This window comes from Vibrio sp. E150_011, from assembly GCF_053544015.1.
The window spans coordinates 1-53,872 of record NZ_JBHFOL010000024.1 but is presented as its reverse complement, the minus strand read 5'-3'; the positions used below and the strand labels follow the sequence as shown (position 1 = coordinate 53,872).

The 53,872-nt window shown below is 45.1% G+C and carries 54 protein-coding genes, 5 tRNA genes and 1 rRNA gene; 38 read left to right on the top strand and 22 right to left on the bottom strand.

Annotated elements, in window-relative coordinates; all coding sequences use genetic code 11:
- The 3 genes from rrf (at position 1) to ACE1OE_RS22545 (ending at position 1,449) form a co-directional block, all read left to right on the top strand.
- Positions 1-115, top strand: a 5S ribosomal RNA gene (gene rrf, locus ACE1OE_RS22555).
- A 57-nt stretch (positions 116-172) separates the two neighbouring features.
- A tRNA-Ser gene (locus tag ACE1OE_RS22550) sits at positions 173-263 on the top strand.
- 190 nt (positions 264-453) lie between these two features.
- Positions 454-1,449, top strand: coding sequence for a phosphotransferase (locus ACE1OE_RS22545; protein ID WP_449212330.1), 996 nt, complete (start codon positions 454-456; stop codon positions 1,447-1,449).
- A 71-nt stretch (positions 1,450-1,520) separates the two neighbouring features.
- On the opposite strand, the gene ACE1OE_RS22540 is transcribed toward ACE1OE_RS22545, so the two are convergent.
- From ACE1OE_RS22540 to hemC, 4 genes are read right to left on the bottom strand one after another with little or no spacing between them, the layout of a single operon-like run.
- Complete coding sequence (locus ACE1OE_RS22540) at positions 1,521-2,699, bottom strand: heme biosynthesis protein HemY (RefSeq protein WP_372061867.1); 1,179 nt, start codon at positions 2,697-2,699, stop codon at positions 1,521-1,523.
- Positions 2,696-3,883, bottom strand: a complete 1,188-nt coding sequence (locus tag ACE1OE_RS22535; RefSeq protein WP_102470783.1) for a uroporphyrinogen-III C-methyltransferase — start codon at positions 3,881-3,883, stop codon at positions 2,696-2,698. The genes ACE1OE_RS22540 and ACE1OE_RS22535 overlap by 4 nt, the downstream gene beginning before the upstream one ends.
- Positions 3,867-4,625, bottom strand: a complete 759-nt coding sequence (locus ACE1OE_RS22530; RefSeq protein ID WP_449212329.1) for a uroporphyrinogen-III synthase — start codon at positions 4,623-4,625, stop codon at positions 3,867-3,869. Before ACE1OE_RS22530 ends, ACE1OE_RS22535 begins: the two co-directional genes overlap by 17 nt.
- Positions 4,626-4,631: 6 nt before the next feature.
- Positions 4,632-5,570: a hydroxymethylbilane synthase gene (hemC, locus tag ACE1OE_RS22525; protein WP_449212328.1), complete on the bottom strand. Its 939-nt coding sequence runs from the start codon at positions 5,568-5,570 to the stop codon at positions 4,632-4,634.
- Between the two features lie 340 nt (positions 5,571-5,910).
- Between hemC and ACE1OE_RS22520 the strand changes: the two genes are divergently transcribed.
- Positions 5,911-8,442, top strand: a complete 2,532-nt coding sequence (locus ACE1OE_RS22520; RefSeq protein WP_372061863.1) for a class I adenylate cyclase — start codon at positions 5,911-5,913, stop codon at positions 8,440-8,442.
- Here ACE1OE_RS22520 and cyaY read toward each other — a convergent pair.
- Positions 8,439-8,753 carry an iron donor protein CyaY gene (gene cyaY / locus ACE1OE_RS22515; protein WP_102470779.1) on the bottom strand — a complete coding sequence of 105 codons (315 nt, stop codon included), beginning with the start codon at positions 8,751-8,753 and terminating at the stop codon, positions 8,439-8,441. The two genes, ACE1OE_RS22520 and cyaY, sit on opposite strands and share 4 nt — an antisense overlap.
- 74 nt (positions 8,754-8,827) lie before the next feature.
- On the opposite strand from cyaY, the gene lptM reads away from it, so the two are divergent.
- The 6 genes from lptM (at position 8,828) to yigB (ending at position 13,519) form a co-directional block, all read left to right on the top strand.
- A complete protein-coding gene (gene lptM / locus ACE1OE_RS22510; protein WP_408063639.1) occupies positions 8,828-8,947 on the top strand; it encodes an LPS translocon maturation chaperone LptM in 120 nt (39 codons plus the stop codon).
- Positions 8,948-8,977: 30 nt separating this feature from the next.
- Positions 8,978-10,231 (top strand): diaminopimelate decarboxylase, encoded by a 1,254-nt coding sequence (gene lysA / locus ACE1OE_RS22505; protein WP_102470778.1) that lies wholly within the window; start codon positions 8,978-8,980, stop codon positions 10,229-10,231.
- A gap of 10 nt (positions 10,232-10,241) precedes the next feature.
- A complete protein-coding gene (gene dapF, locus ACE1OE_RS22500) occupies positions 10,242-11,072 on the top strand; it encodes a diaminopimelate epimerase (protein WP_102470777.1) in 831 nt (276 codons plus the stop codon).
- Between the two features lie 66 nt (positions 11,073-11,138).
- Positions 11,139-11,891 carry a DUF484 family protein gene (locus tag ACE1OE_RS22495; protein WP_449212327.1) on the top strand — a complete coding sequence of 251 codons (753 nt, stop codon included), beginning with the start codon at positions 11,139-11,141 and terminating at the stop codon, positions 11,889-11,891.
- Positions 11,869-12,786, top strand: a complete 918-nt coding sequence (gene xerC / locus ACE1OE_RS22490) for a tyrosine recombinase XerC (protein ID WP_102470775.1) — start codon at positions 11,869-11,871, stop codon at positions 12,784-12,786. The genes ACE1OE_RS22495 and xerC overlap by 23 nt, the downstream gene beginning before the upstream one ends.
- 10 nt (positions 12,787-12,796) lie before the next feature.
- The gene (gene yigB / locus ACE1OE_RS22485; RefSeq protein ID WP_449212326.1) at positions 12,797-13,519 is read left to right on the top strand and encodes a 5-amino-6-(5-phospho-D-ribitylamino)uracil phosphatase YigB; all 723 of its coding nucleotides are present in this window, start codon (positions 12,797-12,799) and stop codon (positions 13,517-13,519) included.
- 157 nt (positions 13,520-13,676) lie between these two features.
- On the opposite strand, the gene ACE1OE_RS22480 is transcribed toward yigB, so the two are convergent.
- Together ACE1OE_RS22480 and ACE1OE_RS22475 are read right to left on the bottom strand one after the other, a co-directional pair.
- Positions 13,677-14,264: a tRNA-uridine aminocarboxypropyltransferase gene (locus tag ACE1OE_RS22480; protein ID WP_449212325.1), complete on the bottom strand. Its 588-nt coding sequence runs from the start codon at positions 14,262-14,264 to the stop codon at positions 13,677-13,679.
- A gap of 2 nt (positions 14,265-14,266) precedes the next feature.
- The gene (locus ACE1OE_RS22475) at positions 14,267-15,298 is read right to left on the bottom strand and encodes a COG3650 family protein (protein WP_449212324.1); all 1,032 of its coding nucleotides are present in this window, start codon (positions 15,296-15,298) and stop codon (positions 14,267-14,269) included.
- Between the two features lie 41 nt (positions 15,299-15,339).
- Between ACE1OE_RS22475 and ACE1OE_RS22470 the strand changes: the two genes are divergently transcribed.
- Positions 15,340-15,810, top strand: coding sequence for an EVE domain-containing protein (locus tag ACE1OE_RS22470; RefSeq protein WP_449212323.1), 471 nt, complete (start codon positions 15,340-15,342; stop codon positions 15,808-15,810).
- 170 nt (positions 15,811-15,980) lie between these two features.
- Here the strand turns inward: ACE1OE_RS22470 and ACE1OE_RS22465 are convergent, their stop codons facing one another.
- Together ACE1OE_RS22465 and ACE1OE_RS22460 are read right to left on the bottom strand one after the other, a co-directional pair.
- Positions 15,981-16,811: a Cof-type HAD-IIB family hydrolase gene (locus tag ACE1OE_RS22465; protein WP_449212322.1), complete on the bottom strand. Its 831-nt coding sequence runs from the start codon at positions 16,809-16,811 to the stop codon at positions 15,981-15,983.
- 136 nt (positions 16,812-16,947) lie between these two features.
- Positions 16,948-17,943: an alpha/beta fold hydrolase gene (locus ACE1OE_RS22460; protein ID WP_449212321.1), complete on the bottom strand. Its 996-nt coding sequence runs from the start codon at positions 17,941-17,943 to the stop codon at positions 16,948-16,950.
- Between the two features lie 115 nt (positions 17,944-18,058).
- Here ACE1OE_RS22460 and rhtB point away from each other — a divergent pair, with 115 nt between their 5' ends.
- On the top strand, positions 18,059-18,676 hold the full coding sequence (gene rhtB, locus ACE1OE_RS22455) for a homoserine/homoserine lactone efflux protein (RefSeq protein ID WP_372061852.1): 618 nt from the start codon (positions 18,059-18,061) through the stop codon (positions 18,674-18,676).
- Positions 18,677-18,692: 16 nt separating this feature from the next.
- The gene (locus tag ACE1OE_RS22450; RefSeq protein ID WP_449212331.1) at positions 18,693-19,925 is read left to right on the top strand and encodes an EAL and HDOD domain-containing protein; all 1,233 of its coding nucleotides are present in this window, start codon (positions 18,693-18,695) and stop codon (positions 19,923-19,925) included.
- Between the two features lie 15 nt (positions 19,926-19,940).
- On the opposite strand, the gene ACE1OE_RS22445 is transcribed toward ACE1OE_RS22450, so the two are convergent.
- Together ACE1OE_RS22445 and ACE1OE_RS22440 are read right to left on the bottom strand one after the other, a co-directional pair.
- On the bottom strand, positions 19,941-20,966 hold the full coding sequence (locus ACE1OE_RS22445) for an amidohydrolase family protein (RefSeq protein ID WP_449212320.1): 1,026 nt from the start codon (positions 20,964-20,966) through the stop codon (positions 19,941-19,943).
- A 109-nt stretch (positions 20,967-21,075) separates the two neighbouring features.
- The gene (locus tag ACE1OE_RS22440; RefSeq protein ID WP_102470766.1) at positions 21,076-21,396 is read right to left on the bottom strand and encodes a DUF2500 domain-containing protein; all 321 of its coding nucleotides are present in this window, start codon (positions 21,394-21,396) and stop codon (positions 21,076-21,078) included.
- Positions 21,397-21,658: 262 nt separating this feature from the next.
- Between ACE1OE_RS22440 and ACE1OE_RS22435 the strand changes: the two genes are divergently transcribed.
- From ACE1OE_RS22435 to ACE1OE_RS22420, 4 genes are all read left to right on the top strand, one after another.
- A complete protein-coding gene (locus ACE1OE_RS22435) occupies positions 21,659-22,030 on the top strand; it encodes a DUF4145 domain-containing protein (protein WP_102470765.1) in 372 nt (123 codons plus the stop codon).
- An 898-nt stretch (positions 22,031-22,928) separates the two neighbouring features.
- Positions 22,929-23,561 (top strand): lysoplasmalogenase, encoded by a 633-nt coding sequence (locus ACE1OE_RS22430; protein ID WP_449212319.1) that lies wholly within the window; start codon positions 22,929-22,931, stop codon positions 23,559-23,561.
- 79 nt (positions 23,562-23,640) lie between these two features.
- The gene (locus ACE1OE_RS22425) at positions 23,641-23,877 is read left to right on the top strand and encodes a YecH family metal-binding protein (protein WP_102470762.1); all 237 of its coding nucleotides are present in this window, start codon (positions 23,641-23,643) and stop codon (positions 23,875-23,877) included.
- 60 nt (positions 23,878-23,937) lie between these two features.
- On the top strand, positions 23,938-24,525 hold the full coding sequence (locus ACE1OE_RS22420) for a YhgN family NAAT transporter (RefSeq protein WP_102470761.1): 588 nt from the start codon (positions 23,938-23,940) through the stop codon (positions 24,523-24,525).
- Between the two features lie 57 nt (positions 24,526-24,582).
- Here the strand turns inward: ACE1OE_RS22420 and ACE1OE_RS22415 are convergent, their stop codons facing one another.
- Together ACE1OE_RS22415 and rsmD are read right to left on the bottom strand one after the other, a co-directional pair.
- Entirely contained in the window at positions 24,583-24,861 is a 279-nt protein-coding gene (locus ACE1OE_RS22415; protein WP_102470760.1) for a DUF1145 domain-containing protein, read from the bottom strand.
- A complete protein-coding gene (gene rsmD / locus ACE1OE_RS22410) occupies positions 24,858-25,457 on the bottom strand; it encodes a 16S rRNA (guanine(966)-N(2))-methyltransferase RsmD (RefSeq protein ID WP_449212318.1) in 600 nt (199 codons plus the stop codon). The genes ACE1OE_RS22415 and rsmD overlap by 4 nt, the downstream gene beginning before the upstream one ends.
- 212 nt (positions 25,458-25,669) lie before the next feature.
- On the opposite strand from rsmD, the gene ftsY reads away from it, so the two are divergent.
- The 6 genes from ftsY (at position 25,670) to glpG (ending at position 31,337) form a co-directional block, all read left to right on the top strand.
- Positions 25,670-26,890 carry a signal recognition particle-docking protein FtsY gene (gene ftsY / locus ACE1OE_RS22405; protein ID WP_449212317.1) on the top strand — a complete coding sequence of 407 codons (1,221 nt, stop codon included), beginning with the start codon at positions 25,670-25,672 and terminating at the stop codon, positions 26,888-26,890.
- 104 nt (positions 26,891-26,994) lie between these two features.
- On the top strand, positions 26,995-27,666 hold the full coding sequence (gene ftsE / locus ACE1OE_RS22400) for a cell division ATP-binding protein FtsE (RefSeq protein WP_102470757.1): 672 nt from the start codon (positions 26,995-26,997) through the stop codon (positions 27,664-27,666).
- Positions 27,656-28,615 (top strand): permease-like cell division protein FtsX, encoded by a 960-nt coding sequence (gene ftsX / locus ACE1OE_RS22395; protein ID WP_102470756.1) that lies wholly within the window; start codon positions 27,656-27,658, stop codon positions 28,613-28,615. The genes ftsE and ftsX overlap by 11 nt, the downstream gene beginning before the upstream one ends.
- A gap of 263 nt (positions 28,616-28,878) precedes the next feature.
- On the top strand, positions 28,879-29,736 hold the full coding sequence (gene rpoH / locus ACE1OE_RS22390; RefSeq protein WP_102470755.1) for an RNA polymerase sigma factor RpoH: 858 nt from the start codon (positions 28,879-28,881) through the stop codon (positions 29,734-29,736).
- 444 nt (positions 29,737-30,180) lie between these two features.
- The gene (gene glpE / locus ACE1OE_RS22385; protein WP_449212316.1) at positions 30,181-30,501 is read left to right on the top strand and encodes a thiosulfate sulfurtransferase GlpE; all 321 of its coding nucleotides are present in this window, start codon (positions 30,181-30,183) and stop codon (positions 30,499-30,501) included.
- Positions 30,502-30,503: 2 nt separating this feature from the next.
- Positions 30,504-31,337 carry a rhomboid family intramembrane serine protease GlpG gene (glpG, locus tag ACE1OE_RS22380; protein WP_449212315.1) on the top strand — a complete coding sequence of 278 codons (834 nt, stop codon included), beginning with the start codon at positions 30,504-30,506 and terminating at the stop codon, positions 31,335-31,337.
- 94 nt (positions 31,338-31,431) lie between these two features.
- On the opposite strand, the gene ACE1OE_RS22375 is transcribed toward glpG, so the two are convergent.
- Positions 31,432-31,839 carry a flagellar basal body-associated protein FliL gene (locus ACE1OE_RS22375; protein WP_102470752.1) on the bottom strand — a complete coding sequence of 136 codons (408 nt, stop codon included), beginning with the start codon at positions 31,837-31,839 and terminating at the stop codon, positions 31,432-31,434.
- A gap of 160 nt (positions 31,840-31,999) precedes the next feature.
- On the opposite strand from ACE1OE_RS22375, the gene ACE1OE_RS22370 reads away from it, so the two are divergent.
- Both ACE1OE_RS22370 and ubiA read left to right on the top strand, forming a co-directional pair.
- A complete protein-coding gene (locus tag ACE1OE_RS22370; RefSeq protein ID WP_241903181.1) occupies positions 32,000-32,551 on the top strand; it encodes a chorismate lyase in 552 nt (183 codons plus the stop codon).
- Positions 32,538-33,392: a 4-hydroxybenzoate octaprenyltransferase gene (gene ubiA, locus ACE1OE_RS22365; RefSeq protein ID WP_102470751.1), complete on the top strand. Its 855-nt coding sequence runs from the start codon at positions 32,538-32,540 to the stop codon at positions 33,390-33,392. Before ACE1OE_RS22370 ends, ubiA begins: the two co-directional genes overlap by 14 nt.
- A 124-nt stretch (positions 33,393-33,516) precedes the next feature.
- Here the strand turns inward: ubiA and plsB are convergent, their stop codons facing one another.
- Positions 33,517-35,964 (bottom strand): glycerol-3-phosphate 1-O-acyltransferase PlsB, encoded by a 2,448-nt coding sequence (plsB, locus tag ACE1OE_RS22360; protein WP_102470750.1) that lies wholly within the window; start codon positions 35,962-35,964, stop codon positions 33,517-33,519.
- Positions 35,965-36,246: 282 nt separating this feature from the next.
- On the opposite strand from plsB, the gene lexA reads away from it, so the two are divergent.
- The 5 genes from lexA (at position 36,247) to hemN (ending at position 40,295) form a co-directional block, all read left to right on the top strand.
- On the top strand, positions 36,247-36,870 hold the full coding sequence (gene lexA, locus ACE1OE_RS22355) for a transcriptional repressor LexA (RefSeq protein ID WP_102470749.1): 624 nt from the start codon (positions 36,247-36,249) through the stop codon (positions 36,868-36,870).
- Positions 36,871-37,016: 146 nt separating this feature from the next.
- Positions 37,017-37,655, top strand: coding sequence for a class I SAM-dependent methyltransferase (locus ACE1OE_RS22350; protein ID WP_102470748.1), 639 nt, complete (start codon positions 37,017-37,019; stop codon positions 37,653-37,655).
- Positions 37,655-38,224 (top strand): Der GTPase-activating protein YihI, encoded by a 570-nt coding sequence (gene yihI / locus ACE1OE_RS22345; protein WP_449212314.1) that lies wholly within the window; start codon positions 37,655-37,657, stop codon positions 38,222-38,224. The genes ACE1OE_RS22350 and yihI overlap by 1 nt, the downstream gene beginning before the upstream one ends.
- Before the next feature lie 15 nt (positions 38,225-38,239).
- Positions 38,240-38,734 carry a DUF2489 domain-containing protein gene (locus tag ACE1OE_RS22340; protein ID WP_102470746.1) on the top strand — a complete coding sequence of 165 codons (495 nt, stop codon included), beginning with the start codon at positions 38,240-38,242 and terminating at the stop codon, positions 38,732-38,734.
- A 169-nt stretch (positions 38,735-38,903) separates the two neighbouring features.
- Positions 38,904-40,295, top strand: coding sequence for an oxygen-independent coproporphyrinogen III oxidase (hemN, locus tag ACE1OE_RS22335; RefSeq protein ID WP_102470745.1), 1,392 nt, complete (start codon positions 38,904-38,906; stop codon positions 40,293-40,295).
- A 173-nt stretch (positions 40,296-40,468) separates the two neighbouring features.
- Here hemN and glnG read toward each other — a convergent pair whose 3' ends face one another.
- The 4 genes from glnG to glnA form a co-directional block, all read right to left on the bottom strand.
- Positions 40,469-41,872, bottom strand: coding sequence for a nitrogen regulation protein NR(I) (glnG, locus tag ACE1OE_RS22330; protein ID WP_449212313.1), 1,404 nt, complete (start codon positions 41,870-41,872; stop codon positions 40,469-40,471).
- A 35-nt stretch (positions 41,873-41,907) separates the two neighbouring features.
- A complete protein-coding gene (glnL, locus tag ACE1OE_RS22325) occupies positions 41,908-42,957 on the bottom strand; it encodes a nitrogen regulation protein NR(II) (protein WP_102470743.1) in 1,050 nt (349 codons plus the stop codon).
- A gap of 133 nt (positions 42,958-43,090) precedes the next feature.
- A complete protein-coding gene (locus tag ACE1OE_RS22320) occupies positions 43,091-43,624 on the bottom strand; it encodes a DUF4124 domain-containing protein (RefSeq protein WP_449212312.1) in 534 nt (177 codons plus the stop codon).
- A gap of 172 nt (positions 43,625-43,796) precedes the next feature.
- Positions 43,797-45,206: a glutamate--ammonia ligase gene (gene glnA / locus ACE1OE_RS22315; protein ID WP_102470741.1), complete on the bottom strand. Its 1,410-nt coding sequence runs from the start codon at positions 45,204-45,206 to the stop codon at positions 43,797-43,799.
- A gap of 496 nt (positions 45,207-45,702) precedes the next feature.
- Here glnA and typA point away from each other — a divergent pair, with 496 nt between their 5' ends.
- Positions 45,703-47,535, top strand: a complete 1,833-nt coding sequence (gene typA, locus ACE1OE_RS22310; RefSeq protein ID WP_449212311.1) for a translational GTPase TypA — start codon at positions 45,703-45,705, stop codon at positions 47,533-47,535.
- A 195-nt stretch (positions 47,536-47,730) separates the two neighbouring features.
- Here typA and pssA read toward each other — a convergent pair whose 3' ends face one another.
- Positions 47,731-49,071 carry a CDP-diacylglycerol--serine O-phosphatidyltransferase gene (gene pssA, locus ACE1OE_RS22305; protein ID WP_449212310.1) on the bottom strand — a complete coding sequence of 447 codons (1,341 nt, stop codon included), beginning with the start codon at positions 49,069-49,071 and terminating at the stop codon, positions 47,731-47,733.
- Positions 49,072-49,162: 91 nt separating this feature from the next.
- A complete protein-coding gene (locus ACE1OE_RS22300; protein WP_102532418.1) occupies positions 49,163-49,594 on the bottom strand; it encodes a GNAT family N-acetyltransferase in 432 nt (143 codons plus the stop codon).
- Between the two features lie 59 nt (positions 49,595-49,653).
- Here ACE1OE_RS22300 and murB point away from each other — a divergent pair, with 59 nt between their 5' ends.
- Positions 49,654-50,688: a UDP-N-acetylmuramate dehydrogenase gene (gene murB, locus ACE1OE_RS22295; RefSeq protein WP_449212309.1), complete on the top strand. Its 1,035-nt coding sequence runs from the start codon at positions 49,654-49,656 to the stop codon at positions 50,686-50,688.
- Positions 50,685-51,641, top strand: a complete 957-nt coding sequence (gene birA / locus ACE1OE_RS22290; RefSeq protein WP_102470736.1) for a bifunctional biotin--[acetyl-CoA-carboxylase] ligase/biotin operon repressor BirA — start codon at positions 50,685-50,687, stop codon at positions 51,639-51,641. Before murB ends, birA begins: the two co-directional genes overlap by 4 nt.
- A gap of 28 nt (positions 51,642-51,669) precedes the next feature.
- On the opposite strand, the gene coaA is transcribed toward birA, so the two are convergent.
- A complete protein-coding gene (gene coaA, locus ACE1OE_RS22285; RefSeq protein WP_449212308.1) occupies positions 51,670-52,593 on the bottom strand; it encodes a type I pantothenate kinase in 924 nt (307 codons plus the stop codon).
- A gap of 211 nt (positions 52,594-52,804) precedes the next feature.
- On the opposite strand from coaA, the gene ACE1OE_RS22280 reads away from it, so the two are divergent.
- The 5 genes from ACE1OE_RS22280 to ACE1OE_RS22260 all read left to right on the top strand — a co-directional run.
- Positions 52,805-52,880 (top strand) — tRNA-Thr (locus ACE1OE_RS22280).
- 50 nt (positions 52,881-52,930) lie between these two features.
- Positions 52,931-53,015 (top strand) — tRNA-Tyr (locus ACE1OE_RS22275).
- 37 nt (positions 53,016-53,052) lie between these two features.
- Positions 53,053-53,127, top strand: a tRNA-Gly gene (locus ACE1OE_RS22270).
- Positions 53,128-53,137: 10 nt separating this feature from the next.
- A tRNA-Thr gene (locus ACE1OE_RS22265) sits at positions 53,138-53,213 on the top strand.
- 103 nt (positions 53,214-53,316) lie between these two features.
- On the top strand, positions 53,317-53,872 hold a 556-nt coding region (locus ACE1OE_RS22260; RefSeq protein ID WP_449212307.1), incomplete at its 3' end, for a GTP-binding protein.

The following is a 53,872-nucleotide window of genomic DNA, read 5'->3' as shown; positions in this document are numbered from 1 at the left end:
TTGGCGACCATAGCGTTGTAGACCCACCTGATCCCATGCCGAACTCAGAAGTGAAATACAGTAGCGCCGATGGTAGTGTGGGGCTTCCCCATGTGAGAGTAGGACATCGCCAGGCTTTGAACAAATATCTACTAAAGCAAATCAATAAGACTTTAGCTAGGTAACAATTTGCGGAGGGATGGCTGAGTGGTCGAAAGCACCGGTCTTGAAAACCGGCAAGGGTTAATAGCCCTTCTAGGGTTCAAATCCCTATCCCTCCGCCACTATTAAAAAAGCCCGCTGATTTTCAGCGGGCTTTTTGCTATCTAAAATTTGTACAGTTAACTGTTAACTATTACCAACGTACTTCTTCAATAATCGCTGCTTTTAATCGTACCTTCCGCTACCATCTTTGCATGCTTACAGTAATCAGATCATGTTTAACTCTCTATCCTTTACTAGGGAACTCATTTTATGGATGACAGTGTCAATTCGTTAAACCACAAGATTCTCACGCTGCTCGGTAAAGGCAGTTCAATCGATGACATGCAAGTTATTCAAGAGTTGTGGGGAGGGTATGGCCAACTGTTGCGCCTTACTTTGACGGGTCATAAGCAAAGAAATAGCATTATCGCCAAATATATTCAGTTACCAGAACTTGATAAGCTTGCACACCCAAGAGGCTGGAACACTCCGCTATCTCATCAGCGTAAGTTAATGTCATACCAAGTAGAGTTCCATTGGTATGCTAATTATGTAAAAAGAATGCCCACAGGTTGGGTACCAGCATGCCTTTCGTCCTTCAAAGAGGGCAGTCATTATTTATTAGTCTTGCAAGACCTTAGAGATATAGGCCGAGCACGAGTTGTCACCCAAGCGACGCAAAGTGAGATAATGTCTGTTCTAAATTGGCTAGCCCAATTTCATGCTTTCTGGCTTGGTGAGCAGCCTGACGGGTTGTGGGACCAAGGGGCATACTGGCACTTGTCCACACGTCCAGATGAGCTTCTTTCTATGACTAATACGCGCTATCAACGAGCTGCTCGAACATTAGATAAACTGTTAGAGGAATGCCCATACAAGACGATTATTCATGGTGACGCTAAGCTCGCAAATTTCTGCTTTGAAGAGGAAGGCGACGCGGTTTCTGGTGTTGATTTTCAGTATGTCGGAGCAGGAGTTGGCGTCAAAGATGTTGTGCTGTTGTTGACTAGTGTGCTCGATTTTAATAAGAGTGATATCGATCTTGCGCCTTATCTATCTCATTATTTTTCGTCATTAAAACATGCGCTAGAGGTCTATCAACCCACAGTGGAAAGTCGCGAAGTCTGTGAGATGTGGTCGAGGATTTTTGATTTGGCTTGGGCGGACTTTCAGCGATTTTTACTGGGTTGGTGTCCAACGCATTGGAAAGTGAATGAATTCACGATGGCGTTGACGGATAAAGCACTGGAGCGTCATGGTTTGTGAGTGAGAGTAATGAAAAATAAAAGCACCCCAATAGAGGTGCTTTACTGAACAGTGTGACTATACCTATCTAGTTATCTATCTATTAACGTGAGTGCTTTTCGTGATACTTCGCCGGCTGCCTTGGTCATATCTTGTTTCTCCAAGGTATCGGCTAAGTAAGCATAATCAGACACGTCAGGACGTATAGATAGCGCTTGTTCGAAGTGTTTCTGAGACTCAGGCCAATTTTCATCACGGAAATAAAATTGGGCCAATGCACTGTGTGCAAGTGCATTACTAGGGTGCTTCTTCAGAGTATCTTCTAATAAGACAACAGCTGGGTGTGAATCAGCTAAGTTGAGCTCAGGTAATAGTGAATAAAGGTCATCACTCGGCTGCTTACGCAAGGCTTCTTTAATGACCGTGAATGCCTCGCTATCAGATTTACGAGCGATAAGCTGTTTAGTAAAGCAGCTTATGAGGTGTGAACTCTGACGCGTCTTTCTTGGCAGCTTATCCCAATGAGTAATCAGTCCTTCGCTGCCTTGTTGCGTCGCAACATCTTGTAAAAGGCCACATTGAGCTCGCTCTTCTAGTTCATTCTGTTCAAGCTCTTCGATTAGCTTCGCTTTCTTTAATTTAGGTAATAAATCAATGAGCGGTTGCCATTCTTCCAATGCTTGATAGGTTGACTTAAGCAAACTCAGGACAATTGTATTTTGTGGGTGCTGTTGCTTTAGAGACTCTAAGATCGGTAGTGCTAGTTCATATTCTTCTTCGCGAACTGCTTGCTTTGCTCTCGTCAGCTCTACAGCGAGATCTGAGTTGTCTTGTTGAGCTGCAAGTGTTAGATAATGGTCTCTTTTCGTTTTATCACCTTGGCCAAGTGCAGCTTCTGATGCCACTAAATAACACAGTAATGGCATGTCATGATGGTTCGCCCAGCGTGTGACTTTTTTCTCCGCTATTTTCCAGTCACCTTCAAGTAACTTGATGATGCCTTCATTGGTATAACGTCTTGAGCGACGTAGCTTCCTGACGCTAAAGTAATTGAATGTCGAAACGCTCGTATAAAGTATTTTTTTAACGATATATTCAAGTAAGAACAATGCAGCAAGAGCGCCAATAACAAAGATGACTAATGTCGTTACGCTCATTTCGATGGTTTGATTAGCTATCGATATTAAGACATATCCTTGCTGGCCAGAGAATTGAGTGCCGACAAACAGCCCTGCACCCAGTACGACAAAGAGAAAAATTAATCGAATCATTTTTTCTCCTCCGTAATGATAGTGGTTACCTCTCGACGCAAGCGCTCTGTGATGACATCAGATAGTTGAGCTTGTGTTTCCAGCTTAACGGGATAATTTACTTGGATGTTCTGAGCACCTAATTTGCTAAGTGCTGCGCTAAATTCTTTAACCGTATTATTGTTTTGATCGAAGAACGAGTTTGACCATTGGTCGGCTGCTTCCAGTGACACCTTGTAAATTTCACTTTGTTCCTTATAAACAGCTCGTATGGCCGTTTCTATTTTTGATTTAACATTCTCTCTTAGATAGAAATGCTGAGAAGGAGACAGAAGTGGAATCACATTGCCATCTCGAGTTCTAAAGGTAATGAAATTTTCCGAGAAATCTTTCAATGATGTCATTAGATTGTCTTGCCAATCGTAGATATCATTTGATACTGCCTGCTTTTTCACCTCGGGTGCATCAGGAAGTATCGCATTGGCAAGAGGCAAGCTATCAACTTGTTGCTGAAGCGACGTAAGACGAAGCACCAAGCCATCTCGGTCGATTAATGGGATGGTTCTTAGCTTGGTAATGTCGTTTGCCATTGATTGTCGCAGTGAGACTAAGCTTGGGTCGTTGAGCGCAGCAATACGCTGGTCTGCTGATTCCATTAAGCGGGTGGCACTGACCACGTCATGTTCTAAAAATAATTTGCGTCCGGCTAGTTTAACTAAGTAATCGGCTTCCGCAAGAAGCCAGTCATTTGGGCGACGTCCTTTGACGTCGGCAATGGCTAGCTGCAAGCTTTGAATACTTTTTTGTTGTTGCTCTAGTATGACTTCTGCTTTATGAGTGACAGATTTTGCTTGCTCTAAAGTCTGTTGTTGAACGACCTGCAAGTCGGTTGCAACTGATACTTGGGTTTCTTTGAGCTGAGACTCGAGTGTGGCGATACGAGCTTCGTAATTTCCGGCCTGTTGTTGCATTTGGTAGCTGAGTCCACCGCCAAAAATGATGGCGATGACAATCGCGACCGCGCCGAGTTTAACGCCTCGTTTGCCTTGTTTCTCTTCAAATTCAGGTTCTTTTTGCGGAGCCGGTTGTTGTTGAGTCGCCTCTGTATTGTGAAAGGTATCTTCACTTGGCTTTTCTGTGGCTAGCGCCTTGACGTCTTGTTGGTCTGTAGACTGGGATTGCTCGTCTTTATTTTTGTTCGTCATGCTTAAGTCCTGTTTCTAAGCGCTGGAGAGCAGCAAATAATGTAGAGTTCGACGCACCTTGCGTTGTTATCACGTTTTTAAATCCGTGCGTCTTAGCAAGTTTAGCTATACGTTCACTGGGAACGAGTAGCGTTAATTGAGTAAACCAGAAGGCAACTGGTTGAGGTGACTGCGCGATCAAATAGTCGAGTTGTTCACCACTTGTTACGATGATAGTTTCTAGTGCTGCCGATTGCCATTTATCTATGTCGCTGGGAGATATGGGGATCAATGTACGGCGATAGACTTCAAGGTAGCTAACTTTGGCGCCTCTTTGTGTTAGCTGTTGGAAAATTAATTCTCGGCCACCATTACCTCGGAGAATAACAATCTTCTTTTCAGAAACGTTTTTTAATTCAGGTAGATTAAGCAAATTTTCACTATCACTTACTGGGGGATAGTGTACGTTCTGTTCGCTATAATTGCTTAAATCATGTGCGGTTTTTTGACCAACCCCAAGATAAATTCGGTTTGTCGGCCAAGTGATGCCATATTCTACAAGGGTTTGGTGAGTGTGGCTGACTGCAGCTGGGCTGACGGCAATGATAATATCGGCCGACTGAATTGTCTCACATAAGGCTAGACTGGGCATCGTTGGTGATAGCCTAATGAGAGGATGGTGGAGGGCTAGCCCTCCCACCTTTTTTATGAGCTCGCACAGTTCAGTCCCAGCAGGTTCAGGACGCGTTACAAGCACTTTCATGAGGCGTTACTCGTGGTCTTGGTATAGTTTTTCTAGGATCTCTTTCGCTCCTTGGTCTAGCAGCCTATTTGCCAGTTCGATTCCAAGTGCTTCTGCATCTTCTCTGCTGCCATGAATATCCCCACGAACAATGACAGAGCCATCGGGTTCGCCTACGAGTGCTCTTAGCCAGATGCTATCGCCATCTAATAGTGAATAGCTACCGATCGGTACTTGGCAGCCACCTTCTAGCGTTAGGTTCATTGCTCGTTCGCACAATACTCTATCCGCCGTATCTTTGTGGTTTAGTGGACGAAGTAATTCAATGAGTCGCTCATCATCGAGACGACATTCAATACCGACCGCACCCTGACCTACAGCGGGCAGTGAGACTTCAGGCTCAATAAAGCTAGCAATGCGAGAATCCAGCTTTAGGCGTTTTAGGCCAGCGGCGGCAAGAATAATAGCGTCATAGTCACCGTTATCGAGTTTCCCTAGACGAGTACCGACATTCCCTCGCAACTCTTTTATCTCTAAGTCTGGGCGCAGTTCTTTAAGTTGGCATTGACGACGAAGGCTGCAGGTTCCGACAATCGCGCCTTGTGGCAACGCATCAATGTCTTGGTAAGTATTAGAAACAAAGGCATCACGTGGGTCTTCGCGCTCACATATGGTGACAAGCCCTAGACCTTCAGGGAAGTCGACCGGTACATCTTTCATTGAGTGGACAGCAAGGTCTGCACGACCTTCAAGCATGGCAACTTCTAACTCTTTCACGAATAGTCCCTTGCCACCGACTTTTGCTAGCGGCGTATCGAGAATGATGTCACCCTTTGTCACCATCGTCACCAATTCGACTTCAAGTCCAGAGTGGGCTGCGATCAGTGCATCTTTTACATAATGAGCTTGCCATAGGGCTAGAGGACTTTTGCGGGTGGCGATTCGGATTGGAGTGGCTTGGTTCATGTTATTCTCGTTAGCATTGTGTCTCGATAATGGATTAATCCTATCACTGTCTTTATGAAATGATTAGCGATTTCCCTGACGCCGAATTTTGGTCTTGTGCCTGACATCACAAAGATTATCAATAGTGTGAGATTTATCGCATTTGTCACAACGAGTACTGTTAGAATTGTCCACGACAATTTTGGATGTTCATGGCGGTTCTCTGGGGTTGATGGTACTGCGGAGACGCGGACTATTACTTTACCCGTCATGATAAAAATGTTACATTGATCACGTTTTTAAGCGATAATTGTTTAAGATCCATGCGATACAGCTAATGGATCCAACCTAGGAATAACCTTTGCAGGCTTACACTAATATTCTTATCCAAAGACTAGATAAGCTTAATCAACAGCGTATTGAGCGCGCGTTGGCGCTTATGGATCTGCAAGGGCAACGTGTATTTCAACTTATACCTGCGTTATTCCATTTCAATCATCCTATTATTCCCGGTTACTTTGAAGACTCAAGTCCTAGTGGATTATACGGCTTTGAAGCTAATACCCTCCAGCAACAGTTCATCGATGATATCCAGCTTGCGCTCGGGCAACCATTACCATCACCAAATGATACCGACATTCTTGGCCTCTACACGATGGGCAGTACCTCATCAATTGGGCAAAGTACGTCGAGTGATCTTGATATTTGGGTGTGTATTTCACCCAATATGCCGACGGATGCACGAGAAAAGCTCAGTAACAAGTGTTTACTGATCACTGATTGGGCGCAAGGGTTAGGGGTTGAAGCTAATTTCTTCTTGATGGATGAAGAGCGTTTTCGCAGTAACGTATCCGAAGAGATGACTGGAGACAACTGTGGGTCATCTCAACATTTGTTGCTGTTGGATGAATTTTACCGCTCAGCTGTCCGCCTTGGTGGTCAACGTTTGTTGTGGCAAATTGTCCCTCCAGAGATGGAGGAATGTTACGACGAGTATGTGGCTCAACTTTGTGATGAAGGCTACGTCAATTGCGATGAATGGATTGATTTTGGTCGGTTGAATCGCATCCCCGCGGAAGAATATTTTGGTTCGAGCCTTTGGCAGTTATACAAGAGTATTGATTCGCCTTATAAATCGGTACTGAAAGCCATCTTGTTAGAGGCCTATTCGTGGGAATACCCGAATACCCAACTTTTGAGTATCGATACCAAACGTCGATTCTTTACGCATGAACCTGACCTCTATGGTATGGACGCGTATTACTTAATGCTCGAGAAAGTGACGCGCTATCTCGTGCGAATTGGCGACCATACACGTCTAGACTTGGTCCGTCGTTGTTTCTACCTCAAAACACATGAAAAATTGTCGAGAGACCCTGGTATTGGTTCTGTACCTTGGCGACGTGAGGCTCTTGGCTTAATGACAGCTGAGTGGCAATGGCCTCAATCTGTGTTAGAAGAATTGGATAACCGACGCAACTGGAAGGTAGAACAAGTCATGGTCGTGCATAACGCCTTGCTTGATGCCTTGATGCTGAGCTATCGAAACCTTATTCAATTTGCACGACGTAATGACATTACCTCAGCGATCAGTCCCCAAGACATTAGTATTCTTGCTCGTAAGTTATACGCAGCGTTTGAGGTACTCCCTGGTAAGGTCACACTTCTTAATCCGCAAATATCCCCAGACTTGCATGAACCAGACTTGAGCTTCATTGAAGTCAAAGAGGGGAAAAGTTACTCAGCGGGTTGGTATCTATACAAGCAGCCTTTGATAGCTCACCGCTTGTTAGGTCAACCGGCACTGCAGCACCATGAATATCTCAGTAAGTTAGTATCATGGGCATTCTTTAATGGCCTGATTACGGAATCCACGCACCTAAACTCTGTCGTGCGCGATGCTCATATTGATATTGATAAATTTTATCAAATGGTGAGTGACCTACGTAACACCTTTTCTCTTCGAAAGCGGCGCCCAAGCATGCAAGCATTGGCAAGCCCTTGTGAAGTAAGTCAACTGGCGATGTTTATCAATTTCGAAAACGACCCAACGAGCTCGTTGTCTGGAAAATCGTCGAGAGTTGATTTGAAGAATGTCGACATCTTTAGCTTTGGTGAACAAGGTCAAAGCTTGGTTGGATCAGTGGATTTAGTCTATCGAAACTCATGGCATGAGGTGCGAACGTTGCACTTTAAAGGTGATACCGCCATGCTGGATGCATTGAAAACCATATTGGGTAAAATGCACCAAGATGCTTTACCTCCAGAGTCTGTGGATGTGTTTTGCTACAGCAAAAACCTGCGTGGTGTGTTGAGAAATACGATTTATCAACTGTTGGCAGAATGCATTGAAATGCGCTTGAAGCCAGTCGATCAAGAAAAACGTCGTCGCTTTAAGGCGATCAAGCTTGCTAATCAAATGTATGGCTTATTCTTTGAGCGTCGTGGTGTGTCAGTACAGAAGCTTGAGAACTCTGTGGATTTTTATCGCAGTATCTCAACAAATAAGCTTCAAGGCTCACCATTATTAATGCTTGATCGTGAAGACGAGTTTCAATTGCCGCAAGCGGTAGATGGCTTTGCGAGTGAAGGCTTAATTCAGTTTTTCTTTGAGAATACTGACAGCGGGTTCAACATCTTCGTTCTAGATGAGTCGAATCAAGTTGAGGTTTACCATCAGATGCGCGGCAGTAAAGACGAGATGATTTCGAGCGTTAACAGTTTCTATACCTCTAACGTTGATAAAAATGACGGGATGGCCAATAAGCTGATTAACTTTAATTTGCCTCAGTACTATCAGATTATTCATCCGGAAGAGGGAGAAGCCTATGTCATTCCTTACCGTAATGACGCTTCTCCAAACTCAAGACCATCGAAAGCGGTGAACGCTTAAGCCCATTCTATTTCTTCATCTGCGTGCTTCTCGCATTCAGATTTGACCATCGCCATAAGCTCAACACCCGAGCGAGAACAAATCCAGCTATCTCCGACGAGTTTGAAATGAAAGCCTCCTGACTTTGAAGCAAGCCATATTTCATGCATCGGTTCTTGACGATTAATAATAATCTGGCTGCGATTCTCAAATTCTAGAGTCATCACGTTACCAGACACCTCATAATCGATGTCTGCACCTGAATCATCGATTGCTTCTTCAATGTTTTGCATTTGAGTATCGACGAGTACGTGAAATTCCGTGTCGTTCATTTTGTTATCCTATTGCATTTCTATTTCGTGGTGCGATTATAGGGGGCATTGAATCAATAATCACGATATGCAAAATGAAAAAGACGATCACGGCAATATTTATGCTCGTGGCAGTTACGTTAGTGGGTTGTGGCCAAACTGGACCACTTTATCTACCAGCCGACGAAGCCCCTGCGACAGAGCAGACACAATAGTCATCGCCATATTTTAAAGGAATACTCGATTTGGATTACTTCAACTATCAGGACGATGGCCAGCTTTGGGCTGAAAATACGTCGTTAACACAACTTGCCGAGCAATATGGTACCCCTCTTTATGTGTATTCTCGCGCCACGTTAGAGCGCCACTGGAATGCCTTTGATAAATCGGTGGGTGAGCACCCGCACTTGGTGTGTTATGCCGTTAAGGCGAATTCAAACCTTGGTGTGTTGAATACGCTTGCTCGCCTTGGCTCTGGCTTTGACATCGTTTCTGGTGGAGAGCTTGAGCGTGTCATTGCTGCCGGTGGCAACCCTGCTAAGGTCGTCTTCTCTGGTGTCGGTAAAACGGCGCAAGAAATGCGTCGTGCGTTAGAGCTCGGTATCAAGTGTTTTAATGTCGAATCTGAACCGGAGCTAGAGCGTCTTAACCAAGTCGCAAGTGAGCTTGATGTTATTGCGCCAATTTCTCTGCGTATTAACCCTGATGTTGACGCTCATACTCACCCTTATATCTCAACTGGCCTTCGTGATAATAAGTTTGGTATCGCTTTTGAGCGTGCACCTGACGTATACAAGTTTGCGCAAGGCTTGTCTCATTTATCCGTGCAGGGTATTGATTGCCATATTGGCTCGCAACTCACCGACATCGCTCCATTTATTGATGCGACAGACCGACTATTGGCGCTTATCGACCAGCTTGGCGAAGACGGCATACATATCCGCCATCTTGATGTAGGTGGTGGTTTAGGCGTGGTGTATCGTGATGAATTACCACCTCAACCTTCTGATTACGCAAAAGCGTTATTAGCGCGACTTGATAATCACCCTGAACTCGAGCTTATTTTTGAGCCGGGTCGTGCGATTGCGGCAAATGCTGGAGTTTTGCTAACAAAAGTTGAATTTCTCAAGCATACCGAGCATAAGAACTTTGCGATCGTTGATGCTGCTATGAATGATTTAATGCGACCTGCGTTGTATCAGGCGTGGCAAGACATTATTCCAGTTGCGCCGCGTGAAGGTGACGCCTTAAGTTACGACTTAGTGGGGCCAATCTGCGAAACCGGTGATTTTATTGGTAAAGATCGAGCGTTGGTATTAGAACAAAATGATTTGCTGGCGGTTCGCTCTGCGGGGGCTTACGGCTTTGTGATGTCGTCGAACTATAATACGAGACCAAGAGTGGCCGAGATTATGGTAGATGGCGACCGATCTCATCTTGTGCGTCAACGTGAAACGTTGGCAAGTTTATGGGAACTTGAAAGCATCTTACCGGAGTAAAGAGACACTTATGCATTTCCACTTTTCTAAAATGCACGGATTGGGTAATGATTTTATGGTCGTTGACTGTATTACCCAGAATGTGTTTTTCTCGCCGGATCTTATTCGTCGACTGGCGAATAGGAATACGGGTGTCGGCTTTGACCAGCTATTGATTGTTGAAGCCCCGTATGACCCTGAAACGGATTTCCATTACCGTATTTTTAATGCTGATGGCAGTGAAGTGGAACAATGTGGCAACGGTGCTCGTTGCTTTGCCCGCTTTGTGCAAATGAAAGGTTTAACGAATAAATACAGCATCAGTGTCAGTACCAAGAAAGGGAAAATGGTCCTTAAGCTTGAAGAAAATGATCTGGTGACGGTAAATATGGGACAGCCTGAATTTGAGCCTAACAAGATCCCATTTAAGGCCAAGCAAAAAGAGAAAACCTATATTATGCGTGCGGAAGATCAAACCTTGTTCTGCGGCGCCGTCAGTATGGGAAATCCTCATGTTGTGACCGTTGTTGATGATGTGGACACCGCTGATGTTGATCGCCTAGGACCAATGCTTGAATCTCATGAGCGTTTTCCCGAGCGAGTGAATGCTGGATTTATGCAGGTCGTAAACCGCAATGAGGTTAAGCTCCGTGTCTATGAGCGTGGTGCTGGCGAAACTCAAGCTTGCGGCAGTGGTGCTTGTGGAGCAGTAGCGGTGGGCATTAATCAGGGTTTGTTGGATGAAAAAGTCACGGTTCGTCTTCCTGGAGGCGACCTGAGTATCTCTTGGCAAGGCGAAGGACATCCTTTGTTTATGACAGGCAGTGCAACGCACGTTTTTGATGGGCAGATTTCCTGTTAACCAATAACCCATTATACTAATGGCGGGCACCGTTTTCGGGCCCGCCATTTTTTCGCGTCTTCATTAATGAATGACACTAGAGACAAAGAATCAAAGGGAAGCATTTTGTCTGAGTTTGAAGCCGATCCCCTGAGTGCAGAACTGACTGCAGAAGTGGTGGCACAGTACCTATTCGACTATCCTGACTTTTTTAAAGGCCGAGAGAGCTTGGTCGAGAGATTATCACTGCCTCATCAACAGCAAGGTGCAGTATCGCTTGTGGGCATCCAAATGCAACGCCACCGCGACCGTATTGAGGCACTTGAAGAAGAAATCACCACCTTGATGTCACTTGCTGCGCGCAATGATAAAACGTTTTATGAATTTATGTCCTTGCAGGAAAATCTGTTGAAATGCCGTGACCTTCAAGGGGTCGTGCGGGCAATTATACAAACAGCCCAAGACCTGAACTTAAAAGGTTACCTAAAGTTATTAAATAGTGACAACGGTGGTGACTCGTTATCAATGGAGAGTTGGCAGCGGTTTACTACTAATCACCTGAACGGTAAAGATGCCTACCTTGGCCGCCTTAGAAAAGCGGACAGAGAGTTGCTCTTTGGTGATACAACGGTACCTGAATTAGGGTCTTATGTTGTGTTACCCCTTAAACGTCAGTTTGCTCAAGGATTTTTAATTTTCTCGAGTGAAGATGGCGGCCATTTCCAACCTGAAATGGATACCTTATTTTTAAGACACCTTTCATTAATCGTCTCCTATTTGTGTGAGAGCTTGGAATGGCGTCAGCTTGAGGAAGAGAATGTCAGACCAAGTACTGCCTAGAAGCCTGCAAAATCCACTCGAGCGCTTTTATGAATACTTGCGCAGTGAAAAAGGGTTGAGTCTTCATACACAACGAAATTATCGTCAGCAACTCGAGACAATGAGCTGCCATCTTTTTGAGATGGGAGTGACGGAGTGGACACAGGTTGATGCGGGTTGGGTTCGTCAATTGGCAGGTAAAGGCATGCGTGAAGGCATGAAAGCCAGCAGTATCGCCACGCGCTTATCCTCACTGCGTAGCTTTTTTGATTTTTTGATTCTTCGTGGCATGTTGAGTGCAAACCCAGCAAAGGGTGTCAGTGCACCAAGAAAGCAGCGACCGCTGCCGAAAAATTTAGACGTTGATGAGATGGCTCAGTTACTTGAAGTGAATGAAGACGATCCATTGGCTGTTCGTGATCGAGCCATTATGGAAATCATGTACGGTGCTGGACTGCGACTCGCTGAATTGGTTGGGATTGATGTTAAACACCTGAATATGTCGAGTGGCGAAATCCGTGTTATCGGTAAAGGTGATAAAGAGCGTAAAGTGCCTTTCTCCGGGCAAGCGGTTGAATGGGCAAAAAAGTGGCTAAAATTGCGAGGCGATATCGCACAATCGGGTGAGCCTGCTTTGTTTGTCTCAAAGCTTGGTACACGGATCTCCCATCGTAGTGTACAAAAGCGCATGGCAGAATGGGGACAAAAGCAGGCCCTTGCGAGCCACGTTAGTCCCCATAAACTCCGTCACTCTTTTGCGACACATATGCTTGAGTCCAGCAATAACTTGCGGGCCGTTCAAGAGTTGTTGGGGCACGAGAATATCTCAACCACGCAAATCTATACACACTTGGACTTTCAACATCTTGCTCAGGCATATGACCAAGCCCACCCTCGTGCAAAAAAGAAGAACTAAGGACTGATTTATGCGTTTTTATCGCAACCTACCGACCATAAAAGCGATGACATTCGATCTGGATGACACCTTATATGACAATCACCCGGTGATTGAGAGGGTTGAACAGCAAGCGGCGCATTGGTTGTATTCGAAACACCCAATCAGTCAACAATGGGATAAAGCGCGCTGGCACGCATTTAAAATTGAATTATTGGACGCACATCCTGAGCTTAAGCATGATGTTACAAAGTGGCGTGAACAACAGATTGTTCAGGGATTAGTGCATTTGGGTTACGATGTACCCCAAGCTCAGCAGGTAGCGAATGAATTGATTCAGCTTGTTCTACACTGGCGAAGCGATTTTGATGTTCCACATGAAACACATCAAGTGCTTAAGGTATTGAGTCAGTCTATGCCGCTGGTGGCGATGACCAACGGCAATGTAAACGTTGAAGCGATAGGCCTTGCGCCCTATTTTTCATTAGTACTAAAAGCCGGGCCTGATGGTCGAGCAAAACCACATGCCGACATGTTTGATAAAGCCGCGCAGTATCTTGGCTGTGAGCGCTCACAGATCCTTCACGTCGGGGATCATGTCATCACGGATGTAGCGGGAGCGAAAAGGCATGGCTTTAGTGTATGTTGGTTCAATGATACGGACCAAACGGCGCGAGTAACGGCAAGGCTAACCACATTACCAGACATAGAAATCTGTGATTTGAGATCATTGTTATCGCTTACTGTACGTTGATATAAATAGTGATGCGTCAGTCTCATCGTGACGAATAGGATTGCTCAACTTACGTAGCGAGTTCTGCGCCGGTAGGTTCTTTCCCATTTTTTCAATCAATCGGCGCCTATAAAAAGGCGCCGATTATGTTTGTCTCTATGGGCTCTATTATACTGCTCTATCGAGCATGCCCGCAGCGCTCAGCTTGATAGCGATGTAGATAGTCGCCAAAAAAAACTCGCATGTCTTGCGCGGTATTCTTACTCTCAACTTCGTGAACCAATTGAGTCACTACCTCAAAGGTACATAGATTACCACTTTGTTGGTTCCGCCTTAGCTGGTACTGGGAAGCTTCTGCTGCTTCAATGCAGACTTGCGGTAGGGTTTGTAGCCATTGGCTGCGATTCAACATCTTCTTCGCTTCTTGCCATGTTGCATCCAGCACGATGAAGTGGCTTGGTTCTGGGTGTTGCTGCTGCCATTCAGCTAACGGAATGCTGCTTGGTGAGGGAAAGACGAGTACCGGTGTTTTGCCTGATGTCATGTATTCAGGGGGCGGCGCTTTTCTTTCCCATGGCTCGATATGTGTACAAGGGAGCAACCGTTTGACGATTTTTCCCGTATTCGTGCTACGCGAGAGCTCATTGGGGTGCGTTAATAAGGTAACCATAAGATCGCTATTGATCGCTGGGATCGTCGCGCAATAACAGTTGTGAATAAAACCACACTGTCGGCACGGTGTGGTTATCACGAGAGGCTCATTCATTATCATCGACTTTTGTAGAGTGTTAGGCCACCGTTACTGATGGGGTAGAGAATATCGCCAACCTTTTCTTGTGTTGTCACTAATGCGTCATCTTGACGGTCAAAAATTCGCTGAGAAACCAGATATTGTTGCTGGTGACGTGTCATCACGACTTGTACCTGCTTATTATTGAGTTGCTGCCAAAAACCACGCTCTTCAGTTGCGGGTGATTGATCTGCGTAGTCATAGCGAGTAATGGCCGTATGATCGGCATTGAGTGTCATGGAAACCGTGAAGCCAGTGTTTTCTGTAGACTGCGCCGTGTAGGTATCGACCCAGCTTAGGGTGCTATCACGATTAGAGACGGTTGCACAGCCTTGGCGAGACCGGTCACCCATCACGAATGCGGCGCTCCAGCCGTAAAGTGTATCACTCATCGTGTCATTGCAAAGTTTGCCCGTCATGGTGAGGCTTGCGTCATCAAACTCGTAACGACGAGTGTTCTGTGTAATTTGTTTTGATTCTAGTCTTAGTGGCTGTCGGTCTTCGCCCATCTGACTAAATTGTGCCAGTTCAGCGTTTTCGAACGTGAGATTCCAGAATGGCTCGTTACCTAAGACTTGAGTGGGTCTCAGAGGTTGATCGCAGCGTTTTGGGTTCTCTGCGGTGATCATATTGACCTGCTTTACCACAAAGCGGCCTGTGTAATCTGAGTCAAAGCCTCGATGGCTAGGAGCCTCAAGATACCCAATGACTTCGGCATAAAGAGTTTGATAAGGGGCCGTTGATAGTTTCTCTGCCGCTTCACGAGCTTCCTTAGGCAGCTCTAACCAATACTGCTGAGCACTACCACAGGGCTTTATTGTTCTCGATTCATGCCCGACGATAGCTTGGCCGCGTATGAGATAAGTTTGAGGAACCACCGTCTCTGGACGCTTAAGTTCCGCGCGTGGCTCTGCAGGTTTGGCTGTGTCATTGGATGCGGTATTGAAAGATGAACACGCTTGCAGTAATAATACCAGCGGTACTGCGAGTGTTAACCGTGACATTTTCATTAAATACTTCCCTTCGTGAGTCGATGTAAACAAGGACTATTATGGCATATTGGCTATTCAAAACAGAGCCGGATGAATTTTCTATTGATACGTTGCGAGTAAAAGGCGCTTCCTGTTGGGAGGGCGTCCGTAATTATCAGGCTCGTAATATGATGCGAGATGAGATGCGCGTCGGCGATAGGGTGCTCATCTACCATTCATCTTGTAAGCACATTGGTGTGGCTGGTTTGGCCAAGATCACTAAAGAGGCCTATGTTGACCATTTTCAATTTAATGTCGACAGTGATTATTACGATCCCAAATCCACACTCGATAATCCGCGTTGGTTAATGGTAGATATTGAATTTGTGGAAAAGTTCAATCGAGTGGTGCCACTTAGCGTGCTTAAGTCGATGCCTGAATTGAGTGATATGCCATTGGTAAAACGAGGAAACCGTCTATCGGTGATGCCAGTCCGTCCGTCGGAGTGGGCCGCTATCTTAGAGCGAGCAGGGGTGTCTTGGAATGAATAGCGATATTTTGGAGTGAACAGCTAGCTAGGCCTTGGAGTGAGTTGGCATGTCTTCGCGCGAGTTAGCCAGTAAGATTAGACTTGCGTTAATCAAAGACAAAAGAAGTAAAAGACTCCCATGCCCATAAGTAGGTGACTAAACCTATAGGGGTGAGCACAGGAGTGGTAATTCTAGCCGCGTGAAATAAGGTGTTGTTTTAGGTATTCAGCAACAGCATCGTCAGCGTTGGTGCCTATTACTTCATTGTTTGGCAGTGCTTTTTTTACTTTCTCGTGAGCATTCTCCATGACAAGACCTTTGCCCGCCATGGTCAGCATTTCAGCATCATTCATACCGTCACCAAACGCGATACAATTCTCAAGACCAAGCCCTAACTTTTCAGCGACAGCTTTGAGTGCCTCGCCTTTCGATACATCATGAGCCATAACCTCTAGGCACCATGGGGTTGAGAATGCGATATTTAACGTGTCGCCAAATTTAGCGATAAGCGCATCTTCTAGTAGGACGAGTCGCTCGTGGTCTCGGTTTTCGTCGGTAACAAATATTTTAGCGATACCTGTATTTGGGGCATTATCTGCGTCAAATAGCTGGTATGTAAAACCAGTGTCGGTGTGGAACTTTGCCAATGTTTCATCTTCTTTATTCAGTAACCATTGCTCGTTTTGGTATAAATGAATAAACAAGCCGGGGTCAGTTTTGAGGACATCAACGACGGACTGCACTTTGTCTTTTGGTAAATCTTGGCTGTAAAGCAGGTTATCTAGCTCATCGTGTACGCGAGCACCATTTGAGGTAATCATATACGCAGGTATCCCAACGGACTCTCTGATACCAGAGACATCGACGTGATGTCGGCCTGTCGCAAATATGAAGGTGTAGCCCTTAGCGTGCAATGCTTTTAACGTTTGTTTGGTATTGTCACTGAGCTGGTGGTTTGGCGCTAACAGTGTGCCGTCTAGATCAGAAGCAACGATATGGATGGAGCTAGATTGAAGAGTCATAGGTCTCTCTGTAAGTTAACGATGATGGGCGAAGAAATTATCTACAGACCTTATTGTATGGCAATCTTCTTGAGAAAAAGAGGGTAAACAGGCCATATAAAACTTTCCTCATTTACCCAAAATACGAACGGTATCATTATGCGCTAGATGCGGGATTAAAAAATGCGTTAATCGCCTCCATCGCTTGATTTCGATACACATCTTTTTCAAACAACACTTCATGCTTAGCACCTTCAATGACGTTTATCTTCGCCAGCTTGTTCGTTTTGTGTAATTTACGAATGAAGTGTGTTTGTGCGTCGTTGTTGACGATCATGTCACTGCCAGCTTGAAGCAACAACAGTGGAATCTTCACTTGTCTGGTTTGCTGAGTGCACTGCTTGGCCGCTATCAATCCTTGCCATACCCAGCGGGTGCTTGGACCGCCAATCTTTAGCTCTGGTTTTTGCTCGTAAAGATCTCTAAACCAGCGATAACGTACCTCGCTTTGTGATAATGGATTGATATCGAAGGGCTTAGCAATATAGCCTTGATAGCCCGGTGCATAGGTAGGTACGGGATAGACTGCCGTCATGATTTGGGCGACGGTTGTGACGAATGGTCTGAAATAACAAGGGACATTGACGCCGTACATAGGCGCACTAAGGGCTATTTTATCGAAGTTATGCTCAGGTCGAGTCTGGATATAGCGCGTAGCAATAGCGCCGCCCATCGAGTGAGCAAGCAAGTGCCTTTCTTCGTAGTGTTGGAGATCAAACTTGCTGAGCAATAGCTGCATGTCATCTAGGTAATCTGAGAATTCGCCAATATGGCCCATCTCAGGGTTCGGCGCGAGATGAGTCGACATTCCTTGTCCACGATGGTCAAAGGAATAAATATCGTAACCCAGCTGATAAAAGTCATAGAATAGCTCTTGATATTTCCATGCCGATTCGATTCTACCATTAACGACAACTAAGGCTTTACGATGGTTTGGGTTGGTTAACTTGCACCAATAAAGGCTGGTACCATCTTTGGTTTTCTCTCGCCCTTCGTGGCGGCACGCCCAAAAATCTGCTATTTGTGCGTGAATAACTTGCTCAAAATCCTGCTCTTGAGTATAAGGGTTGCTAACTAAATTTGAGTCGGTCATTAATTAACCTGTGTGTAGTGTTGGACTATCAATTGACGACCCCATTTAGTCTCGAGTCGAAAACAGAATAAATACTCTTCTGCTGATAAGAGTAAATCAGTCGTAAGGAAATGCAATGGATTATCATGTTTGGCTTGCTTATGTTGTCACCGCTATTGTTTTTAGCCTGGCTCCGGGCTCTGGTACGGTAAATTCGATCAGTAATGGTCTTAATTATGGGACTCGAAAATCTCTTGCTGCAATTGCAGGCTTGCAGATCGGGCTGGCATTTCACATCATTTTAGTTGGCGCGGGTATTGGTGCGCTGATAGCAAAATCGGCGATGGCCTTTACCATTATCAAATGGGTAGGTGTGGCGTACCTCATTTGGTTAGGGATCCAAAAATGGCGAGACACCTCAAGCTTAACAGCGGATGCCTCACATGATACGCGGTCGACGTGGACATTGTTACGCAGTGCGGTGCTCATTAACCTGACCAACCCGAAGTCAGTGGTCTTTTTAGTGGCCTTGTTTCCGCAATTCATTGACCCTACTGGTAACCAAGTCACACAATTGATGATCTTAGGGGCAACGACCGTTGTGATTGATGCTACCGTCATGTTGGGCTACACCTCTTTAGCTTCTCGGATGGGGCGCTATATTCGCTCTGGCAGAGTAATGGCCAAGATAAACAAGGTGTTTGGTTCTATGTTTATTGGCTGTGGTGCGTTACTTGCAGCGGCGAAGTCGTAGTGCGCCTGTTGCAGTCATGAATACCACCTATGTCGCTCGCCAACCTATATTTAATGCTCGTCGCCATACATTGGGCTATGAACTGCTGTTTCGAGACGGTGATAACAATGCCTTCCCTGGGCACATTGAAGCAAATAGAGCGACATATAGGCTGATTACAGAGAACTACCTGTCACTTGGCACAAACCCCATCATCTCTTCTTCTCGATGCTTTATTAATTTCCCTCATCAAAGCTTGATACGACGCCTACCACTCATGCTACCGAAAGAGAAAGTCGTCGTAGAAGTACTAGAGACCTGCACGCCAAATCAAGAGCTATATGATGCGGTTCGTGAGCTATATCGCGAGGGCTACACCATCGCGCTTGATGACTTTGTGTATACCTCGGCTTGGGAGCCGTTTCTTCCATTTGTTCATATTGTGAAGCTCGATATTATGGCCATGGGGGTCGAAAAAGCATGCACCTTTGTTCAGCAGCAAAAGCAGAAAGGAAGTACTCGCCATTACTTGGCTGAGCGGGTTGAAACGGAACAGGAATTTATATTAACCAAGCAAGCGGGCTTTAAGTTTTTCCAAGGCTTCTTCTTTAGTAAGCCTATTATGCAAAAGCAAGTGTATATCAGTGCTGCTCAGCTGGTGGCTATGGAGTTATTCCAACAAGTATGTCTATCAGAGGTAGACTTTGATCAGGTAGAAAAAATCGTCGCTAAAGATGTGGTACTGTCCTACAAGTTACTGCAATTTGTTAATACGATGAACCCTCGCTTGGAAGCGGAGATCACCTCTTTTCGTCAGGCGCTGATTTACTTGGGTCAAGATAAACTTAAGCTATTTGTTTCCTTGACGGTGGCCTCATTTATTTCTAGCACCAAGCCCAAAGCGCTGTATGAGCTTTCGCTACAACGAGCCCAGTTTTGTCGTTTGATGACCAAGTACCCGCCGTTCACCCAGCATCGTGACCAAGCGTTTATGATTGGATTATTTTCCATTTTGGACGCATTGATGGACCTATCGTTGGATAAGCTCATTAAGCAGCTGCCATTATGTTGTGAGATTAAGGGCGCGCTGCTTCAACGTGAAGGGCCTTATGGCCAATTATTGGCATTAGAGGAGTGCTTTGAGGTGGCTGATTGGGATGGCATGGAGCAACATCGGCAAACCTTAGGGCTCACTCAGCAATCCGTGTATTCAGCGCTGGCTGACGCACAGCGCTGGAGTCAAGATGTACAAGCCATTGATGGCCGTTGATTTTCACGTTTCTTATTATTGTTTTTCATTTTTGTGCTGACTAGGTAATACCGATAGCATATTCTGGTAAGCCATTTTTTCGGCGACATGCGCAGGTAACGCCGATAGGACCGGGTCCCAGGTACTTAACGCGGTCTCTTGATAACCAAATGCACCCACCACATCACTTCCAATCATAAACCGCTCTGGATACGCTTCGATGAGTGATACCCAGCGCCTGTCTAATTGTCCTTTTGGCATAACAACATCGATCAATGACCATGAGGCTAAGATGTATAAATTGTCGTGTTTACTGAGTAACGAGGCCACAGTTTGATAGAGGAAGCGCATATCAATGGTTCTGGTTAGTGTGCTGGTTGTTCCTGCATGTGCCCACAAAAATCGTGTCTCCGGGTGCTGTTCCAATGCTTGAGTGAGCTCTTCGATGTACAGGGGTTCATTTTCTCGCTGTGAGGTAATATTGGCATGCAGTAGGACGGGGAGATCATATCGAGCAGCGACATCATAGACTTTGTGTAGAGCGGGGTGGTTCGCTCGTGGCTTTTCATCCGCAGTTAACGCGGTGAGGTGATCGTGCCTCGTAATGACCTCACCGATGCCTTGCCAAAAGTTAGGGCGAAACGTCAGTTCTCTTTCAATGTACTCAGCGGCATTGAGATCGGTAGTGTTGAAACCGCTAAGAAAAGGATGGAGGCGATCTTGTTGTGCTTTAGGCAATGATTCCACTTCTCTCGCCACTAGTTCATCGGTGTGGGAGTAGTAATAGACCGGTGCATCATCACCATAAACGAAACGCGGTGCTTTGGGTTGAGAGTGGTCCCATTTTTTTATGACAGGGAGGCCCATTACATAGGCATGATCGATATCAAGTATATCCATATTATCGATCAGTGCTTGAGCGCCCTCAGAGCGCTGAAAATAATCCACGAGATGAACTTCAGCGTCATTGACTTTACCTTGGTAAGCCGCACTGCAACCCGTGGACGCGTAAGCAAAAAGTAGTGGTAACCACCATGAATAATGATGAGACTTGTTCGGCATGAGCTGACATCCTTGTTCGTTAATAGCACTACGCTAGCATGACTCACTCAAAGGGTAAATTGATTAGCATTAACCCATTAATTTAATGACTTATTATCGCCATCCTTGTCTAACGACTTAACGAAAAGTGCAAAAATTTATCACCTTGGTAAGTCAGTATGCCTTTATCGCCCGGGGTTAAGTGATGATAATAATGAACACCGACCTGGAACTCTCGTTTTATGCCAAAGCTGCCTTTTTGGACGTAGATCCAGTACTCGTCATCGTCTGTTGGCTCTGATGTTGCGATGATCTGTTTATCTAAAATAGTGATGGCGATTTTTTGCTCTGGAGCATTAACACCATGGACGTGTTGTCTTTGAGTTTGAAAAAATAGAAAAGCAGTAATGATGATTAATACTGTAACGGCAATCACTAATGAAATAGGCATATACTCTCTCCGAACCCAAAGCACAATGGGGTAAAGATCGCATAAAAATCGCAGAAAATATGGATAAATTAGTTGATTTGCTTCAAATTTGGGGTCATATCACACAAAATCTTATTGGCTTAGGCTTAAATCTTTACTTGAATTTACCCAACAGTTGTCGAAATTCTGATACAAATAGATAACAATGCAATAATGAGTGTGCAGAGGATTAGCCAGCGAGATTTCGGCTCCACACATTGTGCTGGTTGTGGGAGGGAAGCATATGTCAGATATTGAAAGCGTGGTGTTGCAAACACGGCGCATAGAAAAACTATTGCGACAACAGTATCGAGCTGATGGAAAAGGGTTGCATCAGCTCATTACAAGTTGTGAAGAACGATTGCCCCATGATGTAGTGGGTAAACTGAGATATATTGCGACCATTCGCAATAAGATAGTGCATGAAGATGACTATCAACTTGATGATAAACGTAGCTTTATGCGCACTTGTGCTGAATGTGAACAAGAGCTGACACCAAGAAGCAGTCGATTTGTTTGGCGTGCTGCTGTGTGGTTAATGGCGTTAATCACAATCATGGCGATGGGTTTTTATTATATCCACTGGGAGAAGGTACTGCATATCCTTTCCAAGTAAAATCAATGACATAAAAAAAGGGACGCATTAGCGTCCCTTTTTTTATGTCAATATGGTTAAAACTAGTAAAGCATCGGCAGTGTCATTAGACCTAGTACGACGGCGATCATTACTAATCCTTGCTTTTGAGAAGATGAAATCATAACACTGCTCCTTTATTAATTTGTTAGTTCGTTAGTAAGAATAGCATGGTTTTTGATGTCTTTGCAATACAAACTTATCGTAGCGGTTGTTTATGACAGTTTTCTTCCTTAAATGTGGTTGTTTTGACAAAAGAAACAGTGTTTTTATCAAGGTTACTATTTGCTCTTTGGCGTCTTTTGTCCGAAATTTCATTTTAAGTTATTGTTTTAAAGTGATTTTTGTGGGGTTTTTAACTGTTTCATTATTGGCCTTGTTGTTTTGAGGTTTTGGTCTATGTAATGGGTGTAGCCTTTGTTTGTTGTGGTTGAACGTGGCGACTTTATCTAAATTCTTATCGGTTGAGATTTTTCAGTCTGATGTGATGGATATTTTACAACAGAATGTATAGCTTTAAAGCGATACATTCGAAGCCGGGTCGTAACAGAATTTGCTGCACATTTTTTCTTTAAAAGCATTAATTAACATGTGGTTAGATTTATATTTTTCTAAGGCTAGTGCTTTATTATTGGAGGATTTGGCGTGATAAATAAGATTGGCTATTCATACTCGTAAAGTACTGGCAACCAATTCTCGATGCAAACGTTTGCTAATTATTTTTGTTTAAATTGCACGTCTTGGAATGCGTTGAAGAAAAACAAAGCCTGTCAATGTTGAACTTATTTAATCTAAGACAAGTCCAACTTTTCAGTCTAACTACTGGACATGAAAATCGAGCTTCTTACACTGGTTTAGGTAATAAGAACTAGGTGTAATTATGTGGAGTTGGCTTGCGATAGGTTTATCGTCGTTGCTATTTATTTTTGCTGCTGAAAAGGGTGACAAAACTCGAAGTGTCATCTTTAGTGCGGTCACTCATGGATTATTGCTAGTGCTACTGCTTAACACCGACGGTATCAACGAATACCAATGGTGGTTAGCTCTAGGGCTAGGTATTTTTTTAATCAGCGACCTTGGCCAACAGCAAGCCCGATTTAGTAAAGTTAGCTTTATCGGTTATATCGTTGCGCAAGTGGTGTATAGCGTGGGCTTTTGGGGGCAGGTACAAAGCCAGTTTGTGTTGTGGTTACCAGCACTATTATTGTGTATCGCTATTGTTACCTTTTTCCTCCTTCTTCCTCGCCTTGACTCTTTTCTGCTGCCAGTGGCAGTGATGGGGGTATCCTTAATTAATGTAATGTGCGCGGCAGGGGAAGTCTGGTTGTTTCATCTTGACTGGCGTACCCTGCAGGCCTTTTTAGGTAGTTTATGTCTTAGCGCGTCTGCCATGATGTGGGGCTTGGACAAGTACCACTTTCGAAGTGGTCGAGCCCGATATGGAATCTCTGGAAGCTATTACCTTTCTCATGCGTTGATTGTCTCCTCTGCTATCGTTCCGGGTGTTTTGTGAGCTTGGCTTGCGGTAGATCATTCCTCTTTTAGGGATTACGGGTAATATTCCGGCATACAATTTCAATGGGAATACCATAATGACGACAGCAATCCATGCTCATAAAGTACTTAATTTACTCCGTGACAAAGCGATGACTCGTGATGACTTGGTCACAGCAGTTCACGATCAATTTGGTAAAAATGCTGAATTTCGAACATGTAGCCGAGAAGGTTTTGACTTAGAGACACTACTAAGCTTCTTCATTGAGAAGCAAAAAATCATTGAACAACAAGGCCTGTGGCAGCTCAATGTTGAGCGAGTTTGTTCTCATTAAGCGATAATCAATAAGCCTGCTATACTCACGCGAATTTCTCCCGCAAGCAGGCTTTAATCCATGGACATATTATCTGCAGCGACCATGATGTTTCTTATTATGGACCCGCTTGGCAACCTTCCTATCATACTATCCATACTCAAACACCTTGACCCTAAGCGTCGACGTATGGTGTTGATTCGAGAGCTTTGTGTTGCGCTTGCGATCTTGATGTTATTCCTATTTGCTGGGAAAGGTATCCTAAGTTTTCTTCATGTTGAGCCTGAAACATTAAGCATTTCTGGGGGAATTATCCTCTTCATCATTGCGATTAAGATGATTTTTCCACAAGCCGGCAGCGTGACTGGGTTGGCGGCGGGTGAAGAGCCTTTCATTGTTCCGATGGCAATTCCAATGATTGCTGGGCCGTCAGTGATCGCAACGATTCTACTCTTATCGACGCAGCATCCCGATAATCTCGCGGAGTTATCTGTCGCGGTGTTGCTTGCTTGGGGGGCGACTTTCTTTATTTTGATGTTCTATAGCTTCTTCCACAAACTATTGGGTGAGCGCGGTCTTAAGGCTGTTGAGCGATTGATGGGTTTGTTATTGGTGATGATATCAACACAAATGTTCTTGAATGGAGTGAAGGGCTATTTGATGCACTAAGTGAGTCAGTGCATGAGTTGAACTCAGCGTTAAAAAAAGCCGCATTAGCGGCTTTTTTTACATCATATGTTTACGTCGTATATCCAGTAAAGCAAAGATACCAAAGGCTAGAATGGAGTACTTTTCCCAAGTGCTGAGTTTGAGATGTTCACCGAACGCGCCCAGAAATATCGCCATTTGTACGCCGTGCATGATAAACAAAAAGGCGGTCATGATGTAAAGCCCAATGGCCCCTTGGCGATCAACGAAGCCGTCAAAGGCACCAAAAATATTGAGGATCAAAATTAACCAGATAAAGCCAAAGGCTATCTTGGCCAGTTTAATGAGTATGTTCATTTGTGGTTCCTTTCAAAAAGTCGGTAACAAACCTGTCCGGCGGTTTTTTCTTTGAGTAAATCCCAGGATTCAGGGATCGCATCGAGCGTCAGTTCTTTTTCCGTCTCAATATAAATTAACGCATTTTCGCTTAGCCAGCCATTTTGTTCTAGTAGTGCAACCGTTTCTGGGAGCAACCCTTGACGAAATGGTGGATCAATAAACACCAAATCATGCGGTGTTCCCGTTTGAGCAAGGAACGTGAGCGCACTGGTATTATGCGTTTGGATGTTTTCTGCTTTTAGTAAAGCAGTGTTACTGACCAATTGCTGATAAGCTTTAACGTTGAGTTCAATCATTTGGACTTGTTTTGCTTGTCTAGATGCAGCCTCAAAGCCTAAGCTACCAGAGCCAGCAAAGACATCCAGGACGTCAGAGTGAGGAACATCTTGTGCCAGCCAATTGAAGACGGTTTCTTTCACGCGATCCGTTGTTGGGCGTAAACCCTCGGCTTCATGGACCGGTAGCTTTCTACCGCGCCATAACCCGCTGATAATACGCACGCTTCCCGTTGGGGCAGATTTTTGTGATGGAGTTTGCTTGCGACGTTTAACCATAGATTTTTTGACCGACAATAAAGTGATACTATACGTAGCCCTATGAAGAGCTCAAATTGATAGTGACAAAGTGTACCAATCTCTGACAAAACTTTTCACTGCTTTGTTACTTTTATTTTGTTGGGATTTTCACACCTCGTGCGATGCCTATACTCATGTAGCTCGGACCTGATTTAAAAACATTTGAATGACAGTATTCAGGATAGTTTCAGATGACAGAAAAGAAAAAACGCGGATTACTTTCTTGGCTTGGTTTTGGTGATGAAGAACAAACTGAAACCAAACAACCCACTCAAGAAGAACAGCAACACCAAGATGAATCATTAGAAAACAATCAGCCTCAAGAATTGGCTGAGGAAGAACGTGTTGCAGAAGATGCCGTCGTTGAAAATGTTATTGCGGACAGCGTGATAGAGCAACACACTAACGAAGCAGAAGCAGAAGCAGAAGCAGAAGCAGAAGCAGAAGCAGAAGCAGAAGCCCCTCGTGTGCATGAACAAGAGAAGCCGACAGAGAGTTTCTTTGCTCGTCTTAAGCGCAGCTTAAGCCGAACCAAAGCGAATATCGGTGCCGGGTTCTTTGGGCTGTTCAAAGATAAACAGATTGATGATGATCTGTTTGAAGAGCTAGAAGAGCAATTGCTTATTGCTGATGTTGGCATGGATACCACAACGAAAATTATTGGTAATCTGACCGAAAAAGCCTCGCGTCGAGATCTAAAAGATGGCGAAGCCTTGTATGGCCTACTTAAAGAAGAAATGGCAGAGATCCTTAGTCATGTAGAGAAGCCACTTGAGGTCGACACAACAAAGACACCTTACGTTATTTTAATGGTCGGCGTTAATGGCGTGGGTAAAACCACCACCATCGGCAAGCTTGCGAAACAGTTCCAAGGCCAAGGAAAGAAAGTCATGTTGGCGGCGGGTGATACCTTCCGTGCTGCAGCCGTGGAGCAGCTTCAGGTCTGGGGTGAGCGCAACAACGTACCAGTGATTGCTCAGCATACCGGGGCGGACAGCGCATCCGTGATTTATGATGCGATAGAAGCGGCAAAGGCTCGTGGTGTCGATGTCGTGATAGCTGATACGGCAGGACGTTTACAAAACAAAGCCAATTTGATGGAAGAGTTGCGTAAAATTGTCCGTGTGATGAAGAAAATTGATGATTCAGCCCCGCATGAAATTATGCTAACGCTGGATGCGGGGACTGGACAAAACGCCATAAGCCAAGCCAAGCTGTTTAGTGATGTTGCACCAATTACAGGCATTACACTGACGAAGCTGGATGGAACGGCTAAGGGTGGGGTGATCTTCGCGATTGCTGACCAATTCCAAATTCCTATCCGATTTATTGGTGTTGGCGAGGGGATTGATGATCTCAGGCCGTTTGAAACACAAGACTTTATTGACGCGCTGTTTAGCCGCGATGAATAGTACGAGTTGAGATAAAACCGACTCGATGAGAAAAAAATAACGATAATAAGGGATGCATAGCATCCCTTTTCAACGCAGAACATCCAAATCAGGGGAATGATTCGGTGATCAAATTTGAACAAGTAAGTAAGGCCTATCGTGGCGGACGACAGGCGCTTCAAAAGGTCGACTTTCACCTTAAACGCGGCGAAATGGCCTTCTTAGGCGGTCATTCAGGAGCAGGGAAAAGTACCTTGCTGAAATTGATTTGTGCACTAGAACGTCCGACGGATGGTCGCATTCTATTTAACGACCATGACATCAGTCGAATCCGACCAAAAGATATCCCTTTCTTGCGTCGAAACATTGGTATTGTATTTCAAGATCACCGCCTGCTCATGGATAGAACCGTTTTCGATAATGTTGCCTTGCCAATGCGTATCGAAGCCATTGCTGAAAATGAGATCAAGCGTCGTGTGTCTGCCGCTTTGGATAAGACAGGCTTGCTCGATAAAGCGAAGTGCTTACCAAGTCAGTTGTCCGGAGGAGAACAGCAACGAGTCGGTATCGCGAGGGCTGTGGTAAACCGCCCAACGATGCTACTTGCCGACGAGCCAACAGGTAACCTTGACCCAGAGTTGTCGAATAAGGTTCTACAATTGTTTGAAGAGTTTAACCGAGCTGGCGTCTCTATCTTATTAGCGACACACGATATCCATTTAGTTCGCTCGCGCCCTCAGTATCGTTACCTAGAGCTAAATCAAGGTTTCTTAAGTGAGGTCAGTGATGGTGTTTAAGCGTAAAAATAAACAACGCCCGAAAAAACAACGTCTAGCATCGGATGGCTTTTTTGCTGTGCATTGGAAGCAAGCTAAGTTTTCGCTACGTGAACTCTGGCAACGCCCGTTAGGCAACTTATTAACACTGGCGGTTATTTCAATGGCATTAACCATGCCAGCATGCTTGTACCTGCTAGGCAAGAATGTCGCGTCGGCAGCGGGTGATGTCACCAGTCACTCTCAGGTGACGGCCTATATCACGACCGGCGTGCCGGATGCGAGAGTCCTTGTGCTCAAGGATGCCATTGAAAGCTGGGAAGAGGTTAAAGAGGTCGAGTACATTACGCCTCAGCAAGGACTTGCGGAACTCAGCGAGCATTCAGGACTCGATCAAGCAATCAGCCTCCTTGATGGTTACGCTCTACCTGGAGTACTTGTTATTGAGCCTGCTAATACCAGTGTTGAAACGGATCGCAGCTTGGTGTCTAAGCTTCGAACGCAAGCTGATGTGACTGATATTCGGCGTGACGAAGATTGGTTAAGCCGTTTCGATGCGATCAAAACGCTATCTTCAACCCTAGTTATGACGTTGTCGGTATTGATGTTGGCTTCGGTATTTCTAATTGTCGGTAATACGTTGCGTTTTAATGTCCTCGCTAATAAAGAAGCCATTCAGACAATGAAGCTGATCGGAGCAACGGATAGCTATATTTTACGACCTTACTTGTATTCGGGTATGTGGTTTGGCTTTTTAGGTGCGCTTGTTGCCTGGTTATTGACGGCGTTGATAACGATTGTCTTAAATCGAGCCGTGACGGACTTAGCAATGTTGTATGACAGTGACTTTAGGCTGATTGGACTCAATTGGGATGAGACTCTCATCATACTCATGATTGGTGTTTTTCTCGGGGTCAGTGCCGCAAGGATTTCTGCAAAGCGTCATCTAAAAGAAATTGAACCAGTTTAATGTAAGACAGTCTTAATGAGAGAGGGAGCGCCGCACGGTGGTGCTCTTGATCAAATATTGAACTATTCAACAACATAGCAAGATAAAAGTCGTAAAGGTGTGAATCATACCTATTGATGAGTGAAAATTAATCGTCTTTTACCCTTGTTTAGCGCAACTGATTGTGCATAATTACAACCCCCTTCTTGAATCTCCTACTGATTAGGTTCAGTATTGATGAGTTAAGAAGGTGTTGTATCGACTCAACGTGAATGAGGAAATGAATGACTACCCAAGCGTATTCAATGGCTTTAGTGACACAAGATAGTCTTGATGGCTATATCCGATCAGTGAACAGTTATCCTATGTTGACGCCTGATGAGGAACGTGGACTAGCTGAGAGACTACACTACAAAGGTGAAATTGACGCTGCGAAGGGATTGATCCTTTCACATCTTCGATTCGTTGTTCATGTTGCACGTGGTTATTCTGGCTATGGCTTGCCGATGGCAGATTTAGTGCAAGAAGGTAATATTGGCCTCATGAAAGCGGTGAAGCGATTCAACCCTGAGGTTGGTGTTCGTCTTGTATCGTTTGCTGTGCACTGGATTAAGGCTGAGATTCACGAATATGTACTAAGAAATTGGCGTATTGTGAAAGTAGCGACAACCAAAGCGCAACGTAAATTGTTTTTCAATCTACGTAAATCGAAGAAGCGTTTAGGTTGGTTCAATAACGGTGAAGTTGAAACGGTCGCGCGTGAGTTGGGTGTGGAACCATCAGAAGTACGTGAGATGGAATCCCGTCTTGCAGCTCAAGACCCTACATTTGAAATGCCGACAGATGATGATGATACCGGTGTCTCTTATACCGCACCATCATTGTATCTTGAGGACAGAAGCTCAGATCTTGCTGACAATGTGGAAGCAGAGAACTGGGAGAATCATACCAATACACGTTTAGGGCATGCGTTATCAACACTTGATGAACGTAGCCAACATATTGTCCGTTCGCGCTGGCTTAATGATAATAAGTCGACGCTTCAAGATCTCGCGGATAACTATGGCGTATCGGCCGAGCGCATTCGACAGCTAGAAAAGAATGCGATGAAAAAATTGAAAGCCGCGGTTGGGGAATTCTAAACCCTAACCCCATGATTTATGAAAGGCCATGATCTTATGATCGTGGCCTTTTTTATTGGATCGAAAAACTGATCGCAAACGCTTTCCTTCTCTTGTGGATAAGTCTGTGAGGAAATTATTTGCCAGCTGTCAGAAACCAGCGGGTAATGGTGCTCTCCAGCGCTTTTGTCCTTGGGGATACCTTTTACTTTACACACAGCAAGATCAAGATCATCACTATATGTTGTGGATCAAATGATCCAAAAACACTTTATTCACGCAATCCACAGATTTACACACAGCTGGTGGTTTATTATACGCTGGTGGATAACCTTATAGGTTGTCGGTACTTTGTTAGCACTGAATAGTGATAATATACGGGCACGAAATGACACAACAAAATTGCCCTTATTTCGTCATTAATTGATGTGATAGGGAGCAAAAAAAAAGTAAGGATTTAGAATCATGGAACAGCTTCAACATATTGATGTTCACCGTGCTCAACAGCTACTAAAAGAGAACGCAGGGGCACGACTGGTTGATATTCGAGACCTGCAATCATTTGGCGTGGCACACGCACCGAATGCTTATCATCTAACGAATGATTCTTTGGTTGAGTTTATGCAACAGGTTGATTTTGATGTGCCTGTGCTTGTGATGTGTTACCACGGCATTAGTAGCCAAGGCGCTGGACAGTATCTTCTTAACCAAGGTTTTGAAGAGGTTTATAATGTTGATGGTGGCTTTGAGGCTTGGCATCGCGCAAATTTCCCAATAGAGAACTAACTATGATTCGATTGATTACTCTCCAAAGCCCCCGCATGGGGCAAGCGTTTATTGATTATATGGCGACACGGCACATCGAGGTACAGATGATGCCAGAGGGGAGTGGTCAGTTTGCATTGTGGTTAATGACGGATGAAGACCAGATTGAGACGGAAGCCGAACTCAAGTTGTTTCTTGCTGACTCAAGTAATAGCAAGTATCAAGCCTCCTCTTGGGACATGGCCGAAACACGAAAGAACCCTTTCCAATACTCGACACCTAGCTTTCTATCTATGCTGAAAGCAAAGGCTGGGGTCGTAACCTTGGGCATTATGCTCATTTGTTCGGTTATCTTCGCGTTACAACAATTAGGGTTGGGCCAAGCGATTTTCTCAGCATTACATTTTCCGGCTCAAGATGGTCAGCAATGGCAAGTATGGCGCTGGTTTACTCATGGCTTGCTGCACTTTTCCGCTATGCATATCATTTTTAACCTATTGTGGTGGTGGCAGCTAGGTGGGGATATTGAAAAGAAACTAGGAAGCAAAAAACTCCTAGAGATATTTTTGGTCTCTGCTGCCGTGTCTGGTACGGGACAATACTGGGTCGATGGTGCAAACTTTGGTGGTTTGTCTGGTGTGGTTTATGCGTTGGTTGGGTATTTATGGATACTGACGTGGAAGCGACCTGATATTGGTTTAGAGATGCCAAGGCCATTGATTGGATTCATGCTAGTGTGGTTGGTGTTAGGCTTTGTGCAGCCTTTCTTAGCGATCGCAAATACGGCCCACTTAGCAGGGCTTGTGAGTGGCGCGATACTGGGTTTATTAGACAGCTACCGATTTAAGCGATCCTAGTGCCGGCGCACCATGTTCAATGCGCCGATGACAATACGAGAGTAACGACCAGTGATAATAAGTGTGAATACTTAAGTGTCGGAAGTGACGGTCGTTATTGATATAGATATTTGGTAAACAATAGGTCTGCAATAACTGTTTTACCCGTTTCGGCGAGTAACAGGTTGTTGAGCTTGTCGACTAGGGCGTGACGGATCTCTTCTCGCCCTGAAAGCGATTTAATCACATCGGCATTCTGTCGACCTAAATGTTCAACAACGGCATCCCTAATTAAGGGTTGATGATGTTCGATAATACTCAAGTCAGCAGAGTCAGCCACCATCACATCAATACGCACCTGCACATAACCTAAACGGTCTCCTTTGGTAAAAAAGTTTGTCGTCAATTCTGGCTCTAACGTGAAGTAGGCGAGAGAAGGCACGGGCTCATTAGAGGCGTAGCCGGGCATAGAAACAGTCAAGCCTAGCATTAGGAAAAACTGGGTTAGGTAACGTTTACGCATATTTCCCTCTTATAAACGCCATTAAGCCGATATTACAAGCGATTAACTTTGTTACAATGACGCAATACAACCTGAGTTAAATCACTCATAGAGTGATACAATATGGCCACTCAACATAATAATGATTGTACGCGCTAAGCGCGTGTTATTGAATAGTAAAATGAATGATTCAGTTACCGACTATTTAAAAGTCTTAAGTCAAGCTCACTGGCAATCCCCAGACCAATTCCAGTCTATGAGTAGCAACATGCTGCAATGGCTTACCGAACAAGGCTCACTGTCATATCGACTTAATGCTGAGTGCGATACGTTGTCGGTTGAAGTGATCAGTAATACTAAGAGTAGTGCTGACATGATGACCGAAGAAGAAATTGAGCGGTTAGCACATGAAGATTGCTGGTTACGAGAGGTCGTCCTACGAGGGGATGACCAACCGTGGGTGATTGGACGTACGCTCATGTCATTATCGACAATGGGGCAGGGCGATTATGATATCTCTCAGCAAGGGAATACACCGCTTGGTGTGACCGTTTTTTCAAGTGCGGATACCAAGCGTGACGCACTCGAAATTGCGCAATTAACGACGTCAGAAGGTGAGTTATTTGCTCGCCGCTCTCGTTTGTGGGTCGCGGGGCATCCTATCTTAGTTGCCGAATTATTTTTGCCGCATTCGCCTGTTTATAAAATGGAGAGTATCGATGACGTCAACTAAAGCTAAAGCCTATTGGCAACTGACGAGAATGGATAAACCCATTGGTACATTACTATTGCTATGGCCAACCTTGTGGGCGTTGATTCTTGCCGCTGGAGGGATCCCCAATATTCACGTACTGGTGGTATTTTGTTTGGGTGTGGTCATGATGCGCAGTGCTGGCTGTGTTATCAACGACTTCGCCGATCGCAATGTTGATGGATTGGTTAAGCGTACACAGCACCGCCCGTTGCCTTCTGGCACGGTGTCATCTAAAGAAGCGATAGGGCTGTTTCTTGTGTTGGCGGTCGCCTCGTTTTTGCTTGTGCTCACTATGAATACGTTGACGATTCAACTGTCGCTAGTGGGATTGGTTTTAGCGTTTATTTATCCGTTCATGAAGCGCTTTACGCATCTGCCACAATTGTTTCTAGGTTTAGCTTTTAGCTGGGCAATCCCAATGGCGTGGGCTGCCCAAGCTAATGAGCTGCCAGTCGTCTTGTGGTTTGTGTTCGCACTAAACGCGTTGTGGACCATTGCCTACGACACACAATACGCCATGGTAGATCGCGATGACGACCTGAATGTGGGTATTAAGTCGACCGCGATATTGTTTGGTCGCCGAGATAAACTTATTATTGGTTTGTTGCAAATGGCCGTCTTGGCAATGCTCATGACGCTTGGTCATTGGTATGAATTAGGGACCAGTTATTATTGGAGTTTGCTTGTTGTTGGTGCGCTGTTTGTTTACCAACAATGGTTGATTCGACACCGAGAACGTAGTCTTTGTTTCCAAGCATTTTTAAATAATAATTATGTGGGTATGGCGATCACGACAGGATTATTAGTCTCCCTGTGGTAACTCGTCTCGTTAGTAAACGTGCCTGTGGTAAATATTCTGTCATTATAAAAACGCCGACTCATGATGAGTCGGCGTTTTTATTTTGAGCGATTCTATGTTGAATCCGTGAGGATAGCGCGAACGCTTAAAGCGATGTTTCCGCCGTCGGCTCGTCAGATTGATGGACACTTTCCTGAATGGTTAACTTCACCTCAGGGTAAAGCAAAGAATATAGGAGGTTTGCCAGTGCTTCTGTTTGAGTGGTATCACAATTGCCGTCGACATCCAGATATTGCTGGTCTTTCAAGGTGCTGAACAATGAAGCAAAGACACCTTTGTCGAAAAACTCTGGGGCATTAATACCATGCAAGCGACCTAGGCGCTGTGCGATGTCTTGGCTCTTCTGCTCAAGGTCTTGCTTATCCAGCTCAGGGTAAGCCGCCAAAAGGTTCAGGGCGATTGCGTAGCGTTGAAGGGTTTCTGAAATAGTTCGACCTAGCAGCATCAACATTTGAGTGTTGGACTGATTCATCGACACCAACCCGTTATCAATAATAAGCAATTCTTGGCGTGCAAGCTCTTCAACAATGTGATCAGTGAGGTTATCCAGTTCACTTGCATCGATGCTCAAAAACAGCTCTTTTTGCAAAAACGGATACAGCTTAGCCACATTGGACTTAATGACCTCGAGTGATAAAGCGTGTTCTCGAATCAACATTTGTGCAATCAATGAGGGCAGGGCAAACAAGTGGATAATGTTGTTGCGATAATAAGTCATTAGAATTGATTGGTTTCGATCAAGCGAGATAATATCGCCCAGCGAATCCGACTCAACAACAAACTTATCTAGTGATTCTGCGTGCTCAACTAGGGCTTCAGCCGTAGTGGTTGGCATGGTTGATGTCTCGGAATACGGCACGTTTTTAAGCAGTGCGAGATAACAATCGATTTGATTCACTAAGCTGTCGCGAGACAAGGCGCGCTGGCGAGACGCCAATAAAGCGGTCGCACATAGGGTTAAGGCATTAGCCGCTGCTGCGTCGTTAATGTGTGTCATCATCTTCGTAGCAAGGTTATTGACTACTGGAGTAAGCCATTCTGGTTTGCTGGTACCCATAGGGTCAATATCTTTAGCCCAGCTTGGAGCATGGTCATTCAGGTATTGGTTGAGCGGGATAGGTTCGCCAAAATTGACGTAGCCCTGTCCAAAGTTACGCAGCTTACGAATGGTCTTTAGGATCTGACCGGCGTTTTCTTTTTCTTTGCGCTTGCCTCTCAGCTCTTTAGCGTAGGTGCTGACTTCCATAACATGCTCGTAGCCAATATAAACAGGAACCAGCGTCACTGGACGATCTAGCCCTCTTAACATCGCTTGGATGGTCATGGCGAGCATGCCCGTTTTGGCTTGCAGTAATCGACCTGTGCGCGAGCGCCCACCTTCACTGAAGAATTCCACCGAATATCCTTTAGAAAATAGCTCTGCGAGGTATTCTCGGAAAATGGTTGAGTACAGCCTATTGCCTTTAAAGCTGCGTCGAATGAAGAACCCACCACCGCGTCTAAAAATAGGCCCAGCCGGGAAGAAATTTAGATTCACGCCCGCCGCAATGTGTGGTGGCACCATCCCTTCACGGTACAAAATATAGGACAACAACAGATAATCCATATGGCTGCGGTGACAAGGGACATAGACAATCTCGTGCCCATCTTGCGCTAAGCGTCGAACGGTTGAAGCGTTATTAACATTGATGCCTTGGTATAATTTGCTCCATAGCCATGTCATCACAACATCGCCAATTCTCACTAGCTTATAAGAAAAATCGGCCGCAATTTCATCCATAATTTGATGAGCTTCTTTACGAACTTTCTCGACTTCAATGCCGTTAGTCGCAGCATGATCTTGGATGGCTTGTTCAATGACAGGAGAATTTAATAACCGTTGGAACAAGACCTGCCTATTTGGCAGGTTAGGGCCTGATGCCGCGAGTTTTTGGCGAGAAAAGTGAATCCGAGCAACGCGAGCAAGTTTATGAGCAATGGATTCGTCTGTGCCATGCACGTCGGCCATATAACGCAATGATACCACTGGACTGAATCTCACCATGCAGTCGCGTCCAGACATAAAGAGCGCCTTGGCTTTCTGTAGGCTATTCATGGCTTGTAGGTAAGGTTTGGTATCGGATTCTTTACCGGGTTTGCGACCCCAGAGCACGGTTGTCGGAATGATTTGTACATCCAGAGTGGGGTCTTTTTTATGCTCTTTTAGTAGATCAGAAAACAAAGTGATTGAGTCACTTGGAACGTCATCGTCACGTGTAAACAGGGTTGGTCTTGAGGCTATGAATACAAACCGATTCCGTTCTTCTCCATTGAGCACAATTGGCTCCAGTGGATCGGGCAACCCTAATGCCACCGCTTGTTTTTGCAGTGTGAGAAGATCAACGTTCGAATTGAACGGTAACGCATATACCACAGGTTTCGTGATATCGATATTATGATCGTCAATCGGGTTTGATGGGATCGCCGTTCCTTTGACTAACACTGACATGGGCAGCTTTAATAAAGAACGGAAAAATGATTGTCGTGAAGACATAGCGGTTCACAGCCTCAATTTGTACGAAAAAAACAACGTCGAAGGTAGGGTATTGCATTAACAGTGCGCTCCTTAATCCTAGACGTCAAATTTAGAGCGCTGCAAGGATACCAGAAACTGGTCTTACCTTTTAATGAAAATAAATGTAAACAGAGAATTCGTGTCGTGAGGGGAGGTGCTGAGTAATCCAGCGACTATTTGCTAAAAAACAACCGATTGTCTTTGCAATTACAAACTTACTGGATATACTCACAGTTAACTGTATAAACAGACAGGTGATGCATGAAGCCGCTAACTCCACGACAACAGCAAGTATTTGATCTAATAAGAAAGAAAATTGAAGACGCCGGTATGCCACCCACTCGTGCCGAAATCGCAAAAGAGCTGGGTTTTCGTTCAGCAAATGCGGCAGAAGAACACCTAAAAGCATTGGCGCGTAAAAAGGCGATTGAAATCATCCCAGGCGCTTCTCGCGGTATTCGTATCCTTTTGGAACAGCCTGCAGCGAATGAAGATGAAGGATTACCATTGATAGGGCAAGTGGCGGCTGGTGAGCCTATCTTGGCGCAAGAGCATGTAGAGGCACACTATCAAGTTGACCCGAGCATGTTTAAACCTAAAGCTGACTTCTTGCTTCGCGTGAACGGCGAAAGTATGAAAGACATCGGCATTATGGATGGTGACTTACTTGCTGTACATAAAACGCAAGATGTCCGTGATGGACAGGTTGTCGTAGCACGTGTCGACGATGATGTTACCGTTAAGCGACTAGAGCGCAAAGGCTCAACAGTATTACTGCACGCTGAAAATGACTCTTTTTCTCCGATTGAGGTGGATTTAACTGCCCAGCATCTTGCTATCGAAGGGATTGCTGTCGGTATTATCCGTAATACCGACTGGATGTAAGCGAAGCGATTAGGGGGAAGTCGCCCCCTTTTACTCCTCTGTCTGGCTTTTTTACACTAAATTGTAGAAAAAACACTCGATCACTCTCCCCTCTACGCTCACTTTCTGGTATGTTTCGCACCCTTGAATCGTTCAGGAGATAATGAGTGGAAACTTGCCCACTTTGTGCTGCAGAAAATGCATCGCACTATCATAGCGATAAAAAGCGAGATTTCTTACAGTGCCAGACATGTCAGTTGGTGTTTGTACCAGCAAAGCAGCGTTTGGATGCTCGTGAAGAAAAAGCGGTCTATGATCTACATAACAATGACCCAAGTGATGAGGGTTATCGACGTTTTTTGTCTCGCGTCGCGTCGCCATTATCTGAACGATTACCTCAAGGCTCAACTGGATTAGATTTCGGCTGTGGACCGGGCCCAACCCTTTCTCTGATGTTTGAGGAGCAAGGCTTTCCGATGTCTCTGTATGACCTGTATTACTATCCAGAGTCAAAAGCGCTAGAATCAGAGTATGACTTTGTGACAGCGACCGAAGTGATAGAGCACTTGTATCAGCCAAACAATGTTTGGCAACAATGGTTAACGCTCATTAAGCCAGGAGGATACCTGGGATTAATGACAAAAATGGTGATTGATGTGGATGCCTTTTCGACATGGCACTATAAAAATGACCCAACACATGTCGTATTTTTTAGTCGCGCGACTTTCTTGTATTTAGCGAAGAGAGACGGACTAGAAATCGAGTTTATTGGTAATGATGTAATTATATTGAGGAAACTTACGTAATGAGTCGTAAGAAGAAATCGAGAACGCCTGGTATGGCTCCTGAGCCGGTTGCGGTTACGCGTAATCGTTCACAGGCTGATGTTGATGGCCGTGAACAGAAGCGTTTGAAAAAACGTAAAGGCTTAAAAGCGGGTAGCCGTCATTCTGATGGTTCAGAAAGCCACCATTCGGGTTCGTCAGTAAAACGCGATCCTCGTCTTGGAAGCAAAAAGAAGATCCCACTCATTGTGGAAGAGAAGAAAAAGCCGTCTAAGCAAGAGCGCAAAATCTCAGCAGAAAAAGAGCTTGAGATGCTTGAAAATGATGCTCAGCTTAACGTGTTACTTGATCGTCTTGAAGCGGGTGAAAATCTAGGTATTGGTCTACAAAAATACGTAGATGAAAAACTGGATCGTATGGAAATTTTGATGAACCAACTTGGTCTTGTTGTTCCTGACGACGAAGATGAAGAAGGTTTTGATGATATTGATATGCCAGTTGAAGTGATGACGAAGAAAAAGTCACCTTCTAGTGACGATGAATTATTGTCACAATTCGAAGGCATTAATATGGACCAGTTTAAAGGTTAAGGAAGGACAGCGTAGATGAATACCGTTACTTTGCTAGCAATTGTTGGTGTGCTTATTATCACTGGTTTAGCTGGCTATGCGGGCTATTTGCTACTGCAGCTTAAAAAGCAAAAGGAGTTGCTTAAGCAACACCAAAAACTGGCCATTAACAAGCGTAACGCGAATATTTTTGAGAGTGTCGATACCATTTGTCTTGCGACGATCCAGGGACAATGCGACCTTTCAGAAGCGGCGATTAGGCTTTATAACATCATGGACTACGTGCAGGGTGAACAGCGAATTGATTTTGATGAGCTGTACCCCGCGACGTCCGAGCTTTTTCATATCGTGAAAGATATGCCGCGAGGCGACGCTCGACAAGAGATGAAAAAGCAAGATCGTATGCGAGATAATCTTGCTCGCCAAAAGGCGGAAACACGCTTAGCGGATGCGATTGTCGAAGAGTTAAAGCAATTACACGTCAGCGTTCGCCCTCTAAATGATCAGATTAATGTCAAATTAGTCAGCTAGGAATGAAGAGCCTTGTTGGCTAACAAGTGATCACGCTAGCATTTTTGTTCACCGCCGACGTAAAAGTTATGGTTCAAGCGTTATCCGTCACAATCCTATGGCAAAATAGCGCTCATCTAACTCCTCGCACGAGGAGGTTAAGGCAACACAGTTTATTGGAAGTATTACCATGTCTCAAAGTCACTCAGAAACGAATCAACAGATTGTCTGGGATCAAGCGATCCTTGATAAGTATAACTATTCTGGGCCACGCTACACCTCATACCCAACCGCGGTAGAGTTTCATGAAGCGTACACCATCTCTGACTATGACATGGCTTGTACTCAATATCAGGACCGCCCGCTTTCGTTGTATGTCCATATCCCGTTTTGCCACAAGCTTTGTTATTACTGTGGCTGTAATAAGGTGATTACTCGACATGCCCACAAAGCAGACGAGTACCTTGATGTTATCGAACATGAAATCCGCCAGCGTGCGACGTTGTTGCAAGGCCGAAAAGTCACGCAATTGCACTTTGGTGGTGGTACGCCGACATTTTTGACGAAAAGCCAAATCAGTCGCCTAATGACGATCTTACGCAGCGAATTCTTCTTTGAAGAGGGTGCAGAGATCAGCATTGAGGTTGACCCGAGAGAAATCGAGCTAGATATGCTCGACCATCTTCGTCACGAAGGCTTTAATCGCTTGAGTATTGGTGTTCAAGACTTCAATAAAGAAGTCCAAGTACTTGTTAACCGTGAACAAGATGAAGCCTTTATTTTTGCGATGGTTAAGCGAGCGAAAGAACTGGGTTTCCGTTCGACTAACCTAGATCTTATCTATGGTTTACCGAAACAAACTAAAGCCTCGTTTGCGGCCACGCTTGAGCAGGTGTTATCGCTGCGCCCTGGTCGCTTGTCGGTATTCAATTATGCTCATATGCCCACTTTATTTGCGGCACAACGCAAAATTAAAGATGAAGACCTGCCTATCGCAGAAGAAAAAATGGCGATTTTGCAAGACACGATCGCGACACTGACTGATGCTGGTTATCAATTCATCGGGATGGATCACTTTGCGCTCCCTGACGATGAACTGGCTGTTGCTCAGCGTGAGGGTAAGCTGCATAGAAACTTCCAGGGCTACACCACGCAAGGTGAATGTGACTTGGTTGGGTTTGGTGTTTCGGCTATCTCAATGATTGGTAATAGTTACGCTCAGAACCAGAAAGAGCTTAAAAAATATTACGAGCAGGTCAATGAGTTACGACATGCGTTGTGGAAAGGCGTCGTATTGGATAACGATGACCTGATTCGTCGTGAAGTCATCAAGCAACTTATCTGTAATTTCAAGCTTGATATTCACTCTATTGAGCAGGGTTTTGGCCTTAAGTTTACTCAGTATTTTGCCGAAGATTTGGCTCTGCTTCAGACCTTTGTGGATGACGAGCTTGTCTCGGTAGATAAAGAGTCGATAGAAGTGACCCTGAGAGGCCGGTTATTAATCCGTAATATTTGCATGTGCTTTGACAAATACTTACGTCAACGTGCTCGTCAGCAGCAGTTCTCGCGTGTTATCTAGTTTTTGATGAGTGATTCCTGGGCTGTTTAGCCTTTAGCCTTTAGCCTTCGTCTCATTTAACACTTGCGCCGTTTTATTCAGGTGATGTTAGCAAGAAGAGAACATGTTCAAAAAAAAGGTCGTAGCTTCTCGCTACGGCCTTTTTTTGGTGGCTTAGGGTGATGAAGCAAGTGTTAATACAGCTCTTTGAGCTTTCTCGTTAGGGTGTTCCTTCCCCAACCAAGGACCTTTGCAGCATCTTGTTTGTGGCCATTGGTATGGTTGAGCGCTGCCTCGAGTAAAATGCGTTCAAATTGTGGCAGGGATTTATTCAAGATCTCTGATTCTCCCGACTCCAGAGCGGTTTGGGCCCAAGACGACAGCAATTTCTGCCAATCCCCTTCTTCATTTTCAGAGAGCTTTCGCGGCTCATCAAGTAATTCTGTTGGTAGATCGCTGGGGAGAATTTCACTGCCACTTGCCATGACGGTCAGCCATCGGCAGGTATTTTCTAACTGTCTAACATTTCCTGGCCACTCGAGCTTGGTGAGGATGTCGACGGTGTCTGTGCCAAGTGACTTGCATTCGACGGCGAGTTCTTCTGCCGCGAGTGATAAGAAGTGGTAGGTCAGCTTCTCAATATCTTGTTTACGTTCTCTAAGGGCCGGGATGTGAATACGAATGACATTAAGCCGATGGTATAAATCTTCCCTAAACTCACCTTGCGCGACGAGCTTTTCCAAATGCTGGTGTGTGGCCGCAACAATACGGACATCCACTTTAACCGCCGCGTGGCCGCCGACACGATAGAACTGACCGTCGGCTAATACACGTAACAGGCGCGTTTGAATGTCGAGTGGCATATCACCGATTTCATCCAAAAAGAGTGTTCCGCCATTGGCTTGTTCAAACCGCCCTTGGCGAACGCTGTTTGCCCCGGTAAATGCGCCTTTCTCATGACCAAAAAGCTCAGACTCGATGAGATCTCTAGGGATGGCCGCCATATTGAGAGCAATAAAAGGCTTATTGGCCCGAGGGCTATGGCGATGCAGCGCGTGCGCCACGAGTTCTTTACCTGTTCCTGATTCACCATTGATAAGTACAGAGATCGATGAACGTGATAGTCGCCCGATGGCTCTAAACACCTCTTGCATGGCCGGGGCTTCACCAATGATTTCTGGTGCATTCGTCGGGACCACTTCTTCAGATGTGAGTGTTTTCTTTTGTTCTTGGTTGTGTGCAATGGCACGCTCAACGAGCGTCAGTGTCTCATCAATGTCAAAGGGCTTTGGTAGGTACTCAAATGCCCCTTTTTGATAGGCGTTCACTGCAGCATCTAAGTCCGAGTGGGCCGTCATGATAATAACGGGTAAATCGGGGGCGCGTTTCTGCACTTGATTAAGCAGTTCAATCCCATCCATGCCTGGCATGCGGATATCAGATACCAAGACATCAGGCACTTCTCGTTCTAGTGCCATCAGTACACTCTCTGCATCGGCAAAGGTTTCGCATTTTATATTTGCTGACGACAGGGTTTTATCTATCACCCATCGTATTGAACTGTCGTCATCGACGACCCATACATAACCTTTACTCATAGCCAAACGTCCTTACAGCAAGCCCATCCGTGATGTTAAATAGGCAAATAAATAGTAAAAATGGTACGACCGGGCCAACTTTCTACGTCTATTTTTCCATTGTGTTGGTCGATCAAGTTTTGTGAGATAGAGAGTCCTAATCCGGTACCACCTTCACGCCCACTCACCATGGGATAGAACAAGGTGTCTTGTAATTCTGTTGGAATGCCGGGGCCGTTGTCGATAATCTCAATACGCGCAGCCAACTTGTGACGCTGGCCATGGATATTCGCTTGATGCACAGTGCGTGTACGCAAGGTGATTTGGCCGTTATCTTGCTTAGCGAGTATCAAGGCTGCATTACTGGTGATGTTAAGTAATGCTTGTTCGATCTGATCGGTGTCCATCAAAATGGGTGGAAGACTGGGATCGTAATCTCGCTCGATAGAAAGGCTTGTTCCCGCCTCTAACTCTACCAGTTGTCTTACTTTCTCAAGGATTAAGTGCAGGTTCTCTTCTTTTTTTGTGCCAGGCTTTTGCGGGCCCAATAAACGGTCCACCAGAGCTCGTAACCGGTCAGCTTGCTCGATAATGATATGGGTGTATTCGTTAAGGCTCGGGTCTGGCAGCATTTTAGATAGCAACTGAGCCGCTCCTCGTAAACCGCCGAGTGGATTTTTTATCTCATGCGCCAGTCCGCGAACTAAGAGCTTTGCCGCTTGTTGCTGCGCGTGCTGGTTGAGCTCTTGTGTTAATCGTTTTTGCTGACCGATTTTTCGCATCTCTATGAGTAGCATCAAGTCCTTATTCCATGACATAGGACTGACGGTAACCTCAAGAAGTAATGGCTTGCCATCGACCACAAAGGTCACATCGCTATCGGTAATGCTTTGTCCACTTTGTAGTGGCTGGGTTAAAAGGGCGAGATCGAGAGAAGCGTGTTGGATAAATTGAGAGAGATGTGAATCCACCAAGCGCTTAGAGCTTTGAGCAAAAAGTTGTTCCGCCGCAGGGTTGGCATAACGAACCGTTAAGGATTCATCCAGCATTAATGTTGCGGTGACCACATTACTTAATATGGCATTTGTCAGTTCGCTATTTGGCACTCGCTTCCCTTACTCTGCTCGTCATTGGTGCATTGCACGTCTTTGAATAACACCAAGCACCAAGTTGGTGCAATGAATATTCAAGTATGGCGCAATTTGTCAGCGAGTAAAAGCAGCAACGCTGTTGTTAAGGCTATTGCACCGTTGTGCGATGTAAATGCACCGTTATCGTATCTGATGATGCAATAACCTTGCCGCTTTGTAGGATTTGAATCGTAAGTGTATGTGTGCCACGGTCAATGTACTTTAAAGACCAGTAAGGGTTAGATTTCGGCGCGCCATAAGGCTTACCATCGAGTAACAACTGAAGCTTGTCACCAATATCCAAGTTGCGGTTAATATCCCCGGTAACCTCGATAAAGCCTGGATTACTGCGGATCGTCGCATCGTGAGCCGGAGCGGTGATTCTCACCTTTGTCGTGCTTTTTGCTTGTGTTTTATTCGTCGTTTTTTTGATTCTTTCGACACTGAGATTCACGGGGTCATTGATGTCCGTGATTTCATGAGTAACAGGAGTGGGGGTCGCAATTTTAATCAGTTTAGCGCTGGGATGATCAGGAGTATCGCTAAAATGCAGTACACCCTTGTTGTCTGTCCATACATAGACATCGGCAGAATGAACGATGATGCTTATCAGCAACAAGCCGAATCCCCACAATCTTTTCATGCCACTCTCTCCTATGATTTTTAATGATATGAATGAAAAGGTATGCCGCAAATGAACATTCCGTCTTCATAGGGTAGCGAAAGCGTGTTTTGTTCCGATATAAAAAAAGCCCGCCTGCGAGGCGAGCTTTATTATCTTATTGCAACAATGCAATTTACATCAAGAAGGCGACTTATACTGAGTAGTAAAGTTCGAATTCTAGAGGGTGCGTTGTCATGTTGATAAGCTCAACATCTTTTGATTTAAGATCGATGTAAGAATCGATGAAATCATCAGAGAATACACCGCCAGCGGTTAAGAACTCACGATCGGCATCTAGAGCTTTAAGCGCGACTTCTAGAGATTCAGCAACCGTTGGAATTTCTGCTGCTTCTTCTGCTGGAAGGTCGTAAAGGTCTTTGTCCATCGCTTCGCCAGGGTGGATCTTGTTCTTGATTCCGTCAAGGCCAGCCATCAGCATTGCTGAGTAGCATAGGTACGGGTTCGCAGCTGGGTCACCAAAGCGTAGCTCGATACGGCGTGCTTTAGGGCTTGGTACCACTGGGATACGGATTGAAGCAGAACGGTTACGTGCAGAGTATGCAAGCATAACAGGTGCTTCAAAACCCGGTACAAGACGCTTGTATGAGTTTGTTGATGGGTTAGCAAATGCGTTAATAGCACGAGCGTGTTTGATGATGCCGCCGATGTAGTAGATAGCAAGGTCAGATAGACCGCCGTACTTATCACCAGCAAACAAGTTAACACCGTCTTTAGCAAGAGATTGGTGAACGTGCATACCAGAACCGTTATCACCAACAAGTGGTTTAGGCATAAAGGTTGCCGTTTTACCGAACGCGTGAGCAACGTTATGTACAACGTACTTGTAGATTTGAGTTTCATCGGCTTTCGTTGTCAACGTATTGAAACGAGTCGCGATTTCATTTTGACCAGCGGTTGCCACTTCATGGTGGTGAGCTTCAACAACAAGACCCATCTCTTCCATAACAAGACACATTGCAGAACGGATATCTTGAGAAGAATCAACAGGAGCGACTGGGAAGTAACCACCTTTAACGCCTGGACGGTGACCTTTGTTACCACCTTCGAAATCAGAACCTGTGTTCCAAGCGGCTTCAATGTCGTCAATCTTGAAGAAAGAACCAGACATATCCGTGTTGAATTTCACGTCATCAAAAAGGAAGAATTCAGGTTCTGGACCGATAAGAACCGTGTCTGCAATACCAGTAGCGCGTAGGTACTCTTCAGAACGTTTCGCGATTGAGCGAGGGTCACGGTCATAGCCTTGCATAGTAGCAGGCTCAAGGATGTCACAACGGATGTTCAGCGTTGAATCTTCTGTGAACGGGTCAAGTACTGCGCTTGATGCGTCAGGCATCATTACCATGTCAGATTCGTTGATACCCTTCCAACCAGCAACAGATGAACCATCGAACATTTTGCCTTCTTCAAAGAAGTCATTGTCGATTTGGTGTGCAGGAATAGAGATGTGCTGTTCTTTACCTTTAGTATCAGTAAAGCGTAGGTCGACGAATTTCACTTCGTTTTCTTGGATCAGCGATAGTACATTTTCTACGGACATCTTGGATAACCTCCAGTGTTATTAATACGGTTTAATAGCTACGATTTATGTAATCGGCATTGATTAACGTCTGCTTAGTGAAGTGCGTTAATCGATGCTGATTTTTATAAAGCTAAAACCGTGCCAAAAAATAAATCCTTTATTTTTCATTGGTTTGATTCTTTACTGCTCCAGATTGGTTCTTTTTATGCACCAAAATGATCATTGGTTGCACTTTAATGGTGCAATATTTATTTTTTGCACCAAGTTGAATCAATCGCCCATACATTCAGCATGGCTTTTCAAACGATGTCAACCCTAATCAAATGCTTACAGGTAACATTGTTGGCAAAAAACGGATGCCAATAAAGCGTGAAAACGATTAATTGCAAAAATTTCAACGAAGTTGATCACATATTTTTTGGGTCTAGCCTATTATCTGGTATATTATTGAGCGTTTTTGAAATCCAGCTAGCAGCAATCAAGCAGCAGCCTCTAATGAGTGAAAGAAAAACCCATGTCTACTCCACAGATTGATAAGTTAAGAAACATCGCGATCATCGCGCACGTTGACCACGGTAAAACTACCCTAGTTGATAAATTGCTACAGCAATCCGGTACTCTGGAATCTCGTGGCGAAGCAGAAGAACGCGTGATGGATTCGAACGATATCGAAAAAGAACGTGGTATTACCATTCTTGCTAAAAATACAGCGATCAACTGGAACGATTACCGTATTAATATCGTTGATACTCCTGGACACGCGGACTTCGGTGGTGAAGTTGAGCGTATTATGTCTATGGTTGACTCTGTATTGTTGATCGTTGACGCCGTTGACGGCCCAATGCCTCAAACGCGTTTCGTGACGCAAAAAGCTTTCGCTCACGGCCTTAAGCCAATTGTTGTTATCAACAAAATTGACCGTCCTGGCGCTCGCCCTGAGTGGGTTATGGACCAAATTTTTGATTTGTTCGACAATCTAGGCGCGACAGATGAGCAACTAGACTTCACTACTGTCTACGCATCAGCACTAAACGGCTGGGCGACGATGGAAGAAGGTGTTACTGGCGAAAACATGGAACCATTGTTCCAAGCGGTTGTTGACACAGTAGATGCACCAGCGGTTGATCTAGATGGCCCACTTCAAATGCAAGTGTCTCAACTAGACTACAGCTCATATGTCGGTGTTATCGGTGTATGTCGCGTAACTCGTGGTAGCGTTAAGCCAAACCAACAAGTGTCTATCATCAATGCTGAAGGTAAAAAACGTAACGGTAAAGTCGGTACGGTTCTTGGTTACCTAGGTCTTGATCGCCATGAAGTTGATCAAGCAAATGCGGGTGATATCATCGCTATCACAGGTCTAGGCGAGCTTAAAATTTCAGATACTATCTGTGATGTGAACAATGTTGAAGCAATGACACCACTGTCTGTTGATGAACCAACAGTAACGATGACATTCCAAGTAAACACTTCTCCGTTCGCGGGTAAAGAAGGTAAGTTCGTAACGTCACGTAACATCCTTGAGCGCCTAGAGAAAGAATTGGTTCATAACGTAGCACTACGCGTTGAAGAAACTGATAACCCAGATCGTTTCCGTGTTTCAGGTCGTGGTGAGCTTCACCTTTCTATCCTGATCGAAAACATGCGTCGTGAAGGTTTCGAGCTAGCAGTATCTCGTCCAGAAGTTATCATCAAGAAAGATGAAGACGGCAATCTAACAGAACCATTTGAAACGGTAACGATTGATGTTCTAGAAGAGCACCAAGGCGGTATCATGGAAAACATTGGTCTACGTAAAGGTGAGCTGACAGATATGGCTCCAGATGGTAAAGGCCGTGTACGTATGGACTTTATGATGCCTTCTCGTGGTCTTATCGGTTTCCAAACTGAATTCCTAACACTGACATCAGGTTCAGGTCTTCTTTATCACTCATTTGATCACTACGGTCCACACAAAGGTGGCGTAATCGGTCAACGTAACAATGGCGTACTTATCTCTAACGCAACAGGTAAAGCACTGACTTATGCATTGTTTAACCTACAAGAGCGTGGCCGTCTGTTTGCTGAGCACGCAGATGAAGTATACGAAGGTCAGATCATCGGTATTCACAATCGTTCAAACGACCTAACAGTAAACTGTCTGAAAGGTAAGCAACTAACCAACGTTCGTGCATCTGGTACAGATGAAGCACAGGTTCTTTCGCCACCTATCAAGCACACGCTTGAGCAAGCGCTAGAGTTCATTGATGAAGATGAGCTAGTAGAAGTAACACCAGAAAGCATTCGTATCCGTAAGAAACTTCTTACTGAAAACGAGCGTAAGCGCGCATCTCGCCCTGCTAAGTAATTAGCGAGTCGATAGATATGAAAAAGCCCTGCATTTGCAGGGCTTTTTGCTTTCTAACGTATTTTAGGATGAGACATGGAAAAAACGCCTCTAGGTTTATGTCTCTGACGATAACCGGATTTACCGATATCGTTTAAGTGAGTAAAGCCAGCGTCGAGTGGGAGGCGATAGACTGCTCTCGCGACCTCATGCCTGCTACAGTATTTGTTTCAATACCTTATCTGCACTTACTCGTGTAATTTTCTTAATCAGCTTTTGTACGGGCTCTGGGTAGTGCTCAATTTTCTCTAGCTGCTTATAGGTGCAGATGAGTTGCGTGTGCTGAAGGATATTGGCGACTTCTTTGTCGAACTTTTCGGTTAAATGGGCGTAGTTATCTTGAATTAAAATGGCATTTTCAAGATCCAGCTTCCAAGCGCGAGGGTTGAGATTGTTGCCCGTAATCAACATATAGCGTTTATCAACCCACAGCCCCTTAAGGTGGAAACTATTATCATCATGTTTCCATAAGTTGAGGCTTAACTGACGACTCGCGATGTGAGCTTCATTGGCTTTGGCAAAGCGACGAAGATTCATCTCATACAGATAAGGAAGCCCACCAATGGTCTTAAACTCTTCTTCTGGAGAGATATAGAAGTCGTTGGCGGTCTTATCACCGACAACAATCGTGACTTTTACTCCCCGTTTGAGTGCTTTCTTGATTTCTTTAGCGACGGGCTTGGGGAAATTAAAATATGGCGTACAGATAAATATTTCATCTGTCGCTAATGCAAGCAGTTGAGTGATGCGGTGATTTAACTTATTGCGACGTTTACCGATTCCAACCAGTGGCGTGACCGAAACCTGGTGCTCATTGGCGGGTTCATGGTCAAACACATATTGCGCTTGAGATAGTGAGCCACGAAGTTGACGAATTTCCGCTTTAATATCTTTAGCCGTTGGTTTTGCTGGTAAAGAAAGGTCGTTGACTGCTGGGTTGCTGACCATTTCGTTTTGAATGAAATAGACCATCGACTCTGCGAGTTTCGCATTGCCAAGCACATGATAGCGGTCGAATCGGTAGCGTTCTTGGTAGTTTAAGTAGATATTATTAAGACTAGCGCCGCTGTAAATGACTTTATCGTCAACAATAAAACCTTTGAGGTGCAATACGCCAAAGACCTCACGACCACGCACGGGAATGCCGTAAACGGGAATACCATGTTCATTCTTCTGACGAAACTCACGATACATAGTGGCATTGCCATCTGATTGCGCTGCGCCGATCAAGCCGCGCTGCGCGCGATGCCAATCAACACAAACCGCAATATCAAGATCAGGGTTTCTCTGTTTCGCAAGGTAAAGCTCAGAGAGTACTTCGCGTCCAGCGTCATCGTCTTCAAGATAAAGTGCGACTAGGTAGATTCTTGATTGCGCCTCACGTATCGCTTGAATAAGATATTCGCGATAATCGTTGGCAGAATACAAGACCTCAAACTGGTCTGGATCCTGCGCCAAAGAGGGCAGCTGTTCAAAAGATTTCCTAAGAGCCATCATGTGGGAGACTTTACCTTTCTTAAATGCAAAATTGCTAACCTAGCATTTTACCAAATTCTTATAGCGTATGGATAGTAAACCGTTGATAAGTTTATGTCGGATCAATGTAACGCATTGCAACAAGTGATTTCCCGCCTTGAATATAGCGCATATATAGCTGTTTTATTGCGTTGGGCAGCGCATCTTCACTAATTGTTTCAAATCCATGCTGGGAATAAAACGACTCGAGATGGTTCAATGCAAAACAAAAATCACGTTCGGAAAGCTCAGTGGCAACAAGGTGGCGCATGAGTGCATGGCCAATGCCGGCTTCACGATAATCTGGAATCACTAGCATCCCCGTCATTAGTCGATAGGTTTCGATGTTACGAAAGCGCACGAGTCCACATAATTGATGGTCTTGCTTGGCGGTGATGATACGTTCATCCGCCTTAGGCTTGGCTGCTGGGTAGTGTGACTTATAGATTTTTTTTGCTAGTGGCAGCCTAATGGGGTCTAAAAGACCAAAATTTAACGTATCCATAGCCAATACTTACTCTGAAGAGATAGAATAGGCGCAGTGTAAGCCATCAATGAATGCCCATGCAAACTGAACATAACGCACAATTACGCCCTTTTCATACCTTTGCTATCCAGCAGACGTGTCAGCAGCTCGTCACGGTTGAGTCCGTGCAGGATGTCATTGATACCTACTGCGATGAGCGCTGGAGTTTATTGCCTAAATTAATGTTAGGGAAGGGCAGCAATGTACTATTTACCGAGCACTTTGACGGTATTATTCTTGTGAATCACTTGATGGGCGTACAGTGCAGTAGCTCTGAGGCACATCATCATCTTCATGTTGCTGGTGGCGAAGATTGGCCAGCACTGGTCGAATGGTGTGTTAAGCAAGGTTATGCTGGCTTAGAAAACCTCGCTCTGATCCCTGGTTGTGCAGGGAGTGCGCCGATTCAAAATATTGGTGCGTATGGGCTGGAGTTTAAAGATATCTGTGAGTATGTGGATTATTTATGTCTCGATAGCCTCGAAGTGAAGAGACTAGATCGGGCGGCGTGTAATTTTGGCTACCGCGATTCTATCTTCAAGCAGACCTTGCAAAATAAAGCGATCGTCGTTGCCGTTGGGCTCAAGCTCGATAAGCGTTGGCAACCCAATTTATCTTATGGCCCATTACAGCGCTTGGATAGCGATAGCTGCACGCCTCAAGAGGTGTTTGATATTGTCGTGCAAGTACGCCAAGAAAAATTGCCCGATCCATCAAAAATCGGTAACGCCGGAAGCTTCTTTAAAAACCCTGTCGTATCAATGTCTGATTTTGAATCGCTTAAGAAAACGCACCCCGATCTTGTCGCTTTTCCATTTAACGATGGGATGAAATTGGCGGCTGGGTGGTTAATTGATCAGTGTGGCCTGAAAGGAAAAAAAGTGGGCGGAGCAATGGTTCACCCTAACCAGGCACTAGTATTAGTCAATGCTAATCAGGCGACGGCGCAAGATGTCGTGACATTGGCTGCCATTGTCAGACAAACCGTCTTGGACAAGTTTGCGGTTGAATTGGAGCATGAGGTGCGCTTCATGGGGCGTCAGTGTGAAGTGTACTTAAAGGATTTATTATGAAGGAACACCAGTTAAAACTCGCCATATTAAAGCAACTCTCTGAAGGTGGTTTTCACTCTGGTGAGGCGCTGGGAGAGTTATTGGGAATTTCACGCGCGGCCATTAGTAAACACATTCAAGGCATCCAGCAATGGGGTGTTGATATTTACAGAGTACAAGGCAAGGGCTATCAGTTGGCCCAGCCTATGGAATTGCTTTGTACGGATACGCTTAGCCGCAGCTTACACTCCTCATTTGAGTTAATCCCAATCATTGATTCAACCAACCAATATCTGCTCGACAAACAGCACGAACTGGCATCTGGTCATGTTTGTATCTCTGAGTATCAAGCGAAAGGGCGAGGACGACGTGGGCGTGAGTGGGTCTCTCCATTTGGCGCTAACCTTTATCTTTCAATGTATTGGCGACTGGAGGCTGGTATGGCCGCCGCTATGGGATTGAGTCTTGTGGTGGGTGTTGCCATTGTTGAGGCCCTAGAGAGTCTGGGCATCGATGGCGTCAAACTAAAGTGGCCGAATGATCTCTACTACAACGACCGTAAGCTTGCGGGCATTTTAGTTGAGATGTCGGGTCAAGCTGGAGCCGCGGCCAATCTGGTCATCGGTATGGGCATGAACCTGAGAATGAATGCTCAAACTGAAGGCATAGATCAGCCCTGGACATCACTTAATGATGTCGTTGAGAGCCCTTTTAGCCGCAATGAACTTGTTGTTGCGTTTGTTCGCGCATGGCGTCAAGCACTGGAAGACTACGAAATCAAGGGAATGCAGGGCTTTGTGGAGCGCTGGAATCGACATGATAATTTCATGGGCCGAGAGGTGAGGCTTATTATTGGGCCTAGAGAGGTAAAAGGTACGGTGCGTGGCATTGACCCAACGGGTGCCGTCTTATTGGAAACCGATAATGGTATTGAGCCCTTTATCGGTGGTGAAATATCGTTACGTAAAGCGTAATCATTTTAAGGGTGGGCGAAGAAAGCCGCTATTTTCTGAGATGGACCCTTTCCACACAATGATTTGGCCCTTTCTCAAGGATAAGCTGTGCCCGTTCGCGAGTGGGCAAGATGTTTTGCGCTAAGTTTTTGCCGTTTATTGAATGCCAAATATTACGGGCTTTTTGCGACGCTTCTTGTTCCGACAGTTGGGTGTAGTGACTGAAGTAAGACCCTGGACGAGTGAATGCCCCATGACGGAATTTCATAAATCGTTGCACATACCAATGCTCAATTAGCTCACTGTCCGCGTCGACGTAAAGAGAAAAGTCGAGGAAGTCCGTTAGGAAAATACGATGTGGGTCATCAATATAGTCGATACCGCTTTGCAGCACGTTTAGCCCTTCAATAATTAATACATCAGGTAGGTCAACGACCTTTTTCTCATCGGTAATATCGTAGGTAAGGTGGGAATATACCGGGGCGACAACATCTCGCTTACACGCTTTCACGTCCGAGACAAATTGAACCAAACGACGCATATCATAAGACTCGGGGAAGCCTTTCTTGGTCATCAACCCTTTTTCAAGTAACACCTTATTTGGGTATAAAAAGCCATCGGTAGTGATGAGTTCAACCTTTGGGTGATTCTCCCAGCGGCTCAGTAGCGCCTTGAGCAGTCGCGCTGTGGTGCTTTTCCCAACGGCGACACTACCCGCGATACCGATAATAAAGGGAGGCATGTGTTCGTTTTGTCCAAGAAACTCTTGTAGGACTGAGTTTCGTCTTTGGCGAGAGGCGACGTAGAGGTTGAGCAGGCGAGACAAAGGCAAATAAACCTCGGTGGCTTCCCGCATAGTGAGATCTTCATTGATACCTTGAAGTTCTTTCAAATCGTCTTCGGTCAGTGTCATCGGTACAGCATTACGGCGTGCTGACCATTGCTCACGATTAAAGGACATAAAAGGGCTCATAACTCACCAAACATCAACGTTTCCATACAAAGAGTGCTGAACATACCTCAAGCAACGAATAAATCAAATAATTCATGCAACAGAACACGTTGAATCGATGAAAATGCGCACAAAAATTGAGCGAAAGAAAAGAATGTGCAGGAAAAGCAAATTTTTTTTAAATTAACGGTTGCATCGATAGGGTTCATTCAATAAAATGCGCTCCACTTATGCCGACTTAGCTCAGTAGGTAGAGCAACTGACTTGTAATCAGTAGGTCACCAGTTCGACTCCGGTAGTCGGCACCATTTTCTCCTTACCTAAGACGTAAGCAGATGTTGAAAATGGATATAAGTATGGAGGGGTTCCCGAGTGGCCGAAGGGATCAGACTGTAAATCTGACGGCTCTGCCTTCGATGGTTCGAATCCATCTCCCTCCACCATATTCCTAAGGAAATAGCTCTTTAGAGTTAACCTGTTGCGTGCATCGTATAATGGCTATTACCTCAGCCTTCCAAGCTGATGATGCGGGTTCGATTCCCGCTGCACGCTCCACATTTCGAGCGCTGATATAGCTCAGTCGGTAGAGCGCACCCTTGGTAAGGGTGAGGTCCCCAGTTCAAATCTGGGTATCAGCACCAGCTCTACAAAGCAAATATTTCCTTTTGATATATACTTACTGCCAAACTATTTTGGTTGCGTGGTCATTTAAGCCACTTTAATCCGTACCTAGAGGGACAACTCATGTCTAAAGAAAAATTTGAACGTACGAAACCGCACGTAAACGTTGGTACTATCGGCCACGTTGACCACGGTAAAACAACTCTAACAGCTGCTATCTGTACTACACTTGCAAAAGTGTACGGCGGTGTTGCTAAAGATTTCGCATCTATCGATAACGCTCCAGAAGAGCGCGAACGTGGTATCACAATCGCTACTTCTCACGTTGAGTACGATACTCCATCGCGTCACTACGCACACGTTGACTGTCCAGGACACGCGGATTATGTTAAAAACATGATCACTGGTGCTGCTCAAATGGACGGCGGTATCCTAGTTGTTGCTGCGACAGATGGCCCTATGCCTCAAACTCGTGAGCACATCCTACTTGGTCGTCAAGTTGGTATCCCTTACATCATCGTATTCATGAACAAATGTGACATGGTTGATGACGAAGAGCTACTTGAGCTAGTAGAAATGGAAGTTCGTGAACTTCTTTCTGAGTACGAATACCCAGGTGATGACCTTCCAGTCATCCAAGGTTCTGCACTTGGCGCACTAAACGGCGAAGAGCAATGGG

Coding starts and splice junctions, on each gene's coding strand:
- ACE1OE_RS22545 (WP_449212330.1), top strand. CDS start 454: ATGGATGACAGTGTCAATTCGTTAAACCACAAGATTCTCACGCTGCTC.
- ACE1OE_RS22540 (WP_372061867.1), bottom strand. CDS start 2,699: ATGATTCGATTAATTTTTCTCTTTGTCGTACTGGGTGCAGGGCTGTTT.
- ACE1OE_RS22535 (WP_102470783.1), bottom strand. CDS start 3,883: ATGACGAACAAAAATAAAGACGAGCAATCCCAGTCTACAGACCAACAA.
- ACE1OE_RS22530 (WP_449212329.1), bottom strand. CDS start 4,625: ATGAAAGTGCTTGTAACGCGTCCTGAACCTGCTGGGACTGAACTGTGC.
- hemC (WP_449212328.1), bottom strand. CDS start 5,570: ATGAACCAAGCCACTCCAATCCGAATCGCCACCCGCAAAAGTCCTCTA.
- cyaY (WP_102470779.1), bottom strand. CDS start 8,753: ATGAACGACACGGAATTTCACGTACTCGTCGATACTCAAATGCAAAAC.
- lptM (WP_408063639.1), top strand. CDS start 8,828: ATGAAAAAGACGATCACGGCAATATTTATGCTCGTGGCAGTTACGTTA.
- dapF (WP_102470777.1), top strand. CDS start 10,242: ATGCATTTCCACTTTTCTAAAATGCACGGATTGGGTAATGATTTTATG.
- ACE1OE_RS22495 (WP_449212327.1), top strand. CDS start 11,139: ATGAATGACACTAGAGACAAAGAATCAAAGGGAAGCATTTTGTCTGAG.
- xerC (WP_102470775.1), top strand. CDS start 11,869: ATGTCAGACCAAGTACTGCCTAGAAGCCTGCAAAATCCACTCGAGCGC.
- yigB (WP_449212326.1), top strand. CDS start 12,797: ATGCGTTTTTATCGCAACCTACCGACCATAAAAGCGATGACATTCGAT.
- ACE1OE_RS22480 (WP_449212325.1), bottom strand. CDS start 14,264: ATGAATGAGCCTCTCGTGATAACCACACCGTGCCGACAGTGTGGTTTT.
- ACE1OE_RS22475 (WP_449212324.1), bottom strand. CDS start 15,298: ATGAAAATGTCACGGTTAACACTCGCAGTACCGCTGGTATTATTACTG.
- ACE1OE_RS22470 (WP_449212323.1), top strand. CDS start 15,340: ATGGCATATTGGCTATTCAAAACAGAGCCGGATGAATTTTCTATTGAT.
- ACE1OE_RS22465 (WP_449212322.1), bottom strand. CDS start 16,811: ATGACTCTTCAATCTAGCTCCATCCATATCGTTGCTTCTGATCTAGAC.
- ACE1OE_RS22460 (WP_449212321.1), bottom strand. CDS start 17,943: ATGACCGACTCAAATTTAGTTAGCAACCCTTATACTCAAGAGCAGGAT.
- rhtB (WP_372061852.1), top strand. CDS start 18,059: ATGGATTATCATGTTTGGCTTGCTTATGTTGTCACCGCTATTGTTTTT.
- ACE1OE_RS22450 (WP_449212331.1), top strand. CDS start 18,693: ATGAATACCACCTATGTCGCTCGCCAACCTATATTTAATGCTCGTCGC.
- ACE1OE_RS22445 (WP_449212320.1), bottom strand. CDS start 20,966: ATGCCGAACAAGTCTCATCATTATTCATGGTGGTTACCACTACTTTTT.
- ACE1OE_RS22440 (WP_102470766.1), bottom strand. CDS start 21,396: ATGCCTATTTCATTAGTGATTGCCGTTACAGTATTAATCATCATTACT.
- ACE1OE_RS22435 (WP_102470765.1), top strand. CDS start 21,659: ATGTCAGATATTGAAAGCGTGGTGTTGCAAACACGGCGCATAGAAAAA.
- ACE1OE_RS22430 (WP_449212319.1), top strand. CDS start 22,929: ATGTGGAGTTGGCTTGCGATAGGTTTATCGTCGTTGCTATTTATTTTT.
- ACE1OE_RS22425 (WP_102470762.1), top strand. CDS start 23,641: ATGACGACAGCAATCCATGCTCATAAAGTACTTAATTTACTCCGTGAC.
- ACE1OE_RS22420 (WP_102470761.1), top strand. CDS start 23,938: ATGGACATATTATCTGCAGCGACCATGATGTTTCTTATTATGGACCCG.
- ACE1OE_RS22415 (WP_102470760.1), bottom strand. CDS start 24,861: ATGAACATACTCATTAAACTGGCCAAGATAGCCTTTGGCTTTATCTGG.
- rsmD (WP_449212318.1), bottom strand. CDS start 25,457: ATGGTTAAACGTCGCAAGCAAACTCCATCACAAAAATCTGCCCCAACG.
- ftsY (WP_449212317.1), top strand. CDS start 25,670: ATGACAGAAAAGAAAAAACGCGGATTACTTTCTTGGCTTGGTTTTGGT.
- ftsX (WP_102470756.1), top strand. CDS start 27,656: ATGGTGTTTAAGCGTAAAAATAAACAACGCCCGAAAAAACAACGTCTA.
- rpoH (WP_102470755.1), top strand. CDS start 28,879: ATGACTACCCAAGCGTATTCAATGGCTTTAGTGACACAAGATAGTCTT.
- glpE (WP_449212316.1), top strand. CDS start 30,181: ATGGAACAGCTTCAACATATTGATGTTCACCGTGCTCAACAGCTACTA.
- glpG (WP_449212315.1), top strand. CDS start 30,504: ATGATTCGATTGATTACTCTCCAAAGCCCCCGCATGGGGCAAGCGTTT.
- ACE1OE_RS22375 (WP_102470752.1), bottom strand. CDS start 31,839: ATGCGTAAACGTTACCTAACCCAGTTTTTCCTAATGCTAGGCTTGACT.
- ACE1OE_RS22370 (WP_241903181.1), top strand. CDS start 32,000: ATGAATGATTCAGTTACCGACTATTTAAAAGTCTTAAGTCAAGCTCAC.
- ubiA (WP_102470751.1), top strand. CDS start 32,538: ATGACGTCAACTAAAGCTAAAGCCTATTGGCAACTGACGAGAATGGAT.
- plsB (WP_102470750.1), bottom strand. CDS start 35,964: ATGTCTTCACGACAATCATTTTTCCGTTCTTTATTAAAGCTGCCCATG.
- lexA (WP_102470749.1), top strand. CDS start 36,247: ATGAAGCCGCTAACTCCACGACAACAGCAAGTATTTGATCTAATAAGA.
- yihI (WP_449212314.1), top strand. CDS start 37,655: ATGAGTCGTAAGAAGAAATCGAGAACGCCTGGTATGGCTCCTGAGCCG.
- ACE1OE_RS22340 (WP_102470746.1), top strand. CDS start 38,240: ATGAATACCGTTACTTTGCTAGCAATTGTTGGTGTGCTTATTATCACT.
- hemN (WP_102470745.1), top strand. CDS start 38,904: ATGTCTCAAAGTCACTCAGAAACGAATCAACAGATTGTCTGGGATCAA.
- glnG (WP_449212313.1), bottom strand. CDS start 41,872: ATGAGTAAAGGTTATGTATGGGTCGTCGATGACGACAGTTCAATACGA.
- ACE1OE_RS22320 (WP_449212312.1), bottom strand. CDS start 43,624: ATGAAAAGATTGTGGGGATTCGGCTTGTTGCTGATAAGCATCATCGTT.
- glnA (WP_102470741.1), bottom strand. CDS start 45,206: ATGTCCGTAGAAAATGTACTATCGCTGATCCAAGAAAACGAAGTGAAA.
- typA (WP_449212311.1), top strand. CDS start 45,703: ATGTCTACTCCACAGATTGATAAGTTAAGAAACATCGCGATCATCGCG.
- pssA (WP_449212310.1), bottom strand. CDS start 49,071: ATGATGGCTCTTAGGAAATCTTTTGAACAGCTGCCCTCTTTGGCGCAG.
- ACE1OE_RS22300 (WP_102532418.1), bottom strand. CDS start 49,594: ATGGATACGTTAAATTTTGGTCTTTTAGACCCCATTAGGCTGCCACTA.
- murB (WP_449212309.1), top strand. CDS start 49,654: ATGCAAACTGAACATAACGCACAATTACGCCCTTTTCATACCTTTGCT.
- birA (WP_102470736.1), top strand. CDS start 50,685: ATGAAGGAACACCAGTTAAAACTCGCCATATTAAAGCAACTCTCTGAA.
- coaA (WP_449212308.1), bottom strand. CDS start 52,593: ATGAGCCCTTTTATGTCCTTTAATCGTGAGCAATGGTCAGCACGCCGT.